Genomic DNA, 57,671 nt, shown 5'->3' on the forward strand with positions numbered 1-57,671 from the left:
GGCAGTGTCTGCGTTGCGGTCATATCCACTGAATACGTTCCGTAGTGCATACGAAGATCAAGCAGCCAAGTTGGGTCGATCGGTGCGATATAGACGATACCGCCAAAGAAACCGATCCCGGAACCACCAGTGAATTCCGGACAGCAGTTTGGTACTTCAGGGAGGCGGGAGAACGATGCGCCGAAGATGTCATAAGAAACATCGCCGAATACACCGATACGCGGTTTATCTGCAACCGTGTTGTTCTGTGCTTGCGAAGGTGTGCCCATGATGAGCAAGAGAACAGCTGCAAGAAGAGTTGTGCGCATGGTGCGAGGAGTAAGGTTCATGTTCTGGGTCATTAGCGCACCACCTCGATTCGTTCAACGATGCGTTGGGATGGAGTAGTTAGGATCAGGAAGTATGAACCGTTCGGAATCGTCGTCAGGTCGAGCGGGATGAACCAGGAGCCCCCTTGCATCACTCGGTCTGCAACGGATCTGACCACGCGGCCGGTGAGGTCTACGAGATCAACCGAGGTTCGTCCGGCTTCTACTGTTGTAACAACTGCAGTAGTAGAGCCCGTAGCCGGCAGCGGTGCCACACGGATCCCGGCTGCTTGCTGCGTGAGTTCGATCAGGCGAGCACCACCTTCGCGACAGATGTCCGTGATGATCACTTCACCGTCGTGTTTCCGGATCTCAAGCGTGTCGGTAAGGACGAGTGAGTCAATGTGGATCACTGAAGACGTGTCATTACCCCATGATGTACGGAAGCGGAGCGTTGTTGCCAGTGAGTCCGTTGTTGGGATTGGGATCATCACGGCGATCTCTCGCATACCGTCTGAACGGAACGTTCCCATCGGCGTGTTGCCAGACGGAGTGAGGATCGTACCATTCACGAGCAATCGCGCATCCAGTTGGGTTACACTCGTTCGATCGAAGTTCACCTTGTTGCTGATGTAGACCGGTACGTCGATCTCTTGTCCGGTAGTAGCCCGAACACTACTGATACGCAGGTCTGCTCCGATATAGCTCTTGACTGTGGCGATCATGCGAAGGGGCTCTGTAGTTCCGCACACAGAGTCAACAAAGGTATAGGTCTCATCATAGACCGTGCCGGCGGTACCGCCGAGGAATCTCACGGTCATGTCCGACTGTTCACCTGGCTGCGTCACTTCGGGCGTGATGCTCTCAATGCGGAACTGTCCAACGATGATCGAGGTTCTTGGCCAGCGCAAAGCGACGGTACCGGTATTGATCAGGAGGAGTCGTTCAATGGCTTCCTGACCTTCGTTGATGTTGTTGAAGTTCACCGTCGGACGGGAGAGCTCAAAGCCCACCGAGTCACGTCGCGCGGAGATCGGAACAACACTTCTACCATTCACGGCATTCACCGCGCTTGAGGAGATCACAACCTTTGCGTCTTTAGCGCCGTTCTGGGTAGGGTTGAATGTGACGTTAAGAGTGATTGACTTGTTTGGCTCAATCGGGATAGGGTAGGCACTTGGTGCCGTTACGGTGAACTCATTTGCATTCGCACCCTCTACTCCGGCGCTAAAGACCTGAAGCTCGGTGTTGCCGTAGTTCGAAACCGTGATCGTCTGTGTGCTTGTTGGATCCGTGCAACGGTCCGTAGGGAAGAGAAGTGTGGAGGTAGTTGCGATCCGCCCGTCACCCGTTCCTTCACCGTAGAGTCGTACGCGGAACGGTGAACCACCTTGAACGTCGAAGACGAGTTCAGCCGCGAACCGTCCGAAATCCGTCGGTTCAAAACGAACCTGGATCTGCTTCTGCTGTCCGGGTTGAAGTGTAAAGTTGCCGCCCCCTGCTTGGATCGAGAATTGGTTCGACTGTGGTCCGGTGAGTACCGACGTAACCACGGTGATCGGCTGAGTTGCCGTTGATGGAGCGCGAAGGGTGATGATCGTGTCAACAATTGCTTGGTTCGCAACACGACGTCCGTAATCCACAACGACGGGAGCGATGAATGTTGGATTGACAGCATTTCCAGTTACTCGCACCCGGACGGTACCTGTGCCGGTCACAACATCCACATCTGCGGAGCGTGGACCTAGCTGCGTTGGCACAAACGAGACATCGAGCTGAAGCGGCGTACCGGCCGTGATCTGATCCGGGAGTGTGGTAGAGATGAGACCGAAGTCAGAGACATCTCCGCCAACGAATGAGGCACTCAGGATCTTCAAAGGAGCCTGGCCGACAGCCGTTACAGCATTTGCAACCTTGTCTGTTCCTGATCCGAGAGCAACACTTCCCATGTCAATGGCTGTTGCAGATGCAGTGGCGCCAACAACGCGGAAGTTCTGATCCGAGGCATCGGAAACGGAACCAATACCATCAAGGGTCCAGACGCGAGCAGTGAAATCCAATGAGGCCGACACAACACGTTTGCCGTTCGGTGAATAACTCGCGCTAAAGACCTGACCTTCATGTCCGGCTAATGATGATGCAAGTGTGAGGTCCGAAGCGGTATAGATCTTCACCGTTCCGTCTCCGCCCGACGAGAGCACAGACGCATCATCTGGTGAGAAGTCGAGGCTGAGGATCGGAGCGATCACTGCCGGCGCTGTACTGATCTGTGAACCGGTGGTTGCGTTGAATGTAGCAACAATGAAGTCCGTACCGCCTGTTGCAACGCGTGATGCTGCCGTGTTCAAGGCAACAGCATAGATCTCACCAGTACGACCGCCGGATTCAAGAGTGCTTACAATCTCGAGCGTATTGGCATTGCGAACAGTAGCAGTAGTGCCTTCTGCAACGGCGATCACCGAGCCATTGGTTGCCATGTCGATGTCATAGACCGGACCTGTCGGAACAACCTTCACGGTTTCTGTTGACCACGTTGCAGTTGTTACAACGGTGATACTGCGTCGCGAGCCAATGAAGAGTCTCTTCCCGTCGGGACTGAACGCAACAGTGAACGCTTCACCGTCCATCGGGATCGTAGCGATCCGTTCGCCGGTAGCGTAATTCCAAATGCGGACGGAACCATCGAAGCTCGCAGAGGCAACGTTCGTTGTGTTTGGCATCACGGCCAGAGCCCATACCCAGTTTCCGTGGACGCCAACGAGACGCTCTTGCGTGCCGTTGAAAGCATTCCAGAGCCGGACGGTTCCGTCGTGACCACCCGTGAGAACCTTCTGTCCGTCTTCGGTGAATACAGCTGAGTAAAGGGGCTGATCAGATCCTGTGAGTTCTACGATGTTATCCGGATCGATCACTGTTCGTGATACACGAATGCGATAGGAATCTGAAACAGCAGGACCTGGCTTCCATGCATACGAGAGTCCGTTGGCTGATTCCGCCAGGGGTTTCCATTGTGCGCCACCATCAACACTGTATTCGAGTCGGACCACGTCTTGCGGTAGGACATTTGTCCACTGGATCACGGTGTCCGAACCGGCAATGAAATTCTCTCCGCCATTCGGCTTGAGCAGACGAAGTTGTTCTCCGGCGAATGGACTGCCCCCTCGAAGTGAGATCCGTGGAAGATCGCACGTGGCCGACGTAAACGTGAGCTCGGCATATTTACCGTTAGGAGTAACCGATGAATACTGCACCGTAAGAAGTAGGCTTTGGTCCTTGCGAATGGTCACCGGGAAATTGGGAGGTGACACGAGCGTGAACTGAGGGTCTGAAATGGAATAGGCATTCAGAACCACGTCTTGATTTCTGGCAATGAGTGTTACCGACCGAGAAACGTTGTTACCGGCGGATGGTCTGCCAAACTCGATCCCGAGAGGAGATACCTGCAACACGGACAGCGCGTTTGCCGGCAGTACATATTGGCCGGAGCGAACTGTGGTTCCAATGGTAAATGTTGTCTGTCGAACATTGTTGCATGACGTGGTTGACGTCCACGTGGTTGAGCACGATGGGAAATTCTTCGCATCGGCTACAAAACCGCGGGCCCATGCTGTTGCATCAGCGATCGTCGTGACCCTCTCCGTCCATGCTCCGCCGCTAGAATCGGCAAGTCGTTTGAGTAGATCGGAAGCTGCATTGTTCATGCAGATCACGTAGACCCGAATACCAAACGTCCGAGCGATTGCAAGGGAGGCTACAACATCAAATGAAGGGGCTCCATCGGTCATCAGGAGCAGGGCGCGGTTATTGCGCGCATTCTGGAGGTGAGTGAGACCGCCCATTGGTTGACTCAACAAGCCAGTGGTGAGATTCACGCCAGCGGATGTACGCACGTTATCAACCAAGCTCGTATAGGTGACCTTGTCCGTGGACAACCCAAACAGTAGGTTTGCTTGTGCATCAATGGTCAACAATCCGATCTCGTCCGACGTTGATGTGAGAAGCTGCGGCACACCGCGAGCCGCATTCTTCATCAGATCCATGGCAGATGGTGACCCCGTCGCTGTTGATGCGGAAACGTCCACGGCAACAACGAGTGAGAGATTGCGGCCTGCATTCGACGGCTCACACGATGTAGTGGCCGTTGCCTGTGTCCCGTTCTCCGCAACGGCAACATCCGACGCACTGAGCGACTGGGGCATCCCAGTTGCATCGAGCGCATAGATCTTTGCGGACATGGACGGGTACGCACGTGCGTCGATCCGTATTGGGACGAACGTCTGTGCTGCTGCCGACGTGAATGCGGTGATACTAACGATCGCTAGTAAACCTGCGATGATCGCCTGCCGAACTCTCATGGAACCTCCGTGCTGTCAAGATGATACGTCTCGTACCCGAAACGAGGCACAATGATACCACAAACAGCAGGGACAGCCAATGGTTACAAAGGGTTAGATATCCCCACCTGATCAGCGCACGGGGCTCACGAGCTCGATCACCACGGTCCGGTTATAGGCACGACCCTCAGGGAGGTCATTGGGGAAGTTTGGATCGGCCTCTCCAATGCCCTCAACCGCGGCGTCCGGCACGTTTAGAAGGCGAGCCACCTCCCGTGCACGGCGCAAGGAAAGATCTCGGTTGTATTCATCAGATCCCATGACGTCGGTTGCACCGATCACCTTGACCGTGGTGCCCGGCTTCATTCGAGAGCGGACATACTCTAAAAGTCGAGCATTGTCACCCGAGATTGCCACATCATTGAACTCAAACAACACAAGCTCAAAACGCTCCACCAGAATGTCACCAAGATTCTCAACGCGTTTATTGGAGATCGTCAGGTGCTTTACGGAAATAGTGTCAACTGCTTCGGTGGACTTCCCAAGACTGTCGGTCACAGAGAGAGAAGCGATGAACGGACTTCCAGTAAGCTTGCGCAGGTCTGCTGTCTCCAGTGACACGTCGCGATATCGGTCGGCCACTGCTCGTTGGTCACTCATGTCGATCACTTCGTTGCCCTGACGCAGGGTAACCTGTGCTGTTCGAACCCCGCCAGCCGCATAGATGTTACTCTGAAGGCGGAGCATTGACGGCGCTACGGATACTGCAATAGAACCAAGAGAGACTGGTCCGCTGATCGAAGCGTCAGAAGACGTGATCTCAACGCGACGATTCTCTTCAGCGGCAAGCACAGCCATTTCCGGGTCGCTGCCCTTGGTGGCCCGGGTTGGCACGTTGCTGGCGCTAACGGATATGCGCGATGGTGCAACACCAAGTTCGATGAGTTTGTCACGGACACGTTCAGCGCGAGCACGCGCGAGAGGCATTCCATTATCAGTAGCAGTGCCCGATGTATGCCCCGTGACCTTGATCGTAGCCCGTGGAGAAGCTGCAAGACGCTGGGCTATGATGGCCAATTCGCCATGGGCAGCCTCAAGCGGACTCAGTCCGATGGTGTCCGTGCGTGCACGTTCTATACCTTCGAGGTAGCGTTGTGGAATGTCACTTGCCCCCTCATTAAAGTAGATGTGGCCGAGCAGCGGATGGAGTGTGGTTACCTGTGTTTCCTCGATCTGGATCATAGGATCGTTGATCACGGTGCCGTCCGGCATACGTCCACTGACCGTGATAGAGGCTGTTGGTGCCGGAACAATGACCACCGCCGGTGGAGGAGGAATAAAGGCAGGGGGCTCAGCAGGCACCTGATTCGTGGTATCGGCTGCCGGTGAGGAGCTGAGTTGCCATCCGAGGGCGATGCCAAAGCGGATCTGCGCAACGTCCCAGGTGACGTTGGAGGCCACGCCGGTAAGGGGCAGGTGGTAGGTGAACTCTGGAGCGAGGAATGTTGAGCGTCCGCGGCCAATGGGCAGAACATAGCGAACCCCGCCTACAAGCGTTGCGCGGACACCTGCGGCATCTGGGATATCAGCCTCTGTGTCAACCCAAACACGGTCGTCGCCGAGATACGTCCCATAATCCTCGGGTTTGGTTAGCGTTTCCGTCTGGTGGAAGGATGTTGTTAGCGTTAGCCCAACACGAGCGCCGAGCATGAGATCAAGTCCGCCAACCACACGAAAGGCAAGGAGTGGCTCGATACCGATACTCGAAAGAGTAGCATCGAGTTGATGGGTGAATGTTGCGTCAACAACCTTGGCCGTGTCTCGCAGGTCGGCTACAAACGACTGTTCTTCATCGGTCATACTCCCGTTCTCTGTAGAGAAGGTAAGTCGACCCAACAACCGGAACCGATCGTTGAGGGCAAGGCCATACCAGCCCCCTAGATAGAATCCCATCCCTGAACCGCCGGTGAATTCCGGACAGCACGACGGATAGGTGCCGAGCTTCCCAAATGATGCGTTGTGGTCATTATATGCCCCGCCGCCAACGATACCGATCTCGTTCTGGGCATGTACGGCGAGCGATCCGAGGATCGAACAGAACAGAGCGAGTAATACCGGTCGGAGGAGTGGGGTGGAGATCATAGGTGTGCGAACATAGAGAATCGGAGGTATACCTATGTGGTGTTGGGGACGAAAAACGTGACGCTATGATGCTGACGGACACAGATCGCTGACCGGACAGGTACCACATTGCGGTCGGCGTGCGATACACGTCCGCCGTCCATGCGTAATGATGGCGTGGTTCATCGTGTTCCAGCGTTCCTTGGGTACGAGCTCCATCAAGGCATATTCGATCTTCACCGCATCCGAGGTGTCAACCATACCAAGCAGGTTCATGATGCGAGTTACGTGCGTGTCTACCGTGATGCCCGGAATGTTGTAGCAGTTGGACAGAACGCAGTTCGCGGTCTTCCTGCCAACGCCTGCAAGCGTGATGAGTTCTTCGAGCGTGGAGGGCACCGTGCTGTTGAAGTGTTCGATCAGCCGTTGACAACAACCGCGTATACTCTTGGCCTTGTTCTTGTAGAATCCTGTGGAATGGATGTCCTGCTCAAGTTCTTCCACGGGAACGAGCAGAAAGTCTTGCGGCGATCGATACTTCTGAAAGAGGTCATTGGTAACGATGTTCACACGATCGTCCGTGCATTGGGCAGAGAGGATCGTAGCGATGAGAAGTTCAAACGGAGTTGTAAAGTCAAGACCCACCTTAGCATCGTGATATACCACCTCGAGCCGATCCAGGATCTCGTTCATACGTGCGGTCTTTGCCGCCTTGGATTCACGTTTGGCCATAGGTGTTTGTAAGCGAATCAGGTGAGACGCGGTAGTAGATATAGGTTGGATGGTCCGTTCGTGCGATCACCACACCGCGGCGTGTACAACGTTCGTAGAACAGAGTGTCTTCGGCATACGGGACAAGGTCGAAACCACCCACCCGGTCAAATAGAGTCCGTCTGACCACAAAGGTTCCACCGACGATACAGTCATTCACGTGGATCTTCTTCGTTGGGTCGTCCTTGTCGATCACCATTTCGTCACCCACAACCCGAACTCCGCCATGGAGCAGCTGCACCATGCTGTAGGCCAGGAGCATGGCCCTGCGTGACGACAAATGATCCGGTTCATACTCATCGTCACTATCAAGGAACGTCACAAAAAGCCCCCTTGCCAGCTTGATGCCAGAGTTCCGGGCAGCAGCCGAACCTTCATGGTCTTTCGTCACATACCGTATTCGTGGGTCTGCCTCTCCGTACCTTTGTACGATATGGTCCGTTCCATCCGTCGATCCGTCATCGATAATCAGTGCCTCCCAATCTTCCTCGATCTGTTGTTGAAGGGAAAGAAGGGCGCGTTCGATCAGATGAGCACGTTGAAAGGTGCAGATGATCACGGAGAAAAAGGGGATCGTCATACCTGTCTAAACTACGCAACCACCCTATGACGCCTGTAGATTTCTGGACAACGTGCAGTGCGAACAACATCGTGATCGATAAGGCGCAAGTGGATGCCCTAAAGCGTTACCACGATGAGTTGTTATACTGGAACAAGAAGGTAAATATGATCTCCCGGAAGGACGAAGAAAACGTCTGGGAACGTCATATCCTTCACTCCCTTACCCTCATGAAATACGTGACCTTTCCTCAGAAGGCCCGGGTTCTGGATGTCGGTACGGGAGGGGGCTTGCCCGGACTCCCCATCAAGATCGCACGTCCGGATCTGAAGATGCTCCTGGTTGACTCCATTCGTAAGAAAACGTCGATGACCGACATGTTCGCCCAACACACCGGACTCAAGGACATCACGGTCCTGAACACCCGTGCAGAAGATCTTGCCGGCGAACCGCACTATCAGCACGCCTTTGACGTTATCATATCGCGTGCTGTTGCCAAGGTGGATCTCTTAATCGACTGGGTGTATCCGATGATGAAACCCAATGCGATCTGCGCCTTTCTCAAGGGCGGAGATCTGTCGGAGGAGATCGCCGAGGCCGTGGCCAATCACCCTGGACTTTCTGTTCAGGAGATCCAGATCGAAATGTTCGGTATCCCATGGTTCGTTGAAGACCAAAAGAAGGTTGTTCTGTGTCGATTCGCCTGATCGTCGTTGTTTTCTTCTTCCTCTGTGCCTCTCTTTACGGGACGGCACAACGAATTCCTGCGCCCGTCCAGCCACGTACGGTTCAACAACCGGCCGCACAGCAGTCGGCCGTGAAACTAGCCCGCGCCAAATATTCGGGCGGGGGAGACTGGTACAACGATCCAAGCGCCGAAGTGAATCTCCTTCGCTATGTGCGGGCACACACGAACATCCTTGTTGATGCGGTGTATGAGTTCGTAGACCTTGGGACGGATAATCTTTTCCTCTATCCGATCATCTTCATGACCGGACACGGAACAGTGAATCTCACAGAGAATGAGGTGCGCAACCTCAGAGCCTACCTACAGAATGGCGGATTCCTGTATGTCGATGACGATTATGGAATGGATGCGTCGGTGCGTAAGGAGCTCAAACGTGTCCTGCCCGACCAAGAACTGCGCGAACTTCCCTTCGATCATCCGATCTATCATAGTCACTTTGACTTCCCGAACGGACTTCCCAAGATCCATGAACACGATGCCAAGCCCCCTGAAGGACTAGGATTGTTTGTGGACGGCAGGTTGTGCGTGTTCTATACCGTAGAAACAAATCCAAGCGATGGATGGGCAGACCCCGAGGTTCACCATGATCCACCGGAGAAGCGCGAAGCATCATTGAAGATCGGTACGAACATCATTGTCTATGCATTGATGAGATAACACACCTGTGACGCGACAACAGATCATAGCTCGACTCCATTCCACCGCCCGCTCAGAACAGGCGTGGTCGGCTGTGCGCGGTCTTGGCTACGCCTCGATCGTTGTATCGAGCGTTGTCCTCGTCTTCCTCCTTACCGAAGCCATCCTCAACGGCTCGATGCAGGTGCGCACCGTCCTGTGGTGGACAATGATCGCAGCTGCACTCGGCGCTTTCGGCTATTGGGTAGTACCCGGACTGCTTCGCATGTTCGGTCTGCTTCCGCTTGAATCGCCAACAGAAACATCGCTGCGTGTTGGTGAGGCATACGAAGATGTGGGAGACATGCTTTGCAATGTTCTCCAACTCACAGAGGAGGGGGCAGGCACGTCGGAGCTAGCTGCCGCCGCCTTCACGTCCGTTGCCCACACGGTAGAGAACAAGGACTTCGGTGTTATCATCGACCGACGTCGGCCGCGGTTTGCGGCCTTGGTTGGCCTTGCAAGTATTGTAGGCCTCGTAGGTATCACGGCCCTCACGCCCGGCATCCTAGGTGCCGCGTGGGCAAGGATCGTGAATCACAACGTGTCCTATGTACCACCAGCCCCCTTCAAACTCACGATCTCACCGAAGAAAACATCGGTGATGCGAGGTACGGCCACACAGATCGAAGTGACAGCCACCGGGGTTGCACCGGCAGAGATCACGGTTCATATACGTGAGGCCGGTTCGGACAGATACCAGCCGTTTGTGATCCGAAGAGATACCGGTTCCACCTATCACTACCAACTCCCGGGTCTTGCACAGACCGTGCAGTTCTATGCCGAGGCAGCATGGCTTGAAGATGGTGTGCGGACAGATACCGGGATGATCTCGGTGATCGACAGACCATTGGTGCGAACACTCACAGGGAGGGTAGTGCCCCCTTCCTACACCCGCATGCCCCCTACGGATATCAGTGAACAACAAGCCGATGTAACAGCACTGACCGGTTCACATGTTGACGTCTCGATCGTTGCGAACAAGGATCTTGCAGAGGCACGGCTCGTGATCATCTCGTCAGCCGGTGATTCATCTGCTGTCGATACATCCATCGTCAGCCTCGAAGCACGAGGGACCTTGGCCAAGGGGCGGTTCACTGTTTCCCGCACGGGCACGTACCATATCGAACTGCGTGACAAGAACGGTCAGGTCAATGCCGACCCGGTCAAATACGGGATCGTTGCCCTCACGGACGCCTATCCGATGATCTCCCTGCTCGAACCAACACAGAACGTTGAACTCGATAAAGAGGCGCTGGTACCGATCGTTGCGTCCATTGCTGATGATTATGGATTCTCCCGACTCCGACTGTACTACCGCCTCACGGCATCCCGGTATGCCGAGCCGGAAAAGAACTTCCGCTCCTTCGATATCCCGATCATTGGTGAGGGGGCTGTTCTGGATGTACCGTATATCTGGAACATGGCCAAGGTGGATATCACACCGGAAGATGCCTACGAGTTCTATCTGGAAGTTGCTGATAACGATCAGTTCGGCGGACCGAAGACCGCGCGTACGTCCACGCTGACAGTGCGTATGCCGTCGTTGGACGAGGTTTTTGCCGAGTCCGATAAAACACAAGAGAACGCCCAACGCGAATTGAAGAACCTTGCCAAGGAAGCAGAAGAGGTAAAGCGCGAGGCAGAACAGCTCCAACGTGAGTTGCAGAAGCAACAGTCACAGCAGAAGCAAGAAGCATCGTGGTCCGAGAAGAAGAAGGCAGAAGAACTGATGCAACGTCAGGAAGAGTTGCAGAAGCGGATGGACCAGGTTGTGCAGAAGATGGAAGAGATGACGGAAAATCTTCAGCAGAATCAAGCCATCTCGCCGGAGACCCTCAAGAAGTATCAAGAGCTGCAGAAGCTCATGAAGGAAGTGAAGTCGCCCGAGCTTGCCCGTATGCAGGAGCAGCTCAAGAAGGCCATGGATCAAGTCTCTCCCGAAGAACTCCAGAAGATGATGAAGGAGTTCAAGTTCAACGAAGAAGAATTCAAGAAGAACCTAGAACGTCAGTTGAATCTGCTCAAGCGGATGCAAGCCGAGCAAAAGGTGGACGAATTGCAGAAGCGTGCTGAGGAACTCGCGCGTAAACAAGACGAATTGCAGCAACGCACGGAACAGTCCAATCCGAACAACAAGGAAGAGAACAAGAAGCTCGCAGAAGAGCAACGCCGGCTCGAAGAAGATCTCAAGCGATTGGCTGAAGAGGCCAAGGAGCTCGAGAAGCTCATGAAGGAAGTTGGCCAGGACATGCCGCAGGAGAAGATGGAGCAGGCCCAGAAGGATCTCGATCCGCAGGGCACGCAGGAGAAGATGGACCAGGCCAGCGACCAGATGGAGAAGGGCGAGAAGCAAGAAGCTTCGCAGAAGCAGCAGCAAGCCTCGCAGAACCTGCAGCGATTTGCGCAGCAGATGAAGAACATGAAACGCGAGATGAAGCGCAACAGTCAGAAGGAAGCCATGCGTCAGATGCAGAAGGGGATCAACGATCTTCTCGATGTATCCAAGCAGCAAGAGGAATTGCGTGAGCAGATGAAGAACATGGATCCCAATTCATCGCAGTATCCGCAGATGGCCCAGAAGCAACAGAAGTTGCAAGAGTCCATGCAGAACATTGCGAACAACATGATGCAGCTCGGTCAGAAGTCGACGAGTGTTTCACCCGAAATGGCACAGGACCTCGGTGATGCCTTACAAGGGATGAAGGACGCCATGCAGTCGCTCTCCGATCGTAACGGATCCAAGGCACAACAAAGTCAGTCCGGGGCGATGAGCTCCATGAACAGCGCCGCCTCCCGCATGAGTGAATCCCTTGCGTCGATGATGCAAGGGGAGGGGGCTGGGCAGGGTGGTCAAGGACAGACGCCGGGTCAGGGCGAGGGACGCGGGATGAGCCCCTTCCAACGACTTCAGCAACTGGCAGATCAACAGCAGTCCATCGGTGAGGGTATGAACCGCGTGGGGCAGGGTGGACAGCAGATGGACGAGAAGCAGCGTGGTGAACTTGGTCGGCTCGCCGGACAACAGGGCAGGGCGCTCAAGGCATTGCAGGAGCTTGAGCAGGAGCGCAAGAAGATCGTTGGTGACAAGAAGCAGCTTGGCGACCTCAATCAGATAGCGCAAGACATGCAAGAGGTGATGTCCGACATGCAGTCCGGCAACATCACTCCCGAAACACGTCAGCGTCAGGACCGGATCCTTTCTCGTTTGCTTGATGCATCACGGTCGATGAACGATCGTGATTACGAGAAGTCACGAGAGTCCAACAGCGGTCAAGACGTCACACGTCGTTCCCCAGGCGCCATCGATCTACCCGAGCAACAACGTCAGTCCATGCGCACCATGATGCAACAGCTTCGTCAGGGATATTCCAAGGACTACGAGAACCTCATCCGTCAGTATTTCGAAGCCCTGCAACGTCAGCGACTCTCTCCAAGCGCAAAACCATGATCAAGTTGCTTGCACTCACATCATTGCAAGCCATCCTTGGCGTTGGCGGGATCGCCATGCTCACACGTGCACTACATGGCAAGCCCATGGAGCTGCGCGTGATCACTACAGCGCTCTTCACCACAGAAGGCATGATCGGAGCGGTGATCCTCTTCGGCTCCTTCATCGTAATGAGCGTCATCCTTTCCTTTGCAAAGATGAGCGTCTACATCCCGCTCAACACGGCGCTTACATTCCTTGTGACCATCATCCTCACCGTTGCGATGGGTCAGGAACGCGTCACCCTCACCACCGCCCTGGGCATGGTCCTCATCGTAGCCGGCGTAGCATTGGTGAGTGCAAAGAGTTAGGCATCTCGCGCTAGCGTGACTTAGTTACCATGGAGGCGTTGGGAACTTCATAGAATGCATGATTCTCGAAATCTGCATTGAGGCCCTTATGCGTTCGCTCATCACGATGCTGGTACTACTGATCTCGGCTCTTTCTACTCAGGCCCAGTGGACCGTGCAGCTGAAACCACGGACCATTACAGGGATGCCTGGTTTGCAGTCATTTGCAGCTGCCGAATTCTCCGGACGTTGGCTCTTCATTGGCGGCAGGATAGACGGACTTCATCAGCGACAACCCCCGCGGTCCTTCCTTGCCTCGGAAAACAACACCCACATCTGGCTCGTTGACCAAGTCCGCGGCTCCGTCAAGAGTGTCTCGGTGAGCTCCTTGCCGGTTGATCTTGCTGACCAGCTCAGCTCAACGAATGTTGAGTTTGAACATATCGGCACCCGACTCTACCTCATAGGCGGGTACGGATTCTCTCGGTCAGCCGGTGATCATGCAACGTTCAATGCCATGATCATCGTCGATCTGCCAAAACTCATTCAAGAGATCGATAAGGGGGCGTTAACAGAAGCCCCATTCAAACGAGTTGTTGATGACCGACTTGCCGTAACGGGTGGCGGACTCGGAGTGCTTGGTGATGAGCTCGTACTTGCCGGAGGACAACGATTCGACGGACGTTACAATCCTATGAACGGTCCGTCCTTCACGCAGAAGTATACCGATGAGGTGCGGTTCTTTCGATTCGATACCACTGGTCCGACTGCGCGCATCACCGACTACCGCACATTCACCAACGCTGTTGAGCTCCATCGTCGCGACTACAACTTTGTGCCGATAGTACGGCGCGATGGGACGTATGGCTATACCATGTTCTCAGGGGTCTTTCAGATCCCGGATGATAGTCCATACCTGACCCTCGTCGATATCGATGATTCGGGCTACGTTGTTCGTGACGGAGCACGTCAGTATCTGAGCCACTACCACAGTGCCGTTTTGCCAATGATCGATTCTGCGGAGGGGGCGATGCATACTGTCTTCTTTGGCGGAATGAGTCAGTATGACATTGACGGCACGGGCACACTGACACGCAATGACAGTGTACCGTTCAGGCGCACCATCAGCAGGATGTCGCAACATGCCGACGGTACAACACGCGAAACAAAACTCACTGTCTCGATGCCCGACCTCCTTGGTGCAGGAGCGGAGTTCATGATGGATCCTAGTGTGCCAACCACAGCTCATGGAGTGGTGTTGTTACATCAAATGGTGGGTGACACGTTGAAGATGGGTTCCATCGTGGGTGGTATTCGGAGTAGCGCGCCCAACATCTTTTGGGTGAACGACGGAACGCAGAGTACGGCCAATGCAACGATCTATGATGTGTCGTTGATCAGAACGCCAACGAACATAGAAGACGATATCGTCGTCAATTCGCGATCTGTCCTATCGGCTCGGATCCTCAGTCAAACCCCTACACACATCACCGTTGCCTTTGCCCTTGCAGACCGAACCGACATCTATGCCATCATTCACACCATCGGAGGTGAGATCCTTGCCGAATACCGCAGAGGTCCGTTCGATACCGGCAAATATGATCTTCGGTTGGATGTCCAGAACATTGCCTCACAGCCGCTCTACATTTCGATCCATGCAGCAGGAGAAGTAGTGACGTTGCCCGTTGGACATCTTCGCTGATAAGGGCTCGACTTGGAAATAGGAGCTGTATGTCCGAAATTAGTGGCTGTTCTATCGATCACCACCGTTTGGAGAATGGACATGGAGCGGAAAAGACGAAGCTGGGCCGAACCGTATAAGATCAAGATGGTTGAGCCCCTTGTGATGACAACACGCGAACAACGTCTGCGTGCCATCGAAGAGGCCGGATACAACACCTTCTTGCTTCGATCTGCCGATGTCTACATCGACCTCCTTACTGACTCCGGAACGAGTGCGATGAGTGACCGTCAATGGGCGGGCATGATGATGGGGGATGAGGCCTACTCCGGCTCCGAGAACTTCTATCATCTGGAGAATGCCGTTCGTGAACATTATGGGTACACCTATGTGATCCCAACACACCAAGGCAGAGGTGCAGAGCATCTCATCTCCAAGATCCTCATCAAGCCGGGTGATGTTGTTCCGGGGAATATGTACTTCACAACCACGCGCCTCCATCAAGAGCTTGCCGGTGCTTCGTTTGAGGACATCATCGTTGATGAAGCGCATGATCCAACGTCCACCTTTGCTTTCAAAGGCAACGTTGATCTGACAAAACTTCAGTCGTTGATCGACCGCGTTGGTGCAGATCGAATCCCATACGTCACCATCGGTGCTACTGTGAACATGGCAGGGGGTCAACCGATCAGCATGGCCAACCTCCGCGCGGTGCGAGAACTCACCGCCGCACAAGATCCGTGTTGTCCTTGATGCCACGCGTGCTGTTGAGAATGCATGGTTCATCAAGGCCAGAGAAGAAGGATATGCCGACAGATCAGTAGCAAGCATCCTCTTGGAGATCTGTTCCCTCAGTGATGCCGCAACCATGAGCGGGAAGAAGGATCTGCTTGTGAACATCGGCGGATTCCTTGCTATGCGTGATGAGTGGATCTACAACGAAGCTCGTACGCTTGTTGTGGTGTATGAGGGTATGCATACGTATGGCGGTTTGGCCGGACGTGACATGGAAGCAATGGCCATTGGGATCAAGGAGGCAGTGCAGGACGATCATATCCGTGCTCGGGTAGGCCAGGTAGAGTACCTCGGAGAACAGCTCATTGAAGCAGGAATTCCCATCGTATTGCCCATTGGTGGACACGCCATCTACCTCGATGCAAAACGCTTCCTCCCGCACCTCACGCAAGATCAATATCCTGCACAGATGTTGGCTGCCCAGTTATATATCGAAGGGGGCATACGGGCTATGGAGCGGGGGATCGTTTCCGCCGGACGTGATCCGAACACCGGGGCACAGCGCTATCCCAAGCTCGAACTTGTACGACTTACCATCCCACGTCGGGTCTACACCCAGGCCCACCTTGACGTAACCGCCGAGGTGGTGATGGACCTCTTTGACCGTCGCGAATCCATCCCCGGTCTAGAGATGACCTACGAACCACGCTACCTCCGATTCTTCCAAGCACGATTCAGCCCCCTCCAATGACCATCATCGAACCCTTCAAGATCAAGAGTGTGGAGCCCATTCGCTTCACAACACGCGAACAACGCGAACAACTGCTCAAGGATGCGGCCTACAATCCGTTCTTGCTGCATGCCGATGATGTGCTCATCGATCTCTTAACGGATTCCGGTACAACGGCAATGAGTGCGCTTCAATGGTCGGGCATCATGAACGGCGACGAAGCCTATGCCGGATCGCGGTCATATTACCGTTTTGAGAATGTGTTGCGTGCTCTTACCGGCTTCACCCACATCATCCCCACGCACCAAGGTCGGGCAGCTGAGAAGATCCTCTTCTCTCTCGTAGGGGGCGTTGGCAAGGCGATCCCCAACAACACCCACTTCGATACCACTCGAGCCAACATCGAATACTCCGGAGCCATTGCGATAGATCTGCTCAATGCTGTTGGAAAGCAGCCATCCGTGCGTGCCGATTTCAAGGGCAACATGGACGTGGATGCTCTTGTTCAGCTCATCGAGCGCGAGGGAGTAGAGAACATTCCGCTTGTGATGGTCACCGTCACGAATAATTCAGGGGGCGGACAACCCGTCTCCATGGCCAACATCAAGGCCGTGCGCGCTGTGTGTGATACCTACAAGATCCCGCTCTTCCTCGATGCATGCCGATTCGCAGAGAATGCCATGTTCATCAAGATGCGCGAGCCGGGATATGAGAATGTGTCCGTGCGCGATATCGCCCACGAGATGTTCTCTTTGGCCGACGGTGCAACGATGAGTGCAAAGAAGGACGGCATGGTCAACACCGGCGGTTTCCTTGCAATGCATGACGGTGTGCTGGCAGAACGTGCACGCACCGTGCTGATCGTGACGGAAGGGTTCCCAACCTATGGCGGACTTGCACGAAGAGACCTCGAGGCAATGGCGCAGGGGTTAGAAGAGGTACTTGAAGAGGACTACCTGCGGTACCGACTGCGGAGCGTGGAATACTTCGGCGACAAGCTCCGTGCGGCTGGCGTCCCGATCCTAGAGCCGACAGGAGGTCATGCCGTCTACCTCGACGCAAAACGGTTCGCTCCGCACATCCCTCCATCACAGTTCCCGGGTCAAGCCATCAGTTGCGCTATCTATCTCGAAGGGGGCATCCGTGGCGTAGAGATCGGTTCGCTGATGTTCGGAACAACAGACGAGCAAGGTCAACACGTTGGACCGGACATGGAGCTCGTTCGACTCGCCATTCCGCGCAGAGTCTACACTCAAAGCCACATCGACTATTGCTCAGAAGTGATCATCAACGTCTACAACCAACGCGAATCACTCCGCGGCATGAAGCTAACGTATGAGGCAGAATATCTGCGTCACTTTACTGCACAGCTGGAGTATGTTGAGTAGAAGCATTCTTCATCAGGAAGAACGCACCGATCCCCATCAGTAACGTGGCAGGGAAGGCAGAGCCGATGCCGAGAGGCATCACAGCAACGAAGAAGGTCATAGCGCCGATGGCTGCGAAACGCTGCCATCTTCCGCCGAGCATCATACCGAGTGCTATAAGGCCTTGACCAATGGCTACTGGGATGATCACCGCCAGGGTATTACTGGAAAACCACCCGTCGATGAAATCCACGAGGAATGGGAAGACAGCAAAGTAGGCGTAGTCCGCATACACCTCCGGAGTATCGAGCACGGTGGTGATGTTGAACCAGCAGGCCCAGCCGAAGAGCGCAGTATAGAGGTAGCGAGAGGCTATAGGCCACTTGGCTGCGGTAATGGCAAGGATAGCACCACCGGCGTTTGACACGCCGTAGGCTATCCAGAAGGTAGAGTCATCGTAAATGATCTGCATGGTTCAATCTACCAATCCCGGCACAATGAAGCTACCGTTGTTCGTGCCGAGCGAACATCGGTTCTGATCATGTTCTTCAAGAATTGACGGATCGTGTGACGCGAGTCATCGCTGATGGTGCCCTCCGGCAGGTCACCGGTCCAAACACGTGTAACAGCATGATCGTGGATGGCGCCAAGGAAGGACTCAACGTCTTCCACTAAGGAATGTCGACGTTTGTTTGTGCGATCATGCACCGGAGCAAGATCCAGGAGATACGTGATGTCCTTGAGGTCCCTTCGGATCTTGTGCAAGACCTCCATATCGTCGAGGTCCTTACAGATCTTGCACACATGTTTGTATCGACCCTTGATGTAGTGGTCGCGTGCTCGCTCCATGCTGAGATCTGTCATACCGGCGAGCACCTGCTCTGCCGCAGAACGCACAGTCGATAGGGCTGCATCATCCAGAATGGAAAGTTCGTGTTTGAGCGAATGAATGGACGATGCTCGTATCGCACGAAGTCTTCGCAATACGAACGACACATCGATCGATCCCTCTTTTGCGATCTCTGCAATGATGGCGATCATGATCTCCGGCTCACGTACACGGCCGCATGCATGATAGAGTGGACGCAGCGCCTCCAACATCTCGCTCTTGTCCAATGCACGCATCACCGACATCACCTTCTTGGTGGCAACTCGCATCTCATGCACATGCGAACTCGAAACAGAAATGCGCAGGGCCCCAACCTCTGTAAGAAGTCGCAGCCACTGCGCATTGTAAAACATCTTCATTTCATTTGAATTCGCTGTTCGCTATTCGCTACTCGCTATTCGCTATTCAACGACTTTCATTTCGACGCGGCGGTTGGCGGCGCGGGCTTCATCGGTTGCGCCTTGAACTGCTGGTTGACGTTTCCCAAATCCCTTTGCCTCGAGGCGGGTGGCTGGTACGCCCCCTGCAACAACATAGTTCAGAACGGACTGTGCACGACGGAGGGAGAGGGCATCGTTGTAGTCATCGGAACCTTGATCATCGGTATGACCATCAAAGCGAAGTTTGATGGTCGGGTTCTCGCGAAGGAGTTCGATGATGCGTTCGAGTTCAGGGGTTGACTCGCTTTTTAGTTCTGACTTGTCGTAATCGAAGAAGACCAAAAGTCGGGCTCCGCCCTTAGTAAGGGGCGAGAGATCGATATCCTTCTTCACGGTTGTTCCCTTTGCACCAGGCGGAACTTCATACCGTTCTGTATGGAAGACGTAGCCGGGTGCACTTGCTGTGATGGAATAGATCCGACCCGGTGTGAGCGTCACATAATATTGTCCGGATTGATCATCACTGCGAAGTCCGGCTACCTTCTTTCCCGTAGCAAGATCTGTTACGGTGATCGTGGATCCGAGTGGAACCTTTGTTGTGGCATCGGCAACAACACCCTCAACAAGCGTGACCGCTTCAGAAGGGAATGGATTGGGTGTTACGGTGTAGTTGTCGTAATCACCATTCGAGGTTGTGCGACTCAGCAACGCCTGATCAGAATTCGGAAGTGCGGAGTAGAACATTTCGTCAGCGGCGGTGTTCACAGGATCGGAAAGTCTGCGGATATCGGTCACAGCCGACCCAGAGATCTTTGCAACGTAGATATCAAAGCCACCTGCTCCACCGGCACGGTCGCTGGAGAAATAGATCGTCTTTCCGTCGGCAGCGATCACCGGAGACATCTCACTCTTTGCCGTATTGATCCCGGCAAGGGGCTTTGCTGCACCCCACGAAGAACCTCCCCATGTGGCAACGTAAATATCTGTTTCACCGTTGCCGCCCGGACGGTCGGAGACAAAGTAGAGCGTGCGACCATCAGCGGTGATCGACGGATGAGCGTCGTAGAAATCGGTGTTGATCGCTGCGCCCAGGTTGGTCACTTCGATCCACTTCCCGTTGACCTTGCGAGCGGAGTAGAGATCTGTTCGACCACGTCCGTCAACATCGTTCTCATATGAGGCAAAGATGATGGACTGACCGTCAGGCGTAAGTGTACCCGACCCGCTGTGGGTTGCATCGTTCACATCGCCAAGCAGGTTGGTAGCGGCGGTCCAGCCGCCACTTGTACGCTCCATGGTGCGAAGGCGTTGTCCATCGCCCCCTTCATCAGAAGTAAAGATGATCACGCGGCCATGATTTGTGTAGGCCGGTGCGAAATCGTCAGTGGATGTGTTGTTATCGAGAGGTTCGATCCGGATGTTCTGCGCCGATGCCATTGTACAGGCGAGAAGGAGCAGGATCGGTAGAATGCGTGATACCATGTGGTGCTCCTTTCTTACAGCGTGAACCAAAGTGAGAGAGATGCCTGAAGGCTGTTCAGACTTCCAGTCGAGATCTCTACTACTCGAGAAGGGGGATTGGTGATCTCCTGCGTGTTATCGAGGAGTGATGTAGATGTGTCGTACTCCGTGAACATGTATTGGTACCCAACGCGGGGTACGAGGTGGATCGTAGACGTGAGAGGGATCATGTAGCCAAGTCCAATATCGAGTCCGAAACGTGTTGAAGGATTTGCCGTGCCCGTTGTTGTGTTCGAAGTAGAGGTCAATGTGAACTGACCATTTTCATCAACGAACCTACATGCATCAGCTGGGTCGATCGCTTGATTGACGGTTGATTCAACATCGGAGACAGCAACCTGGATCACAGGGCCCAGATGGGCAAAAAATCCATCGGTGATGGAGAAACGGATCAATGGATTCATCGTGAAGTAGCTGATCGTATTGGTATAATCCACTGCGATCTCAGCTTGCACTACGTTTACATTACCGTAGCCATCGAGGACCGAGCAATCTCGTACAACATCATTCTTGCTACCGCTCACGGACTTCATGTCGTACAAGAATCGTCCACCGATAGCGATCGATTTTGATACGGCAACCTCGGCATAGAGTCCAAACAGAGGTGAGATACCACTTCCGGACGCAAAGGTATTGAAGAAGGACGTTGAGGATGCCCCTGTTACATCACGTGATGTCGTCGAATAGTTGATCCCGGCCTCGAGACCGAGGCGCCAGGTAAGCCCCCTACTGCTGGACTTGCGTTTGCCGGATTCCACGGCACCGGGACGACCCTTTGGGCGAAGAACGTCTTCTTGTGCAGGCAGGGCCACGCAGCCGACGATGAATGCAATGATGAGACACGACCAAGTTCTCACTGATCCCTCCAAGACTATTGTAGACAAGAGAAGGCGCAATCTACAACACAAACCACAGCGAGAGCGAGGCTTGAAGGCTTCGTAAAACTCCCTCAGTCGCAGTGTAGGTGGTCAGCCCAGTGCTATACTGGCTGGTGTCATCCAGTCCGGTAGTCTGCTCGGTAAACGGGGTGAACATCCATTGATAGCCTAATCTCGGTACCAGATCGAGCCAAGGGGCGAGGGGGATCATGTATCCGACCCCGGCATCGATGCCGAACCGAACATCCGGATCGGCCGGACCTGTGCTGCTTTCTATTCTGGTGGTGCTTAGTTCGGTGCCGTTGGAGAATCGACAGTCTTCACCGTCATCCATGATCTCCGTGAGGGTAGTGGTAGTGTTACCTAGAGCAAACTGAACAACCGGTCCGCACTGGATAAAGAGTCGGGCAACGGGGCTCCATCGCACTAGGGGAGAGATGGTGAAGTACGTCAGTGTTGTTTCATATTCCGAAGAAAGAGCAGCGAACGTATAGCCGATCGCATATCCCGATAGCGGGTCATAGATCGGACAATCCTCGATCACATCTTCCTTTCGTGCCGTAAAGCTCTTCACATCATACAGCACGCGAACTCCAACCGCAACTGAACGTGCTACATCCAGTTCAACGTAGAGTCCAGCAAGGGGCGATATACCACTGCCACCCTCATACACCATGTATGGCGACGTTGCGAGTATACCCGTTACATCCCTCGAAGCAGTGTTGAGGTTCATGCCACCTTCCACTCCAACACGAAGGAACGGTCGCCTCACAGGTCTCCGTTCTCGCGCAGCAACCGTATCACCGTCAGGCGGAACCTTATCCTTCGGCTGCCTCTTTGCTGCCGGACGAAGAATGTCTTCTTGAGCAAACACGGGCGAAGCCAGAGATACAAGAGATACGAGAGATACGAGAGATACAAGAGATACTAGAGATACTAGAGATACTCTACCTTTCATGGTATGTATCTCCGTATCTCGTGTATCTCGTGTATCTCGTGTATCTCATGTATCTCATGTATCTCCGTGATTATCAGTAATTATCGATCTGCGCACGTTGCAGCTTTCCGCTGAAATCAACGTAGACCGTCTTCCATTCCGTGAAGATGTCGAACACTGTCCAGCCCCCTTCGCGATGTCCATTGCCTGTACCCTTGATACCACCGAATGGCATATGGGCTTCTGCGCCGATGGTTGGGGCATTGATGTAGGTGATACCGGCTTCGATATCGCGGATGGCGGTGAATGCAGCATTTACGTCACGGGTGTAGATGCTGGAAGAGAGACCATACGCAGAATCGTTGGCGAGTTCGAGGGCGTGCTCGAACGACGTGGCTTTCGCGACGCTGAGGACCGGGCCAAAGATCTCTTCTTGGAAGATGCGATCTGTGCGTTCAACATCGGTGAAGATCGTTGGTTTCACAAAGAAGCCGTTTGCCTTTGTTCCGTCAACATCACGTTCGCCGCCAAGCACACATGTGGCTTCGCCCTTACCGATCTCGATGTAGGAGAGGATCTTGTCGAGCTGACGTTGGTTGATCACCGGTCCTACCTGTGCATCGGCATTCGTGAGTCCATTACCGAGGATCAGGGCTGACGCTTGTTTCACTAACTCTGCGATGAACGTGTCGTGGATGGCCTCGTGCAGGATCAATCGCGATGTGGCTGTGCAGCGTTGTCCGGTGGTACCAAACGCGCCCCACAGCACACCATGCAGAGCCAGATCCATATCGGCATCCGGCATCACGATCTGTGCATTCTTGCCGCCCATTTCGAGCGAGACCTTCTTATTGAGAGCACCGCAACGAGCAGCGATAGCATTGCCAGTAGTGGTAGAGCCCGTAAAGCCAACTACGCGGACATCCGGATGTTCAACGATAGCAGAGCCTGCTTCACCATTCCCGTGGATCACATTAAACACACCGGCGGGGAGTCCGGCTTCTTCCAAGATCTCTGCAAAGATGTTCGCACTATGCGGAGAATCATCGCTCGGTTTGAAGACAACAGTATTTCCGCATGCAAGAGCAGGTATGATCTTCCACGATGGAACAGCGATAGGGAAGTTCCATGCCGTGATGATCCCACACACACCGATCGGCATCCGGAAGGACATGTTCATCTTGTTATTCATTTCGGAGGGGGCGTTATAGCCAAACAACCTCCGCGTTTCCGTTGCAGAGTAGTAACACGTGTCGATCGCTTCCTGGATGTCGCCCTTCGTTTCAGCGAGCGTCTTACCCATCTCCCGCGTCATGATCGCCGCAAGCTCATCCTTACGGCGCGTGAAGATGTCGCCCGCAACGCGCAGGATATCTCCACGCTTCGGCGCCGGCAACAATCTCCACTGCTTATAGGCAGCAGAAGCAGCATCAACGGCAGCTGCAACATCATCAGCTGATGAAAGCGGAAACGCACCGATCACATCCGTGGCGTCGGCCGGATTGAGGTTGTTGAACGTGCGTCCGGTTGAGGATGGAAGCCATTGGCCAGCGATGTAGTTCTTCATAGTTACGGGGTTACGAGGTTACGGGGTTACAGAGTGACTTTATGACGTTATGACGGTATGACTCTTATGACGCTATGACGTTATGACACTGTCACATTCATGACGTTGTGGAGTCACGTTTGGGGGTTGTGGAGGCACAAAGATCGTGAAAAGGAAACTCACACGATCTAGGAACGACTATGCCTACCATTTCAGTATTTTTCGGAATCGTGATAACGATGTTTTGGGAAGACCATAACGTGCCGCATATTCATGCGTTCTATGGAGAATACTCGGCGTCGATCACGATAGAGTCGGCTGAGATATACGCTGGTGCGTTACCACCTCGAGTGACGAATTTAGTCAAGGAATGGATAGAGCTCCATCGAGAGGAATTGAGGGAGAATTGGGATCTATTACGTAAGGTCATACAATGTATATCGTAGAACCATGGATCGTAACTGTTGTCAGACCGCTCATGGGCAGAACATTGGAAGTAGAGTTCCGGGACGGCACAACGGGATCTATCGATCTGCATGAGCTGATCTACAGCAGCGATGCCGGAGTCTTTGAAGCGTTGCGTGATGATGACGAGTTCGCTCGGGTCTATATCGAGCACGGGGCCGTTACCTGGCCATGTGGAGTTGATCTAGCGCCGGACGGGATGTGGGCGGAGATCACGGGGAAAGACCCGTTTGAAGTATGACATCAATACATTATGACGTTATGACATTATGACGTTATGACGTCATAACCGTCATAACAGTCATATCGTCATACCGTCATACCGTCATAACCGTCATACCGTCATACCGTCATAACAGTCATAACCGTCATACCGTCATAACGTCATAAAGGTCATAACCGAAAGATCTCATACTCCGGCTCTATATCGCCCCTTGCAATACGTTTGAGTTTGCCTTGGGCAAGGGTACGTCTGATGGGGGAGAGGCGTTCGTAGAAGTAGATGCCGTTGAGGTGATCGATCTCGTGTTGCATCACACGTGCGAGGAGTCCACCAACCTCCAAACGTTGTTCCTTCATGTGCCGGTCGAGAAAGCGGACCTGAATCTCGCTTGGACGGATCACAACATCGCGTAGGTCGGGGAGACTGAGGCACCCTTCTTCGAACTCTTCTTCGTTGTCGGAAAAGGCTTCAACAACGGGGTTGATCAGAACGAGTGGACCGTCTGTTTCATCTTCCTCTTCCGCATCGGAGATATCGATCACGGTAAGGGAGAGCCCCTTACCAACTTGATTTGCTGCCAGACCGATGCCGTTGGCATTGTACATCGTGGCGAACATATCGTCGATCAGCGAATTGAGTTCATCGGAGAGATCGGGGATCTCGATGGTTCGTTGCTTCAGGACGGGATGGTTATATGTGTAGACGGGAAGGATCATGCAACGATGTCGAGGAGCTGTTTGATATCCTCCAGGACATAGTCCACATCCTTGAGGTCTTGGTTTCCAAAGGAGTCGCCGTACTGTGCGAACGCGGTCTTCATCCCTGCATTACGTGCACCGAGCATATCACGTTCTGCCCAATCGCCAACCATGATGGCATTTTCCGGGGCTACATCCAATCTGCTCAGGACGGTTTTGAATGGTAGGGGGCTTGGTTTGCGCTCGCCGGTATCGTCAAAGGTCACAACCACATCAAAGAAGTGATGGTAGTTGATGAAGCACAACCGCAACCATGCTTCGCGCGTTGGGGCATCACTGAGGATGCCGAGCTTGATCCCACGGCGGTTGAGTTGCATCAGCGTTGCCGTTACATGCGGATACGGCTTGAGGGCTGCCTCACGTGCTCTGCGATAGGCGATGATGCCCGCAGAGATGATGCGAGGATCAACGTGACCCAGCACGTCCATGAGGAGTCGGTCAAACACCTGTTGGTATTCAATCCCCAACTCCTTGTAAATGCTGTCGATATGCTCCTTCACCTGATCATACGTCAGGTTCAGACCGGCATCCATCATAGCGCCGATGGCAGCATCCACAGCCTGACGCTTCATGGCCATGAAGTCCACAAGCGTGTTGTCGAGGTCGAATACAACGGCTTTGATCATCGCGCAAGATACGTACACGTCACGTTTCGACCCTCCCAATGCACTCTATACTAGTTCAAAGAAGCATTTGTGAACAGGTAAAGAAAGTATTACCTTTGTGAGTCGGACATGTCCTTTAATGATGTCTTGAGAATTCTTCTTCGTGATGGATGGTATGAGGTGCGACACACGGGGGGACACATGATGCTACGACATCCGACCAAGAACGGACAGATCGTCCTTCCCCGACATGGAAAGCGCGAGATAGGCAAAGGTCTCTTACTACGTATTCTAAAAGATGCCAACATTGTGACAACGGGTGACGCATGAAACCGTACACGTTCATAGTCGAGAGAACAAACACCGGATACTCCGGGTTTTGCGAGGAGTATGCTGTCTATACGGCTGCAGATGATGTTTCATCCCTACGCAAGACTGCGGTTGAGGCACTCGAGTTGTATTTCAGCGAAGAGTCTCGTGTGATCAAACCACAACAGATCGCACTTCAACTGGAATTGACGCAGTTGTTCGCTTTTTACAACGTGATCAATTCAAGCGCTTTTGCCCGTCGTATAGGAATGAATGAAAGCTTGTTGGCACAATATGTTCTTGGTCTCAAACGCCCTAGTGAAAAACAAACACGCAGAATCGTTCAGGGACTGCGCGATCTCGGAGCCGAACTCTTAAAGCTTGACGTAACCCCGTAACCCCGTAACCCTGTAACCCTGTAACCCCGTAACCCTGTAACCCCGTAACCCCGTAACTGCGTAGTTTTGAACATGACTCTTACAGAAAACATCGTTGAGCAGATCAAGTCTGCCATGAAATCGGGTGACAAGGTTCGCCTGGAAACATTGCGCTCGTTGAGGGCGGGGATCCTTGAGTTTGAGAAGAGCGGCATTGGTCGCGAGATGACGTCGGACGATGAGTTCAAGATCTTGAATTCTGCCGCCAAGAAGCGGAAGGATTCAATTGAACAGTTCGACGCAGCCGGCTATACGGACCGTGCCAACACGGAGCGTACGGAACTGGCGATCATCATGGAGTTCCTGCCGGCGCAGATGTCGGAGGATGATGTGCGTGCCGCTGTGAAGGAGTTGGCAGCATCGATCGGTGCAACACAACAGAGCGACTTCGGTAAACTCATGGGTGCAGCAACAAAGGCACTGAAGGGGAAGGCCGATGGGTCATTGATCCAATCAGTGGCTAAACAGCTCTTGAGCGGCTCCTGACGATGGCTGCCTCGGAACGTGACCTGCTCGAAACAGCACTGGATGAACTGGAGTTTCCGCGCGTCCTCGAAGCCATAGCACGTCATTGTGTGTCGGATGCGGGCTCTGAACGAATGTTGCAGCTTCGTCCGACGATGGATGCGGTGGTTCTGCGTGCCGACCTCGACCGTGTGAGTGAAGTCCTCGATCTTATCGCAATGGGTGAGACCATTCCCTACGATCGAATGTCTGATGTTAGGGGGCTTCTGTCACGCACCCGCATCGAAGGGAACTTCCTCTCTGCGCCGGACATGCTCAAGGTCCTCGAAGCTCTCCAAACATCGCGGAACCTGAAGTCGTTCTTCCGAGAACGTCACGCTCGTTGCGAGCAGGTGCTTACGTTCTGTGAGCCCCTTGTCGAAGATCGTGTCCTGGAAAAACATATCACCGATGCGATCGATGATACGGGCAATGTGCGCGATAATGCGAGCAGGGAACTGCTGAATATCCGCCGAGAGATCCATGAGCTCAGTGCTCGACTTCGCATTCGACTTCAACGCATGCTGAAGAAGTTCGGTGAAGAGGAGCTGCTGCAAGAGGATTTCATCACACAACGCGACGGACGATTCGTACTGCCGTTGCGCGTTGAAACGAAACGAAGTGTTGAAGGCATCATCCACGGCGTATCGGCATCGGGACAGACGGTCTTCATGGAGCCCGCCGAGACGTATGAGATGAATAACGATCTCGCCATTCTCAACGGACGTGAACAGCGAGAGATCATTCGCATCCTCACTACCATCACGAGTGAGGTTGGTGCGGTGTCGTATGGTATTGAGTCGGCTGTGGCGGTTCTTACGGAACTCGACACCATCCTGGCCCGCGCCCGTTTCGCCCTGGACCATGGCGGCATCAAACCCGTGATCGTCGATGATGAAGAGATCGAACTCACAAACGTTCATCATCCCATCCTTGCGATCAATGCAAAACGTACACGCGATGTGGTTATCCCGCTCAGTGTGCGATTTGATGCAACAACCCGCGGCATCCTTATCTCCGGACCCAATGCCGGTGGGAAGACCGTTGCGATGAAGGCCATTGGACTCACAATGTCGATGGCAATGAGCGGCATCTTTCCTCTTGGTATGTGTTCGATGCGACCTCGCAGGATCACCACGGCCATCGGTGATCACCAGAGTATTGAGTCGAACCTCTCTACCTTCTCATCACAGATCATCCGACTTCGCGATGTGCTCTCTCATTGCGACGGCAACGCCCTTGTCCTGATCGATGAGATCTGTGCCGGTACTGATCCGGCGGAAGGGGGCGCCTTGGCTGCCGGGATCCTCGACTCCCTCATTGAACGTGGTGCATGTTTTGTGGTAACCACCCACCAATCATCGCTCAAACAATACGCTCTCACACGATCATCGATCACCAACGCATCGTTGGAATTCGATGACCAAAAGATGCAGCCAACCTTCCGGTTTCTGTATGGTGTGCCGGGAAACTCCTATGCCTTCCATCTGGCAAAGGCCGTTGGACTGCCCGATATCGTCATTGAACGCGCCACCGGCTACCTCGGAGATCGTCACGGCGAACTCGAGAAGAGTATCAACGCCATGCAGCAATTCCGCACCGAAGCCGAGGCCGCTCATCGCGCCGCTGCGGAAGAACATGCCAAGGCAGAACGGTTGCGCAAGGACTACGAAGAACGCTTGGCCGCCGTCAAGCAAAAGCGCAGCAGCGTTGTAGAGGACGCGCGCGAAGAGGCACGCGAGATCCTCCGCAAGGCAAACGCCCTTGTTGAGAACACCATCCGCGAAGTGCGAGAGCAACAGAAGTCGGCAGCCGAGATCAAACGCGAATTCGAAGCCGGCAAGATCGATCAGACTTCCGAAGCCTCCGTTGTTTCATCACCGCACCCTGAGGTCGGTGACAGAACGGCGTTGAGTCCGGGAGCAACCGTCACCGTGCGTGGCACATCATCTTCCGGCACCATCATCAGCATTGATGAGAAGAGCAAGACCGCCATGATCGACGTCAACGGCATCAAATTCAAGGTGCCCCTTGACCAACTCGAACGTGGAGGACAGCCGGCACCTAAGGAACGAAGACGCGAAGCAAGTGTGGTAGATCACCTCAAGCTCGACTCCAGCACATCACTCGATCTGCGCGGCATGCGCGCCGACGAAGGACTGCGCGCCCTCGAAGACTTCATCAACGACGGCATCCTCGGTACCCTCACGCACGCCACCATCATCCACGGCAAGGGCACCGGCGCCATGCGCAAGGTTGTGCACGAATACCTCCATGAGCACCCGCAGATCAAGTCATGGCGCATCGGTACGATTCATGAAGGGGGCGATGGGATCACGGTGGTGGAGTTTCGTTAGATGGTTAGAGTGCTAGAATGTTAGAGTGTTAGAGTGCTAGAGTGGTAGAGTGGTAGAGTAACGCATTCTGCTGTAGGTGTGTCCATAAGAGAGACACACTGTGGAGGATGCCATGAGAGCACGTAGGATAGCACTCGCGATCTTGATCATGATCGGATCCATGGAGCCCCTTAGAACGCAGTATGTGCCGAGGTGGGAGGTGATCAATCACGTTCCTACTGATACGCACTTGCGGGCAAAGTCGATGGATGTGTCGAATGACCGAATAGTGGCGGCGTTTCAGGAGGTAGATTCAGACATCCTCCAAGTGTGGGTGACAACCGATGCACGGGGAGCCTGGACGCTCTTGCACCAAGAGTCGGGAGTGAAGGTTCGTGAGGTATGCGCGTTCTTTCGCAACGACGCGCGGATCATGGTGGTTGCTGTGCTCTATACAACGAGTGAATGGGATTGGGACGGAGATGACTCCACAACGATGCTGGTCCTAACGGAATGCAGCGGTGGTGGATTCAATCGCTCATTCCGACATGAGGGTGTTGGTAGAAAGACGATCGCACAGCGGAAACATGGAGTTGCCGTCCTGGCATACCATCCCACCACGAGTTACGACTCCGCTCGGCTTACTATTGAGATTCGCAATGACGACCTCATGCTGATCGGCTCTTTTGAAGCGGTGATCACATCAAAGGATGAACATTCATATCGTCGGGTAGACTCTCTCATTTGCGACCGGTTGCAGGTACCTTCATTCAATGGACTCTACGGCGGTCTCTACCATTGGAGTGAACATGTGCCCGGCTGGAGCAATTCGCGAGCTGCGATCGGTGTCTATCACCAAGGCAATGTTCTGCTTTGGAGGGGAGACTCATCGATGATCATCAACAAGTTTCATCCGCCGCACATCACCTCCGATCAGTATCGTCGCGTCTCACTAACTCAAAAGTGGAACAGACACCCAGATGCAAAGCAATATCACGTGGTCGTAAGAGCATCGTTCGGCGAGAAGGATGAAGACCGGGATATGCGAATCGTCCGCGACATCTATACACGTGACACCATGATCTACGTGACGGATCAGTTGCCCGGACAACTCATCGAAGTCTCTGTTCGACCCGTCAACCAGCACGACCTAGGACTCATCTGCACACGACGCACCTATCTCCCATTTTTGTTTCGTCCAGGCAACAGGCGTTCTCCAGCAAAACCTCCGGAGCTCACGCTTATGCCCAACCCGGCAACAACAGTGGTGTCTATCGGTGGAGACCGTCCGGCAGACAGATTGATCGTGGTGGATCTCACCGGTTCCGTGGTCTCAACGTCAACAGACGCTCGCACCCTGGACGTATCACATTTGCCCACCGGCACCTATGTCGTTCTGGCTCAGACAGGGGAGAGAACGGTTACGGAGAAGTTGTTTGTGCAGCGGTAGGGTTAGATAGTTAGATTGTTAGAGTGCTAGATTGTTAGATAGTTAGATTGTTAGAGTGCTAGATTGTTAGAGCGTTAGGTGACACATAACGGAGGTGAAGATGAAGGGGCTCATTTCGATCGGTGTTGTAGCCGGATACTTGGTTTGTTCAACGGTGATGGTTGCCGGTAACGATGGGGTAGCGACGGATTCGGCACGATCTGTTTCGTCCGTTTCCATTCCTGCTGATGAGATAGCCAATGTGCACTTTGCCATGATATCGCGGCTTACCCAGCGGACCAATGTTCATGACGTGTCTCCCGGCCCAATCAGGGTAGTGCCAACGGCGACGGAGTGCGGAGCACCAACGATGATTAAGGTCGCGAGTTCTGTAGGTGGTACTGTGTCTGTAACCCTAGTAACCTTCACTACGAATGGCAACAGATCAATAGTTGAGAGCAGCACGATAGCTTCATTCGTTGTTGCTGCAGGCGAAACGCATCTGCCAGTTCAACTAGGGTACCTTCGTGAAGGTAGATACCAACTGCGAGTTTCTCATGGCAAAGAGCATGATGATGTGCCATTTGTGGTGACGGCAGACTAAATTGTTACTTTAGCGGACGGTGAATGATAATTTAGATTGGTATGTGTTAAGTCGTTGGAAAATAGGTAGAAAGAGCATTTAATGATCATTGTGTATTTTAGCATTCGTAAAATGTGCATTTTAGAAAATGTGTTGTGAAGCCCCTTCATTTAACGATGCCGACCCCTGGATTTGACCACCCGATCGTTGAGGACATCATTGCTCTCGAGCGGTGGAAATCTCAAACGTTGGGAGGGACGACGCACCCTGCGGTGTTCGCAGATATCAAGCAGGTCTACCACCTGCTGGAGAGTTTAGGGTCAGCTCGTATCGAGGGGAATCGCACCACGATCGATGAGTTGGTTGAAGCGGCTGTGAATGGTGTTTCCGACTCAACGGAAGGACTTCGGGAGATCTCCAATCTTGAAGACGCGATGTCATGGATCGAATCGGTTTTTGCTGAGGAAAGCCATCGCAGAATTGATCATTCCTTTCTGCAGGAACTTCATCGACTCACCGTGAAGAATCTACGTCCCCCTGAGGTAGGGGGCGAGGGGGATCCAAGCCCCGGGCGATATCGCAGTGGGAATGTGGCGATCACTGGAACATCCTTTGTTCCACCGCCAGGACTGGATGTACCGGAATTGATGGATCGGTTCATAACCTTCATCAATGAACCGATAGATGTACGGCGTTCCTTGATGCGTATAGCCATTGCACATCATCGTTGTGCAGCGATTCACCCGTTTCGCAACGGAAACGGACGAGTGGTTCGACTTCTTACCTATGCAATGCTCATTCGAGACGGGTATCGCATTGATCAGGGTCGGATCATTAACCCAACGGCTGTTTTCTGTCATAACAGAGCTGACTACATGGACGGGCTGAGCGACGCAGACGACGGAACCGAAGCGTCTAGTCTCCGTTGGTGTGCGTTCGTTCTCTCCGGATTGCGACGTGAACTGGAAAAGGTCGGAACACTCCTGGATGCCAACATCCTTGGTCCGCGTATTCTTCAGCCGACAATACGATTTGCCGTACAATCTGGACAGATCACCGATGAAATGGCGCAGGTACTGAGTCGTATCGCAAAGAACGGCGATGGTGATGCTTCAACCTATCGATCCGTCTACCCGGGAAAGTCCGCAGCCAGCATCTCCCATATCATTGCCGATCACAAACAGATAGGAATTATCGCTGCCTATCCAACCATCCGCTCCCGTCGTTATGTAGCGCGCTTCAGCGGCCCGGCACTTTTGACCGCGTTGATCCATACGATGGACGCCGAAGGATACCTGCCGTTTCGCCGAGATGATCGTGGAGCGTAGTGCACGGCACTTCGACTCCGCTCAGTGTGACGGCACTTCGACTCCGCTCAGTGTGACGGCACTTCGACTCCGCTCAGAGTGACCGCACTTCCGTAACTTTGCCCCATGTTCAAACGAGTCCTGATCGCCAATCGCGGCGAAATTGCCCTGCGTGTTATGCGCACCTGTAAACGTATGGGGATAGCCACTGTGGCTATCTATTCGGATGCGGATGTTCGGGCGCCGCACGTGGCGGAGGCTGATGTTGCTATTGGGATAGGGGGCTTTACACCGCGGGAATCGTATCTGGTGGTGGAAAAGGTCCTGGCGGCTGCCAAGGAGTCGGGGGCCGACGCGATCCACCCAGGGTATGGCTTCCTCTCGGAGAATGCAGAATTCGCCCGCGCTGTTGCAGAAGCGGGTATGACGTTTATCGGGCCAACGCCGGAGGCGATCGCGATGCTGGGCGATAAGACGGCAGCGCGCGACCTGGCCATTGCCTCAAAGGTGCCGATCTCGCCGGGCAGTGATGGCGCCGTTGCCTCATTCGACGATGCACGGGCGGTGGTAGAACGGATCGGCTATCCGGTGATCATCAAGGCTGCTGCTGGCGGTGGCGGCAAGGGAATGCGCATCGTTGAAGAGGCATCGGAGATCGAATCGGCCTTTCATGCTGCTCAAAATGAAGCTCTTACATCGTTTAATGATGGACGGGTTTTTATTGAGCGGTATATCGTGGAGCCCCGTCACATCGAAATTCAGATCCTGGCAGATCATCATGGGACGGTGCTGTATTTCCCGGAGCGGGAATGTTCGGTGCAGCGCCGACATCAAAAGGTGGTCGAGGAGTCGCCTTCAACGGCAGTGACTCCTGCCATCCGCAAGGCAATGGGAGAAGCGGCTGCGCGACTCGTTCAGGCAGCATCGTATACCAATGCCGGTACGTTGGAGTTCCTGCTGGATGCTCGGGGTGAGTTTTACTTTATGGAAGTCAATACCCGACTCCAAGTAGAACACCCGGTAACGGAAATGGTCACGGGCATCGACTTCGTAGAACAACAACTGCGCATTGCGTCAGGCGAAAAACTCACGTACAACCAGACCGATGTTGCAAAACCAAAAGGCGCTGCAATTGAATGTCGGGTCTGCGCGGAAGATGTGTTCAATGACTTCCTCCCCGATACTGGCATCGTGTCCTTTATGCAGTTGCCAGAAGGTGATGGCGTCCGCAACGACACAGCCCTGTATGAAGGCTATGAAGTTAGCGTCCACTACGATCCAATGGTCGCCAAACTCATCGTTCACGCCAAGGACCGCGAAACGTGCATTGAACGCACACTTGAAGCGCTCGACAACTATCAGATCGTTGGTTTTAAAACGACCATTCCGTTCTGCCGACTCGTTATTGATTCAGCCCCCTTCAGAACCGGTGCCTATAGCACGTTCTATGTGAAGGAACATTGGCCGATCTCCCAACCAGAACACTTCCTTTCGTCACTTGCAGCGATAGCCGCGGCAGGGTTCACAGCAGAAGAACAACGTAGACAACCACTACCATCCCATGACTGATACCACACCTGTCAGCGAGATCTCGGTGACCACCGAGACGGCACGCGAACTTGGACTCACCGACGCGGAGTTCGATCTGATCTGCGACAAATTGGGTCGCACACCAACCTACACGGAACTCGGCGTGTATTCGGTGATGTGGAGTGAACACTGCTCCTACAAAAACTCCATCCTGCAACTCAAGACACTCCCTCGCAGTGGCGGTAGAATGCTTGTTGCGGCGGGTGAAGAAAATGCCGGTGTGATCGATGTCGGAGAAGGTTATGGTGTTGCCTTTAAGATCGAATCGCACAACCACCCAAGCGCCGTTGAGCCGTTCCAAGGAGCTGCAACGGGAGTAGGGGGCATCCTGCGCGATATCTTCACGATGGGTGCACGTCCAATAGCTGCATTGAATTCCCTTCGCTTTGGTGAACCCGATACAGAGCGTACAAAGTACCTCGTCAAGGGCGTCGTGCACGGCATCGGCCACTATGGCAATTGTTTCGGTGTCCCTACGGTAGGGGGCGAGATCTACTTTGATCGTTGCTACACAGACAACCCACTCGTGAATGCGATGGCTGTTGGTGTGTTACGTGCAGATCGAATGGCGTCTGCTACAGCACTTGGCGCAGGCAATCCGGTATTTATCATGGGATCTAGCACGGGACGTGATGGTATTCACGGCGCGTCGCTCTTGGCCTCACGCGAGTTCGATGCACAGACGGAGAATATGCGTCCAACCGTTCAGGTGGGCGACCCATTCTCGGAGAAACTCCTTCTCGAAGCATCACTCGAACTCATCGAAGCAGGCGTCGTAGTAGGCATGCAGGACATGGGTGCCGCAGGCATCTCGTGCTCTACCGCCGAGATGAGTGCAAAGGGCGAAGTAGGTATGCGCATCGATCTCGACAAAGTGCCACTGCGCGAAGCAGGGATGAGTGCCTATGAGATCATGCTTTCGGAATCGCAAGAACGTATGCTTGTGGTGGTGCAAAAGGGCATGGAGAAACGCGCTGCAGAAGTCTGTGAAAAGTGGGATGTGCCGTTTGTACAGATCGGCGAAGTCACATCAGACAGACACGTCAACGTATCTCGTCACGGTAAGGTTGTTGCCAACGTCCCTGCACAGTCACTTGTGTTAGGGGGCGATGCACCGGTCTATGTGCGTGAACAAAAGAAGCCCGAATACTTGGAGCTCACCAACCGTCCGGTCGATCAAGGTCCAAACCTCCACGAAAAAGAATGCACGGAGATCCTCACCAAACTGCTCGCATCGCCGACCATTGCAAGCAAGCGTTGGGTCTATGAGCAGTATGATTCGCAGGTAGGGGATAACACCGTTATCCGCACCGGCGGCGATGCTGCTGTGTTGCGCATCAAGGAATTGCCAGGCAAGGCCGTTGCCGTTACGACAGACTGCAACAGTCGCTTCGTCTATCTCAATCCCTATCGCGGTGCAATGTCGGCCGTTGCCGAGGCCGCCCGCAACTGCGTCTGCGTAGGTGCCGAGCCCGTGGCCATCACTAACTGTCTCAACTTTGGCAATCCCTACGATCCCGAGGTCTACTACCAATTCGCCGAGGCCATCCGTGGCATGGGCGATATGTGTCGCGCGCTCAACACTCCTGTCACGGGCGGCAACGTGAGCTTCCACAACGAATCACAACAACACGCCGTATTCCCAACGCCAACCATCGGCATGTTGGGACTCATCGATGACATCACAACAGTGATCGGCAATGCCTTTGTGAATGAGAACGAACATGTACTCATGCTCGGATGGCAGCGCAGTGAGCTTGGTGGCAGTGAGTATCTCAAGACCATTAAGGGTAGGGTGACAGGGGAAGCCCCCTACATCGACATCGATGAAGAGGTTCGTCTGCAGCGTGCTACACTTCTTGCCATTCGCTCCGGACTCATCACCGCTGCACACGATTGTTCCGAAGGCGGACTGCTCGTTGCTTTGTCGGAGATGACATTTGGTAAGGGGCTTGGGGCAACCATCGACGTACCATTCGATCACAACGCCGGCAACGTCTTTGGCGAAGCCCAGAGTCGGATCATCGTAAGCGTCCCTTCTACAGCGCTTGATGCTGTGCGTGATCTTTGTGCTGCAAATGAGGTCCCGTTGACCGTGCTTGGCACCACCGGCGGAGATACACTCAACATCAAGGGACTCGTTAATCAACCCGTCACTGACCTGAGTGCTATCTTCGAAGGCGCACTTCCATCGATCATGGCATCCTGAATCACCACGGAACACCTATGAACCTCCAACGCTTCGCAACACTCTTCACGCAACCGTGGGCAACGGATGCACTGCCAACACTTATTCGCATCATGCTCGGAGTCTTGCTCGTCTATCATGGAAGTTCGAAGGTATTCGATGGAATGGGAGACATGATCCAGGGCATCACCGATCGTGGCTGGCCACTTCCAATGTTGCAAGCCTTTATGGCCGCATACATCGAGTTTGCCGGTGGCGTCCTCCTCATCGTTGGCCTCATGACCCGTCCCGTAGCCTTCATGACTATCGGACTGTTCAGCATCATCTTCTTTGTCTACTCCGCCGCAGACCCATTTGGAAAGAAAGAGAAAGCCCTGCTCTTCCTCTTCCTCGCCATCTATGTGTTCTTGTCGGGTCCGGGTAAGGCGAGTGTGGATGCTTTGTTGTTTAGAAAAGAAGCCAAATGACTAATGACAAATGACTAATGACAAATGACTAATGACGAATGACTAATGACTGTCGTTACGTCATAAACGTCATAACCGTCATAACGTCATAGTCGTCATAGTCGTCACGAGGTTCCTCGTCGTTTCGGGCGAGGCAGGGCCTCGTCCCTACACTCCTCGGAATGACGCTATAACGCAACTTTTTCAGGAAATAGAAACGCGAGCATCATCACTGATGATGCTCGCGTTTCTCATTACACCAAACCGGGTGGACAGCGTCATCCCGAGGAGTGTAGGGGCACGGCATGCCGTGCCCGGAGCGACGAGGGACCTAGTTCAAGAAGTGACTTAGTGACTAGAAGAAATGACATAGTGACGTAGTGACATAATGACGTCACTCTGTCACTACGTCATTACGTCATTTCATTAAGAGAATCTCAGCGCTCTTGCCGGGCTCACGCGTGCTGCCATGATCATCGGCACGATCGCAACAATGATGCATAGTCCGATGCTGATGGCCGGCACGATGATAAAGGGGGCAGGGGAGAAACTCACAGGCAGTTCGGAGACGTAGTAGATCGCTCCGTCGAGGCGGATGAGGTGCCAGGTGGATTGCATCCAAACAAAGGCAAGGGCAATGAGAGCGCCGAGTGCAGAGCCCATGGCACCAATGGTGATGCTGCGCGTGAGGAAGATGAGCATGATCCGAAATGGCGTCATGCCAATAGTCATGAGGATGGCGATGGAACGCGTCTTCTCTACAACGGCAATGAGCAGAGTGGAGACTACGGTGAACACGGCTACGATGCTGATGAGTCCAAGAACGATGGGGATGGGCTCCTTCTGCAACTCGATCCAGGCAGAGATGGCTTGGAAGGTGTCGAGATAGGTGAGGACGTAGGCACGTGGACCCAGCACATCACGTACACGGGAGGCTACGCCACGAGCACGTGTCTTGTCGGTACAGGTGATGAGGAGACTCGACGCTACGTCATCAGGCAACCGAAGCTTCTGACGTATGATGTGAAGGGGCATCACAACTACGGTATTGTCGTAGGTAGCCATGCCGGATCGCAATACGCCCCCTACACGAACGGTGAAGAGGATGGGCTGCGTCGACTCAGCATTGGCAGCGTAGATAACGATGGTGTCACCAACGTCTACACCAAGATCGGCTGCAATGGACTCGCCAAGGACGGCCCCGTTTGCGCTCACACCCTCGCCACGGATGATCATGGGGCTAATGAACGACGTAGCACGACTGTTCGTAACGCCGGAGAGGACAATGCCGTCCACGCCGGATCGCGTACGAGCCAACGCCTCGCGGTTGAGAACGATGTCAACGGATGACACACCGTCAATGGTCGCCACGCGTTCCATTGATCCACGTGCATTGCCGATCACATCACCAAGAATGGGCTTTGCCTCTACATGCGAAGTGAACCGCATGGCGGTCTCTTCGATCTTCTCCTCGTATCCACGCAAGACACTGATGGCAATGATCAGTGCAAGACTCCCCAACGCAACACTGAACACCGAAACGATGGTGGTGAAACGTGCAAATCCTTCTGCTCGGAGTGATCGAGCAAAACGTTGGGCAAGTAAGCCTGTTATCGGCATTTGCATCTACTAGAAAGTTACTAGGTACTAGTTACTAGTTACAGGCTACTTGAAAGGAGTAACTAGTAACCAGTAACTAGTAACTAAAGAATCCCCCCGAGGATTTCTTTCCATGAAGACCGGCATCAACATACTGTTGTTGCAAGAGTGATGGGGTGAAGCGGGGTTCGTGGAAGAACTGTTCCCATTGCGACTTCGTAACGTCGAGGTTTACGTCGACACCGATGAGGTCCATGAGTTCAAAGGGGCCCATCTTGAAACCAATGCCCTTCATAAGGGTGTCTACCTGTGCGATGGATGCAGCCCCCTCCATCACAATGCGTTGGGACTCATTGTAGTAGTTACGAGCGATGCGGTTCACGATGAAGCCGGGGGCGTCGGCAGCTACAACGGGAGTTTTGCCGAGGCCTCTTGCGAATTCTACGCAGGTGGACACGACGTCATCGGAGGTGCGTGGACCCTTGATCACTTCCACGAGCTTCATGATGTGAGCAGGGTTGAAGAAGTGGAGTCCGGCAAACCGTGATGTGTTTGCCAAACAACGTGCTAGGGAGGCGATGCTGATGGAGCTAGTGTTGCTGGTGAGGATGGCGTCCGGACGACACACGCGTTCTAGCTCTGTGAAGAGCGCGTGTTTGATGTCGAGTCGTTCTGCAATGGCTTCGATCACAATATTAGCGGTCGACATCACATCGATGCTCGATCCGGTTACAATGTTCTGCTCTGCGATGGTGCATGCAGCGGCATCGAGTTTGCCTTTTTCAACGGCCTTGCGGAGTTGTTCGATCACGTTGTTGCGTGCGGCAACCAAGGCCTCATCGTTGATATCAAAGATCACTACGCCGTGACCAGCCGTAAGTGAGGCAATGGCAATGCCCCTTCCCATCGTCCCTGCACCACAGATGCCGATGATCATTGGATCACTCCCAGTTCCTTGCCAACAGCTCCGAATGCAGCGATGGCTTTATCGAGATGTGCTCGCGTGTGAGCAGCCGACACCTGCACGCGAATACGTGCCTTGCCCTTTGGAACAACAGGGAAGAAGAAGCCGATCACATAGATGCCGTGATCGAGAAGCTTCTCCGCCATTGCCTGTGCAAGAGGTGCATCATACAACATCACCGGAGTGATAGGGTGGGTACCTGGCACGATGTCAAATCCGAGCTTCGACATTCCGTCGCGGAAGTACTTTGTGTTCTCTTCAAGCGTATCGCGCAGTTGTGTTGTGGAGCTCAACAGATCCATCACAGCAATGCCTGCACCAACGATGGATGGTGGGAGGGAGTTGGAGAAGAGGTATGGGCGTGACCGCTGACGGAGCATGTCGATGATCTCTTGACGTCCGGTTGTGAAGCCCCCAATGCCCCCTCCCAATGCCTTTCCGAGCGTACCGGTGATGATGTCTACTCTGCCCGTTACACCGCAATGTTCCACAACGCCCCTGCCATGTGCACCCATGAATCCCATGGAGTGACATTCATCAACCATCACCAGCGCTTGATATTGGTCTGCAAGGTCGCAGATCTTGTCAAGGGGCGCAATGGTTCCGTCCATGCTGAAGACAGCATCGGTTGCAATGAGGATGGTTCGAGCACCATCGGCACGTGCTTGCTTGAGTTGCGACTCCAATTCATCCATGTTGCACGACTCGTAGCGGTAGCGTTTGGCCTTACACAGACGGACGCCGTCGATGATCGATGCGTGGTTGAGAGAGTCGGAGATAATGGCATCTTCTTCACCAAGCAGCGGTTCGAACACACCGCCATTGGCATCGAAGCATGCGGCATAGAGGATCGTGTCGTCCGTGCCGCAGAAGGAGGCGATCTTCTGTTCCAGTTCCTTATGGATGTCCTGCGTTCCGCAGATGAAGCGTACGCTCGACATTCCAAAACCATGGGAATCGAGGTAGCGTTTTGCGGCAGAGATCACGTCCGGGTGGGAGGACAGACCCAGGTAGTTGTTCGCACAGAAGTTCAGGACAGGTTCCGAGCGTCCTGCTACGGTGATCTCCGGACCTTGGTGGGAGGTAATGATCCTCTCCCGCTTATAAAGGCCTGCTTCGTCGATCGAGGTGAGCTCAGTACGTAGTCTGTCGAGAAATGCCGAATCCATGTATTCTCCGTGTTCGTAAGGTTCGCACAAATATCGGTCGTAATTTGCCAAGCTCTAGCATGAGGACCGGAAACAAAGCACCGGTCGGTGAGTCATGCTCAAGAAACCGAGAACTTCCATCGATTGACCAGTGTTTACCGCAGCATGAAACGTACCCTTGCACTTCTCCTCGTCCTCACCACATCCGTCACGCTCTTCTATGGGGCTGATAGTACGGTCTTTGAACGTACTCGCGCTCGGATGCAGCAGGCCCTTGAAAAGACCGGCCCAGACGGATCGGTCAAGATCAATAAGCAATTCCGACGCTGGGAGTGGTTCTGGCAGGGGAGGCTCACCGAAGATGGATCCTTCCCAACCCCGGCACACTATCAGCAGGAACTGGCAAAGCTCCAGCGTGCAAAGCGTGTTGAGAACGTACAGGCACCAAAGACCTGGAAGGAACTGGGCCCAACCGCTCCGGATCTGCCGGGTCAAAGTGCGCAATGGAATGGCATCGGACGGGTGAATGTGGTTGAATTCTCCAGACAGAATCCTAATCTGGTCTATGCAGGCGCGGCCTCCGGTGGACTTTGGAAAAGCACAGACGGCGGCTCGAACTGGACAGCGGTGAATATCTCGATCATTCCGGTTGTTGGTGTGAGCGACATTGCGATCTCTGCCCAGGATGATAAGGTGATCTTCGTTGCAACGGGTGATGCCGACGCGGCCATCTTCGGTGACTTCACCGGGTATCCGTCATTCACCTATGGTGTGATCAAGAGCACAGACGGCGGAGTTACATGGGCACAAACAGGTCTTTCCTATGATCCTTCACAAGGCTCACTTGTAGCCAGACTCTGGCTCGACCCACGTGATACAAGTATTGTGGTAGCTGCTACCTATGGTGGTGTAATGCGCTCATCAAATGGCGGTGCTTCGTGGATCCGTGCGCAGGGTGGCGTGTTTCGTGATCTCATCGGAAATCCGGCGAACCCGGACGTCCTGTATTCCACCACGTTCTCCGAATCCGGGAATGCCGGCATCTTTCGTTCTACAGACAATGGCGTGAGCTGGACGCAGACGAGAACGATCGCCGAAGCCAATCGTATTCGACTTGCCGTTACAAAGGCCAACGGAAACGTTGTTGGTGCTGTTGCCTCGCGTGCGTATCGCTTCAATGGTGACGCTGAGGGCAACGGCTTGGAAGGTGTCTATAAGTCAACAGATGCCGGTACAAGCTTTGAAAAACTCACAACAACACTTAACCTCCTGCATTGGAATGCGAGTGGTCAGGGCAATGGCGGCCAAGGTTTCTACGACCTCGCCATGGAGATCTCGCCAACCAATGCCAACCACATCTTCGTTGGTGGAATCAACGTTTGGCGTACCACCACAAACGGTAACACCTGGATCCTTTCTGCGCATTGGACGGGTGATGGAGCCCCGTGGGTACATGCTGATCATCACTACTTCAAATTCCATCCAACACAGAACAAGTTGTTCGCCGCACATGATGGCGGAATTGCACGCTCTACAGACCAAGGGATCTCGTGGCGCGATGCGAGTAATGGACTGCGCATTCAGCAGTATTATGGACTCGCTACCTCGAACATCAATCCGAGTATCACCATCTCCGGTTCACAGGATAACGGAACAGCGCTATCGAAGAACAACGGTTCAACCTTTGTTCACTCGCTGGATGGTGATGGAATGATGGCGGCCATCGACTACATCGACCCGCAACTCCTCTACGGAAGTCAATACAACGGCACGTTCTTCCGTTCTACAAACCAAGGAAATAACTGGATCTTCTCATCGAGCAGGCAACAACGCGGAGAGTCTATGGCTGCGTGGGTCTCGCCGATCGCTGCAGATCCAACTAATCAGAACGTTGCCTATATCGGATATTCACAGGTATACAAAACAACAACCGGCGGATCATTCTGGACAAGGATCTCAAACAACCCCACCAGTGTACCGTGCAGGTGGATCGCCGTTGCACCGTCAGACTCCCGACACATATACGCGGCCTATAACACCGCTCTCTGGTATACAACTGATGGCGGGACGAATTGGACACAGCAGACAGGAATCTCCGGTGTGATCATGGGTGTAGAAGTTCATCCTACAGATCCAAAGAAGATCTTTATTGCAATAGGGGGCTATTCGGGCGGACAAAAGGTCCTGCAGGTATCCAACGGAACTGTTACAAACGTCACCGGAACCGGTTTGCCAAACGTGCCATGTAATTCGGTTGTCTACCAAAGGGGCACGACAAACAGACTTTATGCCGGAACTGATCTCGGTGTGTTCTTCTCCGATGAAGGCTCCGGCTTCTGGCAGCCATACGGCACTGGTATGCCGGCAGCACTTATCAGTGCAATGAGGCTCATTCCAACATCGAACATTCTCCGCGTGTCCACCTACGGCAGAGGCATCTGGGAGATCGACGTGCGTCAGTGCACAGCAACCACACCAACCATCACCAAGGTCACGCCAACCACGGCATGTGTGGGTGATTCTGTTGTTCTCGAAGCATCTACGGGATATGCTTCGTATCGCTGGTCGAGTGGCGACACAACACGTCGCGTTGTTTTCCGCTCCATCGCCCAGACAGGCTCATACACGGTAAGTGTCGAAGACAACAGTGGCTGCCGTGCAACATCGGCTCCAACGTCCATCACCTTCTTGGCATCACCATCAAAGCCCCTTGTCTCTCAGCGTGGAAAGGACACCTTGCGTTCTTCGGCAGTGGGCGGGATCACCAAATTCCAGTGGGCGCGCGATGGAGTTGACATTCCCGGTGCAACCCTGCGCGATCATGTAACCCAGATCAGCGGTTTGTATACCGTGCGTGTTGAGAACAATCAGAATTGTACGAGCACATCGAACAGTTACACCTTTACGTATGATCCGATGAGTGTGGAAGAAGATGTTGCTGCCGGACGTGCCATTGGCATCAGTCCGAACCCGAGTAGTGATGTTGCCATGATCACTATGCCTGTTGTTGCATCTCGCACACTCGATGTGATCAGCATCACGGGTCAGCTCGTCTACTCCATGCCGGTAGCTGACGGTGCGAACGAGTTCCGACTCGATCTTGCTTCCATCGCCCGCGGAACGTACATCGTCCGCCTCACCGCAGGTTCATCTGTGTGGATGGCACGTCTCCTACGTGATTGATGCACGCACGCGTTTCGCGTAGTCGCAATTCACACCACGTTCATTGAAGGAGTCGGTTGAGCATCCCCTCAACCGCTTCCTTCCTCGCCGTGGCCATACCTTCGACGAGTGTGCCGTTGTTGAACGTTGCAAAGAACGGTAGGTTGTCAACACCCGCAAGCACTCGTGCTTCAGGATTCGTTTCGGCGTTTACGTCAAGGAATGTGATGGCCGTAAATCGTTCATCATTGCTCAAGCGCGAATACACCGGTGCGAACAGCTTGCACGACCCACACCAGTCGGCATAGAACTTGACGATCACCTTGTCCGTTGATTCGATGAGGGGGCGAAATTCTTCAGCGTTGGGTTGGGTAATGCTCATACGAGGTTACGGGGTTACGAGGTTACGGGGTTACGGAGATACGGAGTTAAACATCGACACATAGCCCGAGTGGTCCTCTGCCTGTGCGTTTTGGCGGTTGACCGACGAAAGATCGTTGAGAGCATTGGAAACGTCTGTTGAGATCTCGGACACGGAGGAGTGGGAGTTCCATTCCGCGATGAAGGGGGATCCGAAGAGGGCCCAGCACGTGGGTTTCTTGTTTCTCAGCAATTCATAGCGAATGGAAAGGGGCTGGATGCGGACGCGGCCAAGTTTGCGGACGAGGATACCGATGCCGGGTTCGGCGACCACGGGAAGGTCTTGGTGGATGAGGGTTCCTTGCGGGAACATCCAGAGTGCGCGATCCGTGTTGCGAAGTCTGTCGGCAGCGTAGTGAAGAGACCGAACGGCGCTGCGTGGATCTTCGCGGACAACGCTGAACATGCCAATGCGTGAAAAGAACCGGTATTTCGTCAACTGGCGGTACTCCATCATCCCGTCGGCATCCAAACGATACCGTCTCAGAGACATCACGATGGTAACCACAGCGTCCCACCACGACCCATGAGTACTGACGATGATCGTTGGGCAGGGGGCTGAGGAGCCCCTTTCCATGATCGGTGCCAGGTGCTCTTCTCCAGCTACGAGACAGTGTTCGAAGGTACGTTTGAGCGACCGCTCAAAGTAGTAGCCCCAGAAAGCTTTGCTCACTGGATCGGGTCGGGCAGGGATGAACGGTTCAGACATCATTACTTTTGTGCTTTCCCGAAAGCTACCACAGTGGAACGAAATCCAAATCGCGTTATCGTTGGAATGTCCGGCGGAGTTGACAGCAGTGTTGCAACCGGCCTACTCGTAGAGCAGGGTTATGACGTGATCGGCATCACCATCAAGACCTACAAATACGAAGATGTAGGGGGCAATGTGGGCAACGATTCCACATGCTGTTCCCTCGATGGTATCAATGACGCGCGCAGGGTTGCCTTGAATCTTGGAGTGCCACACTACACGGTGGATTTCACCGAGACCTTTAAAGAGAAGATCATCGACTACTTCGTCGAGGACTACTTGGCGGGCAACACACCCAACCCGTGTGTGCGGTGTAATCGCGAGATCAAATGGGGCGAGATGCTGCGCAAGGCAGATTCCTTGGGGGCAAAGTATATCGCCACCGGACACTATGCCAGCATCATGTTCGATGAGCAGAGCGGCAGACGGTGGATAAGAAGAAGTCCGGATGCAAAGAAGGACCAGTCCTACATGTTGTGGAGCGTACGTCAGGAACATCTTGCGCGCACCATCTTCCCACTGGCCGGATTCACCAAGCCACAGTCGCGCAGTGAAGGTGAGAGATTAAACCTCTCCCTACAGAACAAGCCTGAGTCGTACGAGATCTGCTTCATTCCTGACAACGACTACCGCAGGTTCCTCAAGGACGCCGTACCCGATCTCGACCAACGTGTTGGCAAGGGCAACATCGTGATGGACGGCGAAGTGATCGGTCAGCACGACGGGTATCCATTCTACACCATCGGTCAACGCAAAGGCCTTGGTGTAAGCAACCCCGACCCGCTCTTCGTCCTCAACGTCCTGCCATCGGAGAACATCGTTGAGCTCGGCACTGCCGACAAGCTCGACGCAATCTCACTTACGGCCCACCACGTCAACCTCCAGAAGTACGCAGACCTCAACGACCCACGTCGGTTCATCGTCAAGGTCCGCTACAAGGACGAAGGCGCTCCCGCCACATGTCACACCGATGCCGACGGCATCCTCCACGTCACCTTCGACGAACCCCGCAAAGCCATTGCCCGCGGTCAAAGCGTTGTCATGTATGAGGATGATGATGTGGTAGGGGGCGGGATCATACGTTAATGTGCTAATGTGCTAATGTGCTAATGTGCTAATGTGTCAGAGATTGGTAGAGTGGTAGATTGTTAGAGAAGAGTCATAACGTCATAGCGTCATATCGTCATATTCCCACACTAGACTTAGAAGGCGGGCGTCGGCAAGAGCGGTGCTGAGGGTCTTGATACAAACGAGGGGCGAATATGAAGATCATTGCCGTTATTGTCTGCCTGCTAGCCGCCATTCTTAATGGGCAGGCACAGGTATCAGTATCATGGCGACCCATAAGCCCAATGATGATGGGTGTAGCACGAGCTACTGCAGTGATCGACAGTTCAACGTTCATTGTAGTGGGAGCAGATTCGGCAGCTGTGCGGACAAGCGATCGTGGAGTGACATGGACAACATGTAGATTCCCATCAGGTACACACTGGTTCGATGTTGTAAGTCTGGCTAGTGGCGTCGTGGTTGCCGTTGGTAATCGAGGCAACATTGCTCGATCTAACGATGCTGGGTTGTCCTGGAGATTTGAGAAGATATCCTTGGACGTGGATCTCTATCACATTTGGACGGATTACGATCAGACAATCGTTGCCACGGGCGATTCAGGGCGAATCGTTCGATCTATTGATGCAGGACGCTTGTGGGAGCCTGTAGAAAGCCATGTTACTGGTGCGATACCTGCATTAACAATGTCTCCATCGGGCAGGCTCCTTGGATATGATACTACAGGAGCCATCATCTATAGCGATGATAAGGGTACAACATGGTCGACTGCAATTCGCGACACTTCATGGCGGATCACCGGAATGACCATGATCAGTACTGATACTGGTTTGGCGGTTGGAATGTTCAAAGGCGTGTCCACTACGTCAGACGGGGGAGCTACTTGGAAGACTGTCGAACTTCAACCAGACTCCGCAGTTAAAATGTACGCGCCACCTACGCGCTTCGCAAGGTCACTCCTCTATAGCAACGCAGACAGAACAGCAACAGTGATTACGATCTGGGGAGAGTCCGTTGTATCTGATACCACATTCACTCGATGGCAGAAGGGGCTGATCCAGGGTTCGAACAGACGGACCCAGGTCCATGATCTTGAGGTTGACCGTCGTGGACATCTTTGGGTAACTACAGACAACGAGTTAATGTCAGTCACTTCTCTTGACAATGTCCCTTTGTTTAATGGTTTCCTTCTACCATTCACCCATCGACAAGGTTGTAAGAGTCTGTTGACCCGGGAGGGGATAGTGGCCTCGTATTCTTATCAGAAGTATGATGACTTTTGGATCACGAGACCAGTGTTGCAAGTTTCTGAAGACCTAGGGCTTTCAGTTCAACTACGTCCTGTTGAAGGACCGAACGTAAATCCTTTGGTTGCAGTCAGTGAGCTAAGTGCAATCGGTAAAGACTCTTGGCTCATTGTTGGGTATGAAGAAGATAGGCTTCACAACAGAGGCTATCAACGACTCTATCGAACATCTGATGCTGGAAACACGTGGAGTGCAGTTCGGATGACGAGATATATCGAACGGATGTACTCATCCCATGCCAGTCTCTCTGGACACTTTAGCTTCTACGATGGATCAACGTTCAGCACCGTCAATCAAGTGAATTCAGACACACTTCAAACTCACGAAAGACAGTTGCCATACACGGATGAGCAGGTATTCGGATGCCATTCCGTAGACGCGGACCTCTTTTTTGCATTTGGATCAGCAGGCACGTTGTTCAGGACAAACGATACCGCAGGCATGATGGAAAAGCAACGTATCCCCAATGCTGAGAAAGTACAGCATATGTCATTTGCTGACCGAGATTATGGAATTTGTGTTGACAATAGGGGGTCGGTATTCAGAACAATAAATGCTGGATTAACATGGGAAATGGTTAAGAGTCTTGACACGAAAGGTCTTTTCAGGGTCAATGTGCTTGATCGCTTAACCTGGTTGGTCGCCAGCGGGAATGGAAACATTCTATTTACAACGGATGGTGGAACATCATGGCTCGATGTATCTATTCCCGGAAGTATGCTACCATGGACCATTGATAACTGCATAGTCATCAATACATCCGAGTTCCTTGTATCATCCAATGAATATGTCTATCACGGAAAGCTCAGTGGAACTACATCCAACCTTGATGACTCCATGTCATCCCGCCACTCCGTCACTCCGACCTTGCTTTCCATCGCTCCCAATCCCTCTACGAACAGCGCTACGATTACGGTTGCCGACAGAAGCCCCGTACTTCGGCTGTATGATGCCAGCGGACGACTTGTAGCCTCCTACACGGTCGAAAACGGTAGGGTCGTGGTGAACACGTCGGAGCTCTCGAATGGGGTCTACAATGTTGTTTCAGACACGGGGAGCGGGGTGTTGATGGTGAATCGGTAGAGAGGTAGAGTGGTAGAGTGGTAGATTGTTAGAATGCTAGATTGGTAGATTGGTAGATTGTTAGAGAAGAGTCATAGTCGTCATAACGTCATATGTCATAGCTGACACAATAGGTAGAGGTGGGTTGCGTCGGCAAGAGCGGTGCTGAGGGTCTTGATACAAACGAGGGGCGAATATGAAGATCATTGCCGTTATTGTCTGCCTACTCGTGTCCATTGCGCAGGGGCAGGCGCAGGTGGAGTGGCAGCTCCAAAAGATCATGCCGATGATGAATGGCGCTCTGCTGGCCACCGCGATCATAGACAGTACTACCTTCATTGCTGTTGGCGTGGATTCTTTTGGCATTCGCTCGACTGATGTAGGCACAACGTGGACGACTTTGAGATTCCCGTCCAACTCTCAGTGGTTTGATGTATCAGCCATATCGGGGGATGTCGTTGTTGCCGTTGGTGATCAAGGCAAGGTAGCTCGATCTACCGATGCCGGAGTAACGTGGTCGTTTGATAAAGGGCCAACGAATTCAGATCTGTATCATATCTGGACAGATCGGAATCAGCTGGTTGTTGCAACCGGTGACAATGGTGCAATCGTGCGATCTACGGATGCTGGGCAATCTTGGGAAGCAGTTGTGAGTCCTGCTACGGGAGCAATTCCCGCATTGACAAGCTCTCCAACGGGGAGACTCATAGGGTTTGATACGACCGGAGCGATCATCTACAGTGATGATAGAGGCGTGTCTTGGTCGGCGGCATCGCGCGATTCATCGTGGCGTGTAGCAGGGCTTATCATGGTAAGTCAGGATAGTGGAATAGCTGTCGGCATGTTTTTAGGCGTTGCACTTACAACGAACGGAGGCACCTCCTGGACTTCACACGTCCCCGAAAAAAGCACTGGCATCCAAATTCACAGTCTCCCGGCCCGCTTCTTTAAGGTCGTGACAATCCTCAATGAAGACAGAACAATAACGGTAGCGAAAGACGGTGATGGATATTGGAAATCAGATACTTCCTTGGTTGAATGGACATATTCCAACTTCTATCGTCACAATAGTGTAGGATGGCTATCGGACGTCGAAGTTGATAGTAAGGGTCAGAAATGGGCCACAACCCCTAGCGGGCTCGGACTAATTCCACCATCTTGGTTCGCTGTAGAGCGCAAAATCGAGTTTCCTCGTCGGGGAAGTTCCAGTTTCGTTACGTTGTTAACACAGAAGGGTGCATGTGTTCAATACATGCTGTTTGGCGATCAGTTTAATGCAGTTGGGTCTGTTCATGCTTCATTTGATTATGGACGATCATTGACAGTTCACTCTGTTGGAGGAACGTCTCTATCGGGGCTTCACAACGTGACAGAATTTGCAGAGGTCGATTCTGTCACGTGGTTGTTAGTTGGCTCGCATGATGATTATGATGCTCGACGCACCTATTATCATCGATTCATTACCACCGATGCGGGAGTAACGTGGGGGTATCCGAATTTTCCCAGCTATCCAGGTAGAGTAAGAGACGCCCACCTTGGGAGGTACGGTCAATTCTGCGCATTGTATGAAAATGGATTGTATACCACTGTGATCAAGCCTGGAAATCAATTCAAGAGCTACTATCGAGATACGATCAGACCAGAAGCATCACTTAACTGGTGCTACGCAGTGACCAGTGGCCTATATTTTGCATTCGGATTTAACGGATCGCTTTGCGGGACACTTGATACGTCGAGTGTTCTTCAGAGAATCACTGTTCCTACATCGGTCTCGTTAAATGCAATGTCGTTTGCCGATAGCACGTTCGGTATCTGTGTCGGTGACAGCGGTGTGATCATTCAGACCGTAGATGCTGGCAGAACATGGAAGCATGTGGCGATCAATACCAAGAACAAGCTCATGAGTGTGCACCTATTGAATCGCCAGTCATGGTTGCTTGTGACCGGCAATAGTGAGGTCTTAATAACAGAGAACGGCGGTAACACATGGTTCGCAATAGGATCGGAATGGCCTTCATATCGATCTGATCGTTCGGATTGTCGGTTCATCAATGAAAATGAGTTCCTGATCGCTACACGGGGCATCGTGTATCGCGGGTATAGGGAAGGCATCCCATCATCCATCCCAGACTCCATGTCATCCCGCCACTCCGTCACTCCGACCTTGCTTTCCATCGCTCCCAATCCCTCAACGAACAGCGCTACGATTACGGTTGCTGACAGAAGCCCCGTACTTCGGCTGTATGATGCCAGCGGACGACTTGTAGCCTCCTACACGGTCGAAAACGGTAGGGTCGTGGTGAACACGTCGGAGCTCTCGAATGGTGTCTACAATGTTGTTTCAGACACGGGGAGCGGGGTGTTGGTGGTGAATCGGTAGAGAGGTAGAGTGGTAGAGTGCTAGAGTGTTAGAGTGTTAGAGTGTTAGATTGTTAGAGTCATAGCGTCATATTCCCACAATAGACTCAGAAGGCGGGCGTCGGCAAGAACGATGCTGAGGGTTGCATTCTATTAGGGGGCTTTCGTGAAGGTCATCGCTGTTGTTGTGTGTTTGTTGGTGTCCTTAGCGCAGGGGCAGGCGCAGCTAGAATGGAAGTTGGTTTTCCCAGTTTGTCCTGGGTATGTTCAGGCCCTTGCATTCCCTAGTAGCAAGACCATAATCTTGGTTGGCACAATCGCCACGGCGCTACGTTCGGATGATGGTGGGCGGATATGGAAGAGTTGTGACTTCCCATTTCGGTCGGATTGGTATGACGTTGTGTGTCTTGCCCCCGGGATCGTTGTATGTGTTGGTGCTGACGGACGAATTGCGCGCTCAACCGATCAAGGGGTAACATGGACATTCTCTGATTCTCCTACTACAGCCAGTCTCTACCGGGTATGGACCGACTCGTTGTCCGTGATCGTTGCAGTCGGAGACTCTGGAGCCATGGTGCGTTCGACCGATGCCGGAGTGACGTGGGCCACCATCACAAGTGAATGCAAGTCCCTCATGCGATTTATTGGGTCGTCTCCATCGGGTCGTTTACACTCATACGACACGTCGAATGTGCTACAATACAGTGATGATAAGGGTCAGTCATGGAGTTTGTGTATTCGTGACAGCTCGTGGCAACTCCTCGGGTGCCATATGTTCAGTCTCGACAGTGGTTTTATCATTGGAGAATATGATGGCATTGGGATCACTACGGACGGCGGAAGAGCGTGGACCTCTATTGAGCTCGATTCATCTCCAAACGTGGGTCGCGGCACAGTTGAAAATCCAATGCCTCGCATTGCCGCCTTTATCTCACGTGACTCGATCGGCCGATACGCAGCCGTCTATGATAATGGCCAGATAGCCCTTTCAAAGGAATCAATCTTGGAGTGGAAGAAAAGCACTCTCCTGAAAGAGTATCGCGCAAGTGTCACAGATCTTGAAACAGACTCTTCCGGAAGACGGTGGCTTGTTAGCCCCGGGAATCTGACCGAACTGAGCAATAGCGGCACGATTGAGAGTGTATTCCAATTTCCAAGCAGACCTCCGACGTTTGAGGCAAGTGGGCTTATGCAGGATGGTACAGCGTTCTTCGGTGCTCCTTTGGCACCTTACACCTCGAAGTGTATTCAAATCACGAATGATTCGGGACGCACATGGAGAAATGAAAGGATCGACCTTAGGTATGATCTGGTACCAACTAATGTCCGTGACATAGATATCGTTGAACCCGGTCGATGGATCATGTCAGGTATCTACTTCGAAAGTGGTTTCAACGGCGATGGCAGTGGCTACTCGCAGTTCCGAGCTCTTGAATCGACAGATCATGGTGCTTCATGGAGAGAGTATAAGCACCCTGCCCGACAGAACTCGCAAACAACGGCCTTTGATGTTGGTAGGAATGGTGCCGCCTGTACGCTCGGAGGAGATGGTATGTCCATTAGCGTAGATGACTACGGTACCTGGCGCTCCGTCTTAGCGATCGACCCAAACGGAAAAGCGCTAAATCTCAAGTTTTGCCTGGCAGTGTCTCCAAGACTATTCTTCGCATACGGCGGCCATAGAGCATTGTATCGCTCTTCTGATTCCGGGCGCACACTTCAAAGGATTGAGATTCCTTCCGTGGATAAAATTCGAGATATGATGTTCGCCGACGATGACTTTGGAGTGTGTGTCGGTGATCAGGGTGACATATTCAGAACTACAGATGCCGGTATCTCATGGACTAAGGTTGCGTCTGGGACTGCCTATGAGCTTCATTCGGTGTTTGTTAAGTCTAGGTCGGAATGGCTAGTTGGTGGGGATGATCTCAAGGTTATCACCACCAAAGATGGAGGCGCTACCTGGCATGATATATCTATTCCCAATACATCGGCAAAGGTTGATATCACAAACGTCGTATTCATAGGAGATCATGAATACCTTGCATCTGGTAGGGCGTTCTGTTTCCGAGGCAAAGATCTAGGGGGCTCCACATCTGTCCCAGATTCTACGTCATCCCGTCACGCCGTCACTTCGTCATTGCTCTCGATCTCTCCCAATCCCTCTATGAACAGCGCTACGATTACGGTTGCTGACAGAAGCCCCGTACTTCGGCTGTATGATGCCAGCGGACGATTTGTATCCTCCTACACGGTCGAAAACGGTAGGGTCGTGGTGAACACGTCGGAGCTCTCGAATGGTGTCTACAATGTTGTTTCAGACACGGGGAGCGGGGTGTTGATGGTTAATCGTTAGAGTGTTAGAGTGGTAGAATGCTAGATTGTTAGAGAAGAGTCGTAACGCCTTATCGTCATTATCCCACAATAGACATAGAAGGCGGGCGTCGGCAAGAGCGATGCTGAGGGTTGCATTCCATGAGAGGGGCATTCATGAAAGTCATCGCTGTTATTGTGTGCTTGTTGGTGTCCTTAGCGCAGGGGCAGGCGCAGGTAGAGTGGACAGAAGTGTTGAAGTTGAAAGTAGGTGCATACGCCCTCACGACGAATGGTGTGATTGTGGCATATGCTCCGTACAAAGTCCACCTTTCTCTTGATACAGGTAAAACATGGTCTAGCTCGGTCATTAATGTCGAAGATCGGAACGCCCCTTCATACTTGCCTGCTTTGCACGTTCAAGATGAAGATCGGATAGTTCTCTCTGGCATTGGCATATATAGAAACACGAATGGATTTGAAACGGAAGCATTGTATGAGGCATATGAATCCGTAGATAGCGGACGATCATGGGCTGTGTATGATCTCCCTACCAAGGTGGAAAAGACGTATGAACTTGATCAAGATAATAGTGGTCATGCCTGTATGAGTGGTGACTATGGGTTTAAGATCAGTATAGACGATTTCAAGAGCTATGTGGACGTGAATATTGGAAGTGCGTGGTCTGGGCGGAACGGAGTCGAACACTGTCTCGCAACAGATCGAGGGCTCTTCTTCTGCTATGGAACAGGTGGGGGAATTGTTAGAACTGCTGATTCAGGAAGGTCACTGCAAAGAGCAATTGTTCCAACTACAAATGATCTTTCTGATATGATGTTCGTAGATCGCGAGTTCGGAATTTGTGTGGGAAAGAACAGTACTGTCCTGAAGACCAACAATGGTGGGGTATCATGGTCCGATGTTCAGTCAGGTATTCCTGCCGACATAACGTGTGTGTTCATCAGAGATACTGCTACATGGATGATCGGTGCAGAAATGGGCTGGGTTAAAGTCACCACTGACGGTGGAGCAACCTGGCGTGACATTTCGCTACCAGATCACACGCCTCTCAATGATGTAACGAACGTTGTGATTCTCGGTCCGCGTGACTACATGATCTCAACCTTGCAAGGTGCCTATCGAGGCAAAGATCTAGGGGGCTCCACATCTGTCCCAGATTCATTGTCATCCCGTCACTCCGTCACTTTGTCAATGCTTTCCATCTCACCCAATCCCTCAACGAACAGCGCTACGATTACGGTTGCTGACAGAAGCCCCGTACTTCGGCTGTATGATGCCAGCGGACGACTTGTAGCCTCCTACACGGTCGAAAACGGTAGGGTCGTGGTGAACACGTCGGAGCTCTCGAATGGTGTCTACAATGTTGTTTCGGACATGGGGAGCGGGGTGTTGATGGTTAGTCGTTAGAGTGGTAGAGTGTTAGATGGCTAGAGTGGTAGATTGTTAGAGTGCTAGAGTCATATCGTCATAGCGTCATAACGTCATAATCGTCATTACCTCGTTTCGTTTTGTGGTGAAGAGGTAAGGGGCGAGTATCTTTGTGGATGGACTCAACGTTTGACAATGCCTTTTTCCTGAACCTTCGCTCTGCTGTGAAGGTAGTGTTAGCGAACCGGGCACAGCTGGATAGTCGGCTTTATGACGCTCTGGAGTTTTATCAGCAACGAAACTATCCTCAAACACAGTCGGTCCTTGAGGATATACTTCAGACCCCGCCCCCCGAGGTCAAGAACTCCACTGCCTATGCTGCGTCTCTCCTGGCAAGGTGCTATGCAAGCCGCGGAAAGGACCAAGAAGGATTAGAGTTATTGGAGTCCGAAGAGATCGCTCGGCACTTCCACGGGGCTCTGGCTACGTCAACCTTGTATTGGTTGACTGCCCATTTCTACAAGGCTCAAGGTCGATACTCGGAGGCAATGGAAAAACTCCAAACGGCTCTTGATCTTGTACTTACCAGCACGGCTCCAAAGAATGCCTTTCGAATAGTCTCCGATTTAGCGAACGTGCATCTAGCGTTAGGCGATGAAGCTCGAGCGATCACGCTTTACGAGTCGGCAATATCTGAGTTTGAAGAAGATGCCGACTACAAAGATGCTCTCGTTCGAACACGTTGCAATCTTGCATCGGTCTACCAGGGGGTCTCTCGGAATGGCGATGCGATCAACATTATCGACGAGTTACTAGAGCTTGAAGAGATAGAGAGAGACTGGTCGACGTTCATTGCTCTTAAGCTCAACAGGGCCATTACGCTCAAGGCACTTGCACGAATGGACGAGTCTCTCAAAGCCTACTCTGAAGTCCGTGATCTTGCTCGCGCGAAGCACGATGCTCAGTTCGAGGCGCGTGCCTTGATTGGCCTATCAGAACACGCTCGACAAGGCGATTCGATTGACGATGCACTTGCGTACGTTAAGGAGGCCTACGAGATATCTGAGGCGCATAAGCTTCAGGAAATGATCCTCGTGTGTATGAAGCGTATTGCAGTACTTCAACATGCGAATGGCAAGGTTGACGATGCAATAGCGTTGCTGCGTGAGTGTTTTACACGATATGTCTCCAACGGTAACCGACGAGAAGCAATTGGAACAGCATCAGATATTGTGGATTTTCTAACGAAGGCTCATCGCTACGAAGGGGCCTTAGAGACTCTCCAAGAGAGCATGCGTCTTCAGCGATCTGTCTACGAAGCAGAAACGGAAAGAGCCGTAGAGATAGCCTCTGTGCGCACACGCCTTGCAAAAGAGAAGGAAGCCGCTAGGGTTAGAGACGAAGAGCGGAGCAGAGTGCTTAATGCAGTGATGCCCGCACACATCGCTACCCGTTTGACTGCCGGTGAACGAGAGATCGTCGATACGCTACCAGCCGTTACGATCATGTTTGCAGACGTTGTAGGGTTCACGGAGCTCGTCTCGTCGATGTCCGGTGAAGCCCTCCTTGAACTCCTTTCGCAGTTGTTTACGGGTCTTGACGCTGCTGCCTCGCGATTTGGTTGTGAGCGTGTTAAGACGATTGGGGACTCCTACATGGCAATCTGTGGCGCCTCAACAGAGCTTGACGACCATGTTGAGAGAATCGCACGTATGGCACTTGCGATTGTTCGGGGAGAGTTCGCACTTCCGATCAATCCATCGAGGCTTCGAATTGGAATTAACACAGGCCCTGTGATAGCGGGAGTGATGGACGGACAGCGTATCTCTTATGATGTATGGGGAGACACGGTTAACGTAGCTGCGAGAATGGAGGAACACTCCAAACCAGGCTCCATTAACTGTACTGAAGTTGTGGCTATGCAGCTAGCAAATGTTGCTGATATGAGGCTGATAAAGAGAGAGCCCCTTAACATTCACGGAAAGGGGCTCATGACTACCTATTGGATTGAGTCCACTTAAGGATCGGGTACTTGAGTTACTTGAACGGTGCTATCGGTCGTAACATTGAACGGATATGTCCAATCCGGCGCTGTCACTCCAATTGGAACCGCGCTTCTAACAGTTAGTGGCGTGTTTTGAGAAAACGTAAGTCGGCCACCAGTATTCGTTGCTGGTGTAGATGATGTCACCGTGAGTATGTAAGATCCCAATGGGATCTGCGACCCGTTCGGTGGTTTGGCCCCAGACCGAACTGTTACGGTAGCCGCTTGTGCGACGGTAACGTAAGTGTATACTGCGTCATCCATAAATGGACTCCCCTAGAGTTGAAAATATTCCCCACGGATGAACTTAGTCATAATCGTCCCATTGCGACCTCGTGAAAATGCTTAATCGTATCACCAATCTTGGTAGAGTGCTAGATTGCTAGAGTGTTAGAGTGTTAGAGTGTTAGAGTGTTAGAGTGTTAGATTGTTAGAGTGTTAGATTGTTAGAGTCATAACGTCATAATGTCATATCGTCATAACTTCAAATGTCATTTTCTTCCGAAGCGTTCTTTTCCCTCAAAGCCACAGACCCGGCAAGCTCTGCACGTGCAGGTGTGGTTCACACTGATCACGGGGATATCCCAACTCCGGTCTTTATGCCGGTTGGTACGCAAGGGGCGGTGAAGGCTATGGACCACCGGTCTCTGCGCGAACTGGATACGCCGATCATCCTTGGTAATACGTACCATCTTTACCTGCGACCAGGGGTGGAGACGCTTACGGCAATGGGTGGACTCCACAAGTTCAGTACGTGGGAACGACCGATCCTTACCGACTCGGGAGGCTTTCAGGTCTTCTCCCTCCGTGAACTTCGCAAGATGAGCGAGGAAGGGGTGGAGTTCCGATCCCATCTGGATGGATCGAAACACTTGTTTACGGCCGAGAATGTTGTGGATACGCAGCGGGCCATCGGCAGTGATATCTTCATGGTCCTGGATGAATGCAC

The 57,671-nt window shown here is 53.0% G+C and carries 44 protein-coding genes and 1 pseudogene (2 of these 45 only partly in view); 27 read left to right on the plus strand and 18 right to left on the minus strand.

The window, feature by feature from the left end; all coding sequences use genetic code 11:
- From IPI29_02515 to IPI29_02535, 5 genes are all read right to left on the minus strand, one after another.
- On the minus strand, positions 1 to 341 hold the beginning of the coding sequence (locus IPI29_02515; protein ID MBK7411408.1) for an OmpA family protein. 1,705 nt of this gene lie to the left of the window's left edge; the window shows 341 of its 2,046 coding nt (coding positions 1-341); its start codon is at positions 339 to 341; the stop codon falls past the left edge of the window.
- Entirely contained in the window at positions 341 to 4,663 is a 4,323-nt protein-coding gene (locus IPI29_02520; protein ID MBK7411409.1) for a choice-of-anchor D domain-containing protein, read from the minus strand. Before IPI29_02520 ends, IPI29_02515 begins: the two co-directional genes overlap by 1 nt.
- Positions 4,664 to 4,774: 111 nt before the next feature.
- Entirely contained in the window at positions 4,775 to 6,784 is a 2,010-nt protein-coding gene (locus IPI29_02525) for an OmpA family protein (GenBank protein MBK7411410.1), read from the minus strand.
- A 63-nt stretch (positions 6,785 to 6,847) separates the two neighbouring features.
- Positions 6,848 to 7,495, minus strand: coding sequence for an endonuclease III (gene nth, locus IPI29_02530; GenBank protein ID MBK7411411.1), 648 nt, complete (start codon positions 7,493 to 7,495; stop codon positions 6,848 to 6,850).
- Positions 7,482 to 8,114: a glycosyltransferase family 2 protein gene (locus IPI29_02535; protein ID MBK7411412.1), complete on the minus strand. Its 633-nt coding sequence runs from the start codon at positions 8,112 to 8,114 to the stop codon at positions 7,482 to 7,484. Before IPI29_02535 ends, nth begins: the two co-directional genes overlap by 14 nt.
- 26 nt (positions 8,115 to 8,140) lie before the next feature.
- Between IPI29_02535 and rsmG the strand changes: the two genes are divergently transcribed.
- The 7 genes and pseudogenes from rsmG to IPI29_02570 all read left to right on the plus strand — a co-directional run bounded on the left by rsmG (position 8,141) and on the right by IPI29_02570 (position 17,830).
- A complete protein-coding gene (rsmG, locus tag IPI29_02540; GenBank protein ID MBK7411413.1) occupies positions 8,141 to 8,800 on the plus strand; it encodes a 16S rRNA (guanine(527)-N(7))-methyltransferase RsmG in 660 nt (219 codons plus the stop codon).
- Between the two features lie 53 nt (positions 8,801 to 8,853).
- Positions 8,854 to 9,498, plus strand: coding sequence for a DUF4159 domain-containing protein (locus tag IPI29_02545; protein ID MBK7411414.1), 645 nt, complete (start codon positions 8,854 to 8,856; stop codon positions 9,496 to 9,498).
- A 7-nt stretch (positions 9,499 to 9,505) separates the two neighbouring features.
- Positions 9,506 to 12,967, plus strand: a complete 3,462-nt coding sequence (locus IPI29_02550) for a hypothetical protein (protein MBK7411415.1) — start codon at positions 9,506 to 9,508, stop codon at positions 12,965 to 12,967.
- On the plus strand, positions 12,964 to 13,317 hold the full coding sequence (locus IPI29_02555; GenBank protein ID MBK7411416.1) for a hypothetical protein: 354 nt from the start codon (positions 12,964 to 12,966) through the stop codon (positions 13,315 to 13,317). The genes IPI29_02550 and IPI29_02555 overlap by 4 nt, the downstream gene beginning before the upstream one ends.
- 88 nt (positions 13,318 to 13,405) lie before the next feature.
- Complete coding sequence (locus IPI29_02560; protein MBK7411417.1) at positions 13,406 to 14,998, plus strand: hypothetical protein; 1,593 nt, start codon at positions 13,406 to 13,408, stop codon at positions 14,996 to 14,998.
- A gap of 75 nt (positions 14,999 to 15,073) precedes the next feature.
- Positions 15,074 to 16,463: pseudogene (locus tag IPI29_02565) on the plus strand (tyrosine phenol-lyase).
- Complete coding sequence (locus IPI29_02570) at positions 16,460 to 17,830, plus strand: tryptophanase (protein ID MBK7411418.1); 1,371 nt, start codon at positions 16,460 to 16,462, stop codon at positions 17,828 to 17,830. The pseudogene IPI29_02565 and the gene IPI29_02570 overlap by 4 nt, the downstream one beginning before the upstream one ends.
- On the opposite strand, the gene IPI29_02575 is transcribed toward IPI29_02570, so the two are convergent.
- The 6 genes from IPI29_02575 to IPI29_02600 all read right to left on the minus strand — a co-directional run bounded on the left by IPI29_02575 (position 17,802) and on the right by IPI29_02600 (position 23,981).
- On the minus strand, positions 17,802 to 18,281 hold the full coding sequence (locus tag IPI29_02575; GenBank protein MBK7411419.1) for a hypothetical protein: 480 nt from the start codon (positions 18,279 to 18,281) through the stop codon (positions 17,802 to 17,804). The genes IPI29_02570 and IPI29_02575 overlap by 29 nt on opposite strands.
- Before the next feature lie 8 nt (positions 18,282 to 18,289).
- Positions 18,290 to 19,057: a CHAD domain-containing protein gene (locus IPI29_02580; protein ID MBK7411420.1), complete on the minus strand. Its 768-nt coding sequence runs from the start codon at positions 19,055 to 19,057 to the stop codon at positions 18,290 to 18,292.
- Positions 19,058 to 19,099: 42 nt separating this feature from the next.
- On the minus strand, positions 19,100 to 20,560 hold the full coding sequence (locus IPI29_02585) for a PD40 domain-containing protein (protein MBK7411421.1): 1,461 nt from the start codon (positions 20,558 to 20,560) through the stop codon (positions 19,100 to 19,102).
- Between the two features lie 14 nt (positions 20,561 to 20,574).
- Complete coding sequence (locus tag IPI29_02590; GenBank protein MBK7411422.1) at positions 20,575 to 21,456, minus strand: outer membrane beta-barrel protein; 882 nt, start codon at positions 21,454 to 21,456, stop codon at positions 20,575 to 20,577.
- A gap of 40 nt (positions 21,457 to 21,496) precedes the next feature.
- Positions 21,497 to 22,351: a PorT family protein gene (locus IPI29_02595; GenBank protein ID MBK7411423.1), complete on the minus strand. Its 855-nt coding sequence runs from the start codon at positions 22,349 to 22,351 to the stop codon at positions 21,497 to 21,499.
- Between the two features lie 157 nt (positions 22,352 to 22,508).
- On the minus strand, positions 22,509 to 23,981 hold the full coding sequence (locus IPI29_02600) for an aldehyde dehydrogenase family protein (protein MBK7411424.1): 1,473 nt from the start codon (positions 23,979 to 23,981) through the stop codon (positions 22,509 to 22,511).
- A gap of 179 nt (positions 23,982 to 24,160) precedes the next feature.
- Here IPI29_02600 and IPI29_02605 point away from each other — a divergent pair, with 179 nt between their 5' ends.
- Both IPI29_02605 and IPI29_02610 read left to right on the plus strand, forming a co-directional pair.
- Complete coding sequence (locus IPI29_02605; protein ID MBK7411425.1) at positions 24,161 to 24,406, plus strand: DUF4160 domain-containing protein; 246 nt, start codon at positions 24,161 to 24,163, stop codon at positions 24,404 to 24,406.
- Entirely contained in the window at positions 24,394 to 24,666 is a 273-nt protein-coding gene (locus IPI29_02610; GenBank protein MBK7411426.1) for a DUF2442 domain-containing protein, read from the plus strand. The genes IPI29_02605 and IPI29_02610 overlap by 13 nt, the downstream gene beginning before the upstream one ends.
- 152 nt (positions 24,667 to 24,818) lie before the next feature.
- Here IPI29_02610 and def read toward each other — a convergent pair whose 3' ends face one another.
- Complete coding sequence (gene def / locus IPI29_02615) at positions 24,819 to 25,364, minus strand: peptide deformylase (protein MBK7411427.1); 546 nt, start codon at positions 25,362 to 25,364, stop codon at positions 24,819 to 24,821.
- Positions 25,361 to 26,032, minus strand: a complete 672-nt coding sequence (locus IPI29_02620; GenBank protein ID MBK7411428.1) for a TIGR02253 family HAD-type hydrolase — start codon at positions 26,030 to 26,032, stop codon at positions 25,361 to 25,363. Before IPI29_02620 ends, def begins: the two co-directional genes overlap by 4 nt.
- 108 nt (positions 26,033 to 26,140) lie before the next feature.
- Between IPI29_02620 and IPI29_02625 the strand changes: the two genes are divergently transcribed.
- The 10 genes from IPI29_02625 to IPI29_02670 all read left to right on the plus strand — a co-directional run bounded on the left by IPI29_02625 (position 26,141) and on the right by IPI29_02670 (position 37,161).
- Positions 26,141 to 26,341: a type II toxin-antitoxin system HicA family toxin gene (locus tag IPI29_02625; GenBank protein MBK7411429.1), complete on the plus strand. Its 201-nt coding sequence runs from the start codon at positions 26,141 to 26,143 to the stop codon at positions 26,339 to 26,341.
- Positions 26,338 to 26,718 (plus strand): XRE family transcriptional regulator, encoded by a 381-nt coding sequence (locus tag IPI29_02630; protein ID MBK7411430.1) that lies wholly within the window; start codon positions 26,338 to 26,340, stop codon positions 26,716 to 26,718. The genes IPI29_02625 and IPI29_02630 overlap by 4 nt, the downstream gene beginning before the upstream one ends.
- Positions 26,719 to 26,790: 72 nt before the next feature.
- Positions 26,791 to 27,243, plus strand: a complete 453-nt coding sequence (locus tag IPI29_02635; protein MBK7411431.1) for a GatB/YqeY domain-containing protein — start codon at positions 26,791 to 26,793, stop codon at positions 27,241 to 27,243.
- A gap of 2 nt (positions 27,244 to 27,245) precedes the next feature.
- Positions 27,246 to 29,618 carry an endonuclease MutS2 gene (locus IPI29_02640; GenBank protein ID MBK7411432.1) on the plus strand — a complete coding sequence of 791 codons (2,373 nt, stop codon included), beginning with the start codon at positions 27,246 to 27,248 and terminating at the stop codon, positions 29,616 to 29,618.
- 112 nt (positions 29,619 to 29,730) lie between these two features.
- Entirely contained in the window at positions 29,731 to 31,047 is a 1,317-nt protein-coding gene (locus IPI29_02645; protein ID MBK7411433.1) for a T9SS type A sorting domain-containing protein, read from the plus strand.
- Positions 31,048 to 31,147: 100 nt separating this feature from the next.
- Complete coding sequence (locus IPI29_02650; protein ID MBK7411434.1) at positions 31,148 to 31,630, plus strand: hypothetical protein; 483 nt, start codon at positions 31,148 to 31,150, stop codon at positions 31,628 to 31,630.
- A 155-nt stretch (positions 31,631 to 31,785) separates the two neighbouring features.
- Positions 31,786 to 32,937: a Fic family protein gene (locus tag IPI29_02655; protein MBK7411435.1), complete on the plus strand. Its 1,152-nt coding sequence runs from the start codon at positions 31,786 to 31,788 to the stop codon at positions 32,935 to 32,937.
- Between the two features lie 105 nt (positions 32,938 to 33,042).
- Positions 33,043 to 34,485, plus strand: a complete 1,443-nt coding sequence (locus tag IPI29_02660) for an acetyl-CoA carboxylase biotin carboxylase subunit (protein ID MBK7411436.1) — start codon at positions 33,043 to 33,045, stop codon at positions 34,483 to 34,485.
- Complete coding sequence (gene purL / locus IPI29_02665; protein ID MBK7411437.1) at positions 34,478 to 36,715, plus strand: phosphoribosylformylglycinamidine synthase subunit PurL; 2,238 nt, start codon at positions 34,478 to 34,480, stop codon at positions 36,713 to 36,715. Before IPI29_02660 ends, purL begins: the two co-directional genes overlap by 8 nt.
- Before the next feature lie 17 nt (positions 36,716 to 36,732).
- On the plus strand, positions 36,733 to 37,161 hold the full coding sequence (locus tag IPI29_02670; protein ID MBK7411438.1) for a DoxX family protein: 429 nt from the start codon (positions 36,733 to 36,735) through the stop codon (positions 37,159 to 37,161).
- A gap of 405 nt (positions 37,162 to 37,566) precedes the next feature.
- Here the strand turns inward: IPI29_02670 and IPI29_02675 are convergent, their stop codons facing one another.
- From IPI29_02675 to kbl, 3 genes are all read right to left on the minus strand, one after another.
- Positions 37,567 to 38,760, minus strand: coding sequence for an FtsX-like permease family protein (locus IPI29_02675; GenBank protein MBK7411439.1), 1,194 nt, complete (start codon positions 38,758 to 38,760; stop codon positions 37,567 to 37,569).
- Positions 38,761 to 38,836: 76 nt separating this feature from the next.
- Complete coding sequence (locus tag IPI29_02680) at positions 38,837 to 39,676, minus strand: 3-hydroxybutyryl-CoA dehydrogenase (GenBank protein ID MBK7411440.1); 840 nt, start codon at positions 39,674 to 39,676, stop codon at positions 38,837 to 38,839.
- Positions 39,673 to 40,872: a glycine C-acetyltransferase gene (kbl, locus tag IPI29_02685; GenBank protein ID MBK7411441.1), complete on the minus strand. Its 1,200-nt coding sequence runs from the start codon at positions 40,870 to 40,872 to the stop codon at positions 39,673 to 39,675. The genes IPI29_02680 and kbl overlap by 4 nt, the downstream gene beginning before the upstream one ends.
- Positions 40,873 to 41,016: 144 nt before the next feature.
- Between kbl and IPI29_02690 the strand changes: the two genes are divergently transcribed.
- The gene (locus IPI29_02690; protein ID MBK7411442.1) at positions 41,017 to 44,034 is read left to right on the plus strand and encodes a T9SS type A sorting domain-containing protein; all 3,018 of its coding nucleotides are present in this window, start codon (positions 41,017 to 41,019) and stop codon (positions 44,032 to 44,034) included.
- A gap of 40 nt (positions 44,035 to 44,074) precedes the next feature.
- Here IPI29_02690 and IPI29_02695 read toward each other — a convergent pair whose 3' ends face one another.
- Positions 44,075 to 44,395 carry a thioredoxin family protein gene (locus tag IPI29_02695; protein ID MBK7411443.1) on the minus strand — a complete coding sequence of 107 codons (321 nt, stop codon included), beginning with the start codon at positions 44,393 to 44,395 and terminating at the stop codon, positions 44,075 to 44,077.
- Between the two features lie 30 nt (positions 44,396 to 44,425).
- Positions 44,426 to 45,106 carry a lysophospholipid acyltransferase family protein gene (locus IPI29_02700; protein ID MBK7411444.1) on the minus strand — a complete coding sequence of 227 codons (681 nt, stop codon included), beginning with the start codon at positions 45,104 to 45,106 and terminating at the stop codon, positions 44,426 to 44,428.
- A 102-nt stretch (positions 45,107 to 45,208) separates the two neighbouring features.
- Between IPI29_02700 and mnmA the strand changes: the two genes are divergently transcribed.
- The 7 genes from mnmA to tgt all read left to right on the plus strand — a co-directional run.
- Positions 45,209 to 46,270: a tRNA 2-thiouridine(34) synthase MnmA gene (gene mnmA, locus IPI29_02705; GenBank protein MBK7411445.1), complete on the plus strand. Its 1,062-nt coding sequence runs from the start codon at positions 45,209 to 45,211 to the stop codon at positions 46,268 to 46,270.
- A gap of 176 nt (positions 46,271 to 46,446) precedes the next feature.
- Complete coding sequence (locus tag IPI29_02710; protein MBK7411446.1) at positions 46,447 to 48,639, plus strand: T9SS type A sorting domain-containing protein; 2,193 nt, start codon at positions 46,447 to 46,449, stop codon at positions 48,637 to 48,639.
- A 175-nt stretch (positions 48,640 to 48,814) separates the two neighbouring features.
- Positions 48,815 to 50,998, plus strand: coding sequence for a T9SS type A sorting domain-containing protein (locus tag IPI29_02715; GenBank protein MBK7411447.1), 2,184 nt, complete (start codon positions 48,815 to 48,817; stop codon positions 50,996 to 50,998).
- 144 nt (positions 50,999 to 51,142) lie between these two features.
- Complete coding sequence (locus tag IPI29_02720; protein MBK7411448.1) at positions 51,143 to 53,332, plus strand: T9SS type A sorting domain-containing protein; 2,190 nt, start codon at positions 51,143 to 51,145, stop codon at positions 53,330 to 53,332.
- Positions 53,333 to 53,466: 134 nt separating this feature from the next.
- Positions 53,467 to 54,717, plus strand: coding sequence for a T9SS type A sorting domain-containing protein (locus IPI29_02725; protein MBK7411449.1), 1,251 nt, complete (start codon positions 53,467 to 53,469; stop codon positions 54,715 to 54,717).
- Between the two features lie 137 nt (positions 54,718 to 54,854).
- The gene (locus IPI29_02730; GenBank protein ID MBK7411450.1) at positions 54,855 to 56,699 is read left to right on the plus strand and encodes a hypothetical protein; all 1,845 of its coding nucleotides are present in this window, start codon (positions 54,855 to 54,857) and stop codon (positions 56,697 to 56,699) included.
- Positions 56,700 to 57,210: 511 nt separating this feature from the next.
- Positions 57,211 to 57,671: the beginning of a tRNA guanosine(34) transglycosylase Tgt gene (gene tgt, locus IPI29_02735; GenBank protein ID MBK7411451.1), read on the plus strand. Its footprint extends 688 nt past the window's final position; the window shows 461 of its 1,149 coding nt (coding positions 1-461); the start codon lies at positions 57,211 to 57,213; the stop codon falls past the right edge of the window.

It is taken from the genome of Ignavibacteria bacterium, from assembly GCA_016707005.1.
In the GTDB taxonomy this organism is placed as follows: domain Bacteria; phylum Bacteroidota; class Ignavibacteria; order Kapaibacteriales; family Kapaibacteriaceae; genus UBA10438.

Excerpts from the sequence above, each read along its gene's own strand:
- IPI29_02585 (MBK7411421.1), bottom strand. The coding sequence starts at position 20,560 with ATGGTATCACGCATTCTACCGATCCTGCTCCTTCTCGCCTGTACAATG.
- IPI29_02655 (MBK7411435.1), top strand. The coding sequence starts at position 31,786 with ATGCCGACCCCTGGATTTGACCACCCGATCGTTGAGGACATCATTGCT.
- IPI29_02520 (MBK7411409.1), bottom strand. The coding sequence starts at position 4,663 with ATGAGAGTTCGGCAGGCGATCATCGCAGGTTTACTAGCGATCGTTAGT.
- IPI29_02730 (MBK7411450.1), top strand. The coding sequence starts at position 54,855 with ATGGACTCAACGTTTGACAATGCCTTTTTCCTGAACCTTCGCTCTGCT.
- IPI29_02640 (MBK7411432.1), top strand. The coding sequence starts at position 27,246 with ATGGCTGCCTCGGAACGTGACCTGCTCGAAACAGCACTGGATGAACTG.
- IPI29_02600 (MBK7411424.1), bottom strand. The coding sequence starts at position 23,981 with ATGAAGAACTACATCGCTGGCCAATGGCTTCCATCCTCAACCGGACGC.
- purL (MBK7411437.1), top strand. The coding sequence starts at position 34,478 with ATGACTGATACCACACCTGTCAGCGAGATCTCGGTGACCACCGAGACG.
- IPI29_02525 (MBK7411410.1), bottom strand. The coding sequence starts at position 6,784 with ATGATCTCCACCCCACTCCTCCGACCGGTATTACTCGCTCTGTTCTGT.
- IPI29_02660 (MBK7411436.1), top strand. The coding sequence starts at position 33,043 with ATGTTCAAACGAGTCCTGATCGCCAATCGCGGCGAAATTGCCCTGCGT.
- IPI29_02570 (MBK7411418.1), top strand. The coding sequence starts at position 16,460 with ATGACCATCATCGAACCCTTCAAGATCAAGAGTGTGGAGCCCATTCGC.
- IPI29_02725 (MBK7411449.1), top strand. The coding sequence starts at position 53,467 with ATGAAAGTCATCGCTGTTATTGTGTGCTTGTTGGTGTCCTTAGCGCAG.
- IPI29_02695 (MBK7411443.1), bottom strand. The coding sequence starts at position 44,395 with ATGAGCATTACCCAACCCAACGCTGAAGAATTTCGCCCCCTCATCGAA.
- IPI29_02650 (MBK7411434.1), top strand. The coding sequence starts at position 31,148 with ATGAAGGGGCTCATTTCGATCGGTGTTGTAGCCGGATACTTGGTTTGT.
- def (MBK7411427.1), bottom strand. The coding sequence starts at position 25,364 with ATGATCCTTCCCGTCTACACATATAACCATCCCGTCCTGAAGCAACGA.
- IPI29_02555 (MBK7411416.1), top strand. The coding sequence starts at position 12,964 with ATGATCAAGTTGCTTGCACTCACATCATTGCAAGCCATCCTTGGCGTT.
- IPI29_02670 (MBK7411438.1), top strand. The coding sequence starts at position 36,733 with ATGAACCTCCAACGCTTCGCAACACTCTTCACGCAACCGTGGGCAACG.
- IPI29_02560 (MBK7411417.1), top strand. The coding sequence starts at position 13,406 with ATGCGTTCGCTCATCACGATGCTGGTACTACTGATCTCGGCTCTTTCT.
- IPI29_02645 (MBK7411433.1), top strand. The coding sequence starts at position 29,731 with ATGAGAGCACGTAGGATAGCACTCGCGATCTTGATCATGATCGGATCC.
- IPI29_02620 (MBK7411428.1), bottom strand. The coding sequence starts at position 26,032 with ATGATCAAAGCCGTTGTATTCGACCTCGACAACACGCTTGTGGACTTC.
- IPI29_02575 (MBK7411419.1), bottom strand. The coding sequence starts at position 18,281 with ATGCAGATCATTTACGATGACTCTACCTTCTGGATAGCCTACGGCGTG.
- IPI29_02580 (MBK7411420.1), bottom strand. The coding sequence starts at position 19,057 with ATGAAGATGTTTTACAATGCGCAGTGGCTGCGACTTCTTACAGAGGTT.
- IPI29_02675 (MBK7411439.1), bottom strand. The coding sequence starts at position 38,760 with ATGCCGATAACAGGCTTACTTGCCCAACGTTTTGCTCGATCACTCCGA.
- mnmA (MBK7411445.1), top strand. The coding sequence starts at position 45,209 with ATGTCCGGCGGAGTTGACAGCAGTGTTGCAACCGGCCTACTCGTAGAG.
- kbl (MBK7411441.1), bottom strand. The coding sequence starts at position 40,872 with ATGGATTCGGCATTTCTCGACAGACTACGTACTGAGCTCACCTCGATC.
- IPI29_02710 (MBK7411446.1), top strand. The coding sequence starts at position 46,447 with ATGAAGATCATTGCCGTTATTGTCTGCCTGCTAGCCGCCATTCTTAAT.
- nth (MBK7411411.1), bottom strand. The coding sequence starts at position 7,495 with ATGGCCAAACGTGAATCCAAGGCGGCAAAGACCGCACGTATGAACGAG.
- IPI29_02715 (MBK7411447.1), top strand. The coding sequence starts at position 48,815 with ATGAAGATCATTGCCGTTATTGTCTGCCTACTCGTGTCCATTGCGCAG.
- IPI29_02630 (MBK7411430.1), top strand. The coding sequence starts at position 26,338 with ATGAAACCGTACACGTTCATAGTCGAGAGAACAAACACCGGATACTCC.
- IPI29_02610 (MBK7411426.1), top strand. The coding sequence starts at position 24,394 with ATGTATATCGTAGAACCATGGATCGTAACTGTTGTCAGACCGCTCATG.
- IPI29_02625 (MBK7411429.1), top strand. The coding sequence starts at position 26,141 with ATGTCCTTTAATGATGTCTTGAGAATTCTTCTTCGTGATGGATGGTAT.
- IPI29_02680 (MBK7411440.1), bottom strand. The coding sequence starts at position 39,676 with ATGATCATCGGCATCTGTGGTGCAGGGACGATGGGAAGGGGCATTGCC.
- IPI29_02605 (MBK7411425.1), top strand. The coding sequence starts at position 24,161 with ATGCCTACCATTTCAGTATTTTTCGGAATCGTGATAACGATGTTTTGG.
- IPI29_02535 (MBK7411412.1), bottom strand. The coding sequence starts at position 8,114 with ATGACGATCCCCTTTTTCTCCGTGATCATCTGCACCTTTCAACGTGCT.
- rsmG (MBK7411413.1), top strand. The coding sequence starts at position 8,141 with ATGACGCCTGTAGATTTCTGGACAACGTGCAGTGCGAACAACATCGTG.
- IPI29_02635 (MBK7411431.1), top strand. The coding sequence starts at position 26,791 with ATGACTCTTACAGAAAACATCGTTGAGCAGATCAAGTCTGCCATGAAA.
- IPI29_02690 (MBK7411442.1), top strand. The coding sequence starts at position 41,017 with ATGAAACGTACCCTTGCACTTCTCCTCGTCCTCACCACATCCGTCACG.